This is a genomic window from Gracilibacillus ureilyticus, assembly GCF_900111195.1.
Lineage (GTDB): Bacteria > Bacillota > Bacilli > Bacillales > Amphibacillaceae > Gracilibacillus > Gracilibacillus ureilyticus.
This window is the reverse complement of sequence record NZ_FOGL01000013.1, coordinates 57,672-115,342: the sequence shown is the minus strand read 5'-3', so window position 1 is coordinate 115,342 and position 57,671 is coordinate 57,672. Positions and strand designations below refer to the sequence as shown.

Sequence of the window (57,671 nt, the reverse complement as noted above, 5' to 3'; positions counted from 1 at the left end):
AATGACGAAAACCAAAATATTAACAGTAAGGACTTTTTAATCGGTTCACTTATTGGCGGGATTGTAGGTGCATCTTTAGCTTTAATTTTTGCTCCTAAATCAGGAAAAGAACTCCGCTATGATATTAACCAGGGAGCTAATTATGTAAAAGACCGTGCGAATGAATGGAAAGATGTAGCTTATGAAAAAGGTACGGAATGGACAGGGTATGCGAAAGAACAATCAAATCAGCTTGGACAGGTAGTTTCAGAAAAATCCCAAAATTTAACGAATAAATTAAAAGACACAAAAACAACAATTCAAGACAAAATGAAAGGTCAGCAAGACCCGGAGGAAGCAGCAGAGGAAGTTGCTAAAGCAATTGATGAAGCTGCAAAATCGTTTGACGAAACCAATGACGACAATGTTACGAATATCTAATTTAAAAAACTGCCCGAGTAACATGGGCAGTTTTTCCATCTCCGTTAACCTGCAGTTATGGAGGGTTCTCATTTTATAAAAAGGTGGTATTTGTATGATTAAAGATATTAATGATATTACAGAATTCCAGCAAATTGAGCAGCAAAAAGACACTTTTACCTTATTAAAACACAGCTTAACCTGTCCGATTAGTGCTGCAGCTAATCAGGCATTTGAAAACTACAGTAAAAATTCAGATAAGCAATTATATCGTTTAAAAGTCCAAACTTCACGGGAGCTTTCAAATTACGTTGCCAAGAAATATGATATAAAGCATGAGTCTCCCCAGGTTTTGAAGATTGAGAGCAATAAAGTGACATGGGATGCCTCACATTATGATATTACCGAAGACTCACTCCATGATAACCTTTAACTTTCTATGGATATAGTAACCTTATCTCCAGGTTTTAACTGATCAAAGAATGAAACAGGTTCACTGTTTTTTAACATGGTGACCTTACCTTTTACCTTTGATAAATCTAATGAGATAAACCGGAATATGTCCTGAAAAATAAACGGTTCGTTCTTTAGTTTCTTTATTTGTAATTTATCCTGGTCATTGATTGTTTCATCTTGTTCTAATTTTTCCCCGTTTCGGAAAATCTGGACTAAAGGTTTCGATATTTTTAATGGTTTTCCATTGTATATAATATCTATAGACGTATCAAAGGACATTTGAAGTTTTTCACTTAAATCCTGTACTTTTGGCTTGGTTTCATTGATGATTTCCAGCCGATCCCCATCCTTTAGTAAATATTGTGAAGAAACATCCTTCCCGTTTGCGACGATTCTTTTACTGTACTCATTCATGCTTATCTTCTGATCATCAATCCAGACAGTGAATGTCTGGTCCATTTTGTCAAATTGACTCAATTCACTAATTTTTATCCTGTGATCATAATTAATTTTGTCGCCATCCTTTAATACATAACCTGGATCAACTTGTTTACCATTTACCGTTATAACCTGTTGTATTGTATACGGTTCTCCTTCGATGTAAATGGTCATTTCCTTTATAGCTCCAATAAATTCGCCAACAGTCATTTCAGGGCTTTTCCCGTCGTCCCCTCGTAACACTTCTAATGTATCCCCGTTTTGGATGGAGGAATCCACTGTTGCTTTTTCTCCATTAATTAAAATCGCTGGAGTCTTCCCAAAACTACCGGGTATTGTAACATCTTTGCCATTATATGTGACAATATAGGCCATCCCCGGTCGACCGTACAGCTTTTGGATATTGACGCCCGCAGCAAGCAGAGCATCGGCAATCGTTAATTGTTTCATTTCAAATAATCGAACCAACCTGTCATTCACAGTAACACTAATGTAGTGGACCGGATTCTGTTTTGCTGCGATGGCAATTCCAATTGGTGTAATGAATTCCGGACCGACAGGCATATCTGTATTAGGTTGCAAAAGTTGTATCGCTTCAACTCCGCGAATTGCAACACGATTTACCGGTAGTTTTAACTTGACAGCTAATCGCTTGGCTAACTCAGGTGTCTGGCTCCCTCCGCCAACAAGCATAACAGCTTTAGGAGTCTTCCCGTTTAATAACATAATTTCTTCTGCAATGGCTGATGCTAAATTATCAACGGAAGGCAAAACAGCTTCCACTAATTCTTCGTACGTCACTTCTTGTTCAAAACCTAAAATATCTTCAACCATCGCTGTTTTATTCAAGGTAATTTCTTTTTTGAATTTCTCAGCCAGATTGAAATCCAATAAATAATGATCACTGATAGCTTCTGTTATTTCATCACCTGCCTTAGGTACCATACCATACGCAGTGACCGTACCCTCTGAGGTTATAGCAATATCGCTTGTACCTGCTCCTATATCCACTAATGCAACATTCAATCTCCTCATGGAAGGCGGGATGAGGACATGAATGGCTGCAATTGGCTCTAAAGTTAAAGCTTCCAGTTGCAAACCTGCACGATTTAGGGCTGACAGTAATGATTCCACTACTATTTTTGGAAGGAAAGTAGCTATGATTTCTGCATTTGCTTCGATTCCCTGCTGATCAATTAATGATCCGATGACTTCACCGTCAAGCGTATAATTTAAAACAGAATAGCCGACACAATAATAATGAGAACTTTTTTCTGTGTTTTCTTCTTGTGCCAGATTGTATTGAGCTTTTTGTACAGCTTCCAGCTCTAAATATAAGATGTCTTCCTCATTCATTAGTGGTTGCTTTTCAATGTTTTTCGATGTTTGGATTCTTTTCGTTTTTAGCGCTCTACCTGCAGCTGCAACACAAACTCTCTCTAAAGTGATGTCGTGTTTTTGTTCTAAATGAAGTTTTACCCGCTCAATGACTTTAGAAACGGAAACGACATCATGGATTTGTCCATCAAGCATGGAACGTTCCTCATGTTCTACAACATAATAATCTATTACTTTATATTTCTTTTCTTCTTTATCTAACAATAATCCGACGACAGATCTTGTGCCGATATCAAGTGCAAACATTTGTTCAGACATAGTCGAATTCCTCTCTAAATTATAAATATTTTTAATTTTCTATAAAATATTAAAACTAACTGGTGACAAGACGATAAATTTTAGCTATAATTATCCCTAATATTATATAGAAAGTATACCACTTTTGAGTAATTTAAAATAGGGTAGGGGGATTTTATAATGAGTAATGAACAATTGGATCAGCTTCGCGAAAAGCTTGACCAGATAAATTTAGAGATTTTAGAATTAATTAACAAACGTGCAGAGTTGGTAAAAGAAACTGGTCAAGTAAAAGAAAAGCAAGGGGCTAATCGTAGCTATGATCCTGTTAGAGAACGTGATATGCTAAATCTGATCACGAAAAACAATAATGGTCCATTTGAGAATTCTACAATTGTTCATTTGTTCAAAGAAATTTTCAAAGCAGGTCTTGAATTACAAGAAGACGATCATTCAAAAGCATTACTGGTATCCCGTAAGAAAAAAGCGGAAGATACAGTTATTAATATAAACGGAGATAAATTTGGTGATGGTAATCAGCACTTCATCTTTGGTCCGTGTGCTGTGGAAAGCTATGAGCAAGTAGCAGAAGTTGCTGCTGCAATTAAGAAAGAGGGATTAAAGTTAATTCGTGGCGGGGCGTTCAAACCTAGAACATCACCTTATGATTTCCAGGGATTAGGATTTGAAGGTTTGGAGATTTTAAAGCGTGTATCTGACGAATATGGCTTAGCGGTAGTAAGTGAGATTGTCAACCCGGCACATATCGAAGAAGCTATCAATTATATTGATGTAATTCAGATTGGTGCAAGAAATATGCAGAACTTTGAATTACTTAAGGCTGCTGGAGAGACGAACAAACCCGTATTATTGAAACGTGGTATGTCTGCAACAATTTCTGATTTTATCAATGCTGCAGAATATATTAACTCCAAAGGTAATGGTCAAATTATCCTTTGTGAGCGTGGTATCAGAACATATGAAAAAGCTACGAGAAATACATTGGATATTACGGCAGTGCCAATCTTAAAACAAGAAACTCATTTACCGGTAATGGTGGATGTGACACACTCAACTGGAAGAAGAGATCTATTATTGCCTGCTGCTAAAGCTGCTTTAGCAATAGGTGCGGATGGTGTAATGGCAGAAGTACACCCGGATCCAGCTGTTGCATTATCAGATTCCGCTCAACAAATGGACATTCCGACATTCCATAACTTTATGGATGAGTTATTAAAAAGGAATAATCCTGTATTAAATAAATAATGGAAATATCTGCCCCTTGCATAAAATGCAGGGGCGTTTTTCGTTTTTCTACCAGTTAATATGACCAAAATCATTAAATTATGAAAAAAATAAGAAATTTAATGGTTAAAATGTTAAAAGAATTGCGATTTTTGTTATAATAATAATGATGTACATATTTACAAATTGAGTTCTAAAAAATCGTAATGGATGCTGAACAAAATAAACTATTTGATTGAAATAATAGATGGAGGTTTTAATAATGAATATAACAATTTATGATGTAGCAAGGGAAGCAAACGTATCGATGGCAACTGTTTCCCGTGTAGTGAACGGAAACCCAAATGTGAAGCCTGCTACACGCAAGAAAGTATTAAATACCATTGAACGTCTTGGATACCGTCCCAACGCTGTTGCAAGAGGTTTAGCTAGCAAGAAAACAACTACCGTAGGAGTAATCATTCCTGATATATCGAGCATCTTTTTTTCTGAATTAGCCAGAGGGATAGATGATATTGCGACAATGTACAAATATAATATTATCTTAAGTAACTCTGACCAGAATAAGGAAAAAGAATTGCGGTTAATTAACACAATGTTTGAAAAGCAAGTGGATGGTTTAATATATATGGGGGCAAGTATAACAGAAGAACACGTTCAACAATTAAAAACATCACCTGTTCCTGTTGCTCTTGCAGCAACGATTGACCCATCAGAAACCATTCCTTCAGTAAATATTGATTATGAACAAGCTGCTTATGAAGCAACTAATTTCTTAATTGATAATGGAACAAAGCAGCCCCTTTATGTGACAGGCGAAGAGGATTCTGCTGTTAATGAAAAGAAATATCAAGGTTATGTCCGTGCAATTGAAGATTCGAACGGAACCGTTAATGAAGATTACATCATTAATGTAGACTTTTCTTATGAATCTGGTATCGATGCTGCAAATCAAATCTTGGAAATGGATAATTATCCTAAAGCTGTTTTCGCTGCAACTGATGAACTCGCACTTGGTGTTATCCACGGATTGCAGGATAAAGGTGTGAAAGTTCCGGAAGATGTAGAAGTGTTCGGTTTTGATAATACACGTTTAGCCACAATGGTTCGTCCAACACTAACGACAGTGGTACAACCAATGTATGATATCGGTGCTGTAGCGATGCGTCTGCTTACTAAATTTATGAATAAAGAAAACGTTGAAGAGAAAAATGTCGTTTTACCACATCAAATTGTAAAAAGAAACTCAACAAAACAGAAATAGTGCCGATAATGTAATTGTAGGGTATTTTACCTATAAGAATGTGAATGTTTTTCATACATTAGGGAGAGAGAACAGATGAAGAAGAGAGATATATTTACTCCAATCGGTATAACAGTTGGGTTTATTATGATCATGTTTGGTATTATTTCCAGTGGTGGTATGGGAGGATTTGTCGGCTTTTTACAACTGTCTTCTATTTTGATTGTAATTGGGGGCTTAGCTGCAGCACTCCTCGTTAACTTTAATTTACAGCAAATAAAATCTATGAAAGATGTCTTTCAGGAGGCTTTTAAGAAAAGTGAAAATGATTTACCTCAATTAATAGCTCTATTTGAGAGGTTGTCAGAAAGAGCTAGACGTGAAGGGCTTCTCGCACTGGAGAATGAATTAGAAGATGTGGAAGATCCTTTTATAAAAAAAGGTGTGCTTCTCGCGATTGATGGAATAGAACCTGAAGTGATCAATGATATTATGAATGCTGAAATTGAAGCAATGGAAGACCGACATTACCGAGGTAGGCAAATTTTGGAGAAAGCTGGAGAATATGCACCAGCATGGGGGATGGTTGGTACATTAATTGGTTTAATATTGATGTTACGTAACCTGGAGGATCCTGAAACACTCGGACCGAGTATGGCAGTAGCTCTCTTAACAACCTTTTATGGCTCTGTTTTAGCTAATTTAGTATTTATTCCTATGGCTGGAAAACTGGAATCAAAAACTAGTGAAGAAATTTTTATGAAGCAGGTAATTATTGAAGGGGTTATAGGTGTACAATCTGGCCAAAACCCTCGAATATTAAAAGAAAAACTAAGTGCTTTCTTATCTGATAAAATGAAAACGAGACGCGAGGAAGACCAGGAAGAAATTCTGGAGGAAACTTTGAATGAAGCGTAGAAGGATTAAACAGCGTTCAGAGTCCAAAGGTGCACCGAAGTGGATGGTAACATATTCAGATATGATAACCCTTATTCTCGTTTTTTTTATTCTTCTCTTTACGATGTCACAAATTGACGCAGAGAAATTTAAAGAAGTGGCAGTGGCACTGAGAAGCAGTAATATTTTTGATTCTATGCCTGCTATTATGGAAGAGCAGACGATTACAGATGACCATGCAACAGATGTGACAAAAAATGAAAATAACCAGGATCCGTCAGATAGTCTGGAAGAAATCATTACAGACACTGTTCCATCCAATAATGATGTCATAAGAGAAGATAAGGACACATTAGATCAACTGTTAGCAGAAGTGGAAACATATCTTAAGGAAAATAACTTAAATAATGTTATATCGGCTACAAGGACAGATCAGGGGGTAGTGCTTGTCCTGCAGGAAAATGTGTTATTTGATTCAGGAGAAGCAGAGGTACTGGACCCTGCTAAGCCATTTTTAGATAAGGTAAGTACATTGCTTTCCAATATCTCAAACCAGGTAAGAGTAGAAGGTCATACTGACAACCGGCCGATCTCAAATTTCCGCTTTCCATCCAATTGGGAATTGTCCGGAGCTAGAGCAAGTAGTGTGATTCGGTACATTTTGGAAACAAATGAATTTGATCAGTCCCGCTTTATTGCTGCAGGGTTTGGAGATACTAGACCAGTAGCACCCAACAATTCGATAGAGAATTGGAGTAAAAATAGAAGAGTAGAGATTGTTATATTAGAAGAAAGTGAAACGTAAAGTGCTGATTCTTTTTTAAGATTCAGCACTTTTTTTTGCGATTTTTGTGAATCTTAAAACCTGTTCAAGCATTTCCTTATTAGTATTCGTAATTTCACTTCTACGGGGAATTGGATGATATGTATTAATAGGATCTTCCCAAAACTGTGGCAGCATTAGTGGAGCCTCAGGTTGCCAATTTCGATGCCATAAAGAATTAATTTCCCCTGAAAAAGGCTCATTATTGTTCATAATATGCCACAGTTGTGCCCAAGCTCTTGGGACTACTCTCCATATATCATAACCGCCTCCGCCCAAGGCCACCCATTTCCCATAACAGTATTGATGAGCTAATTGATGAATCTTTTTAGGTATTTCTTCAAAAATCTTAATAGAACAGTGCATATGGGTTAATGGATCTAAAAAATGGCTGTCTGCTCCATGTTGACTGACAATAATATCTGGCTGAAAAAACTCACAGATTTCATCAATGGCATTGTGGAATGTCTTTAAAAAAGAATCATCCTCTGTAAAAGCATCAAAGGGAAAATTAAAGCTGTAACCGAATCCTTTCTTTATCCCTCTCTCGTTTATTTTTCCTGTCCCCGGGTATAAGTATCTCCCTGTTTCATGAAATGAAACAGTACAAACTTCGGGATCATCATAAAAACAGTGCTGGACTCCATCGCCGTGGTGTGCATCAGTATCTATGTATAACACTTTCCAATTGTAATTTTTCCGCAAAAATTTTATCGCAATAGCAATGTCATTAAAGATACAAAAACCTGCAGCATGGTTAGGAAAACCGTGATGGAGTCCCCCTCCAAGATTTAATGCATGTGTGACTTTATTGTTAGCGACAAGCTCACAAGCTTTTACCGATCCTTCCACGAGTGACTTTGATGCTTTATACATTCCTTCAAAACCGGGTGTATCTGCTGTACCTATTCCATATTTCTCATAATTTCCAGTAGGATGTTTTTCACTGGCTTTTTTCACAATTTCCACATACTCTGGTGTGTGGATCAGTTCAAGTATTGAATCACTGATAGATTCAGGTGCCTCTATGCTTGTTGGCGAAAGTGCACCATGTGCTTCTAGTAAATCTTTTGTTAATAAGATTCTTTTCTGATTAAATGGATGATTATGATGGAAGGAATAGTTTAAAAACTTGTCTGAATAAACAAAAGCTGTTTTACATAAACTCATCATCTTCCTCCCTAATTGGATACATTATCTCATATTCTGTTTGTTCAAAATCTTGTAATATAGCAAGTGGGTTCATCGTTTGAATTCTAAACACGAGGACTTTCCACTCCTCATTGCCAGGAGAAGGATAAGTATAAACTGAAACAATCTTAATTTTCCGTTTGGAAAAGTAACTGCTGACTTCTGATAGGACGCCGACCCTGTCAGGGACTTTGATTTCTATCTGGGTACTTGGACTATGAGTGCCAGTAAGCTGAATAAAAGTATGCAGCATATCTTTTTCTGTTACTATTCCGACCAGTTTCATATTATAGACGACTGGGATGCAAGCAATTTCGTTTTCATAAAAAATTGGAGCAATATCTTCGAAATATTCGTGGGGATGTGTAGTAATTACAGGGCTTGTCATAATACTTCCGATTGATTGGTTTAACAAACTTTGGTCTACCCGTTTATCAAGAACAGAGGGGCTTGCATCACGGACATCCCTGTCAGATACTATCCCTATTACATGACTGGATTCATTTATAATCGGTATATGACGGATATGATGTTGTTTTAATAAGGTAATAGCATCAGCAATACTGTTATCTTTCTGTAATGCAATAACTTTTCTTTTCATTATTTCTTTTACCAGCATATGTGATAACTCCTAACATTACTTAATCATTTAAAAATCGTAACTTATCAAAGAGCTGTCGATCTTCTTCACTAACGTTTTTCCCTATTCTAACCATTAGACAGTTAGCGGGATGGGCCATAATCTCGGGATCATTGGTCGGTTCGGGATGCAATCCTCCTGCATTCATCATTTTCTCCATGATTTTTCGATAATCCCATACACTTAGTTTTGTTTCATTTATATCCCAATGCCAGTAATACTCTGTTGATATAATGATATAATTCTCCATAAAAGGATCACTTACCGAAAGTTCAATCAATTTTGAACCCAAATGTAATCCGCGATATTCTTTAGCAATCTCAATCGCACCTAATTCAATTAGATTCTCCATTTTAAAAGTTGACCATCTTTCAATTGGGTCAGGATGTAAGTAAGTAACATAGCCAATAATAGTCTCATTGTGCAAAGCAATGAAGATCCTTCCTTCTTCAAGGGCGGCGATTTCTTTAAGTGCTTCTAATTGCTTTAATGGGGGGCGGAAGGCATGTAATTGATCATGCATCACTAGCGTTTCAAGCTGTTCAGGCGGAACAGGCCCAGTTAGTAAAATGCTCCCTATTGTAGTATCTGCTTTTTTAGATAGCGCTTTCTTTTTGTGAAACAATCGTCTTATCACCTCACTTTCTTTTAGTATACAACAAGCTGTAACGAAAAGAAAAGGAAGACCACATGTTGATAGAGGTCTTCCTTGATTGTTAAGAGTCATTACCATCAGAATTATTGTCAGGTTTCTTTTCTGTTTCCGATTCTTCCTCAGGTTCCTGATCCGTATCATTATTCGTGTTTTCCTGGTCATTCGTATTTCCGTTATTCCCATTATTACTATTGTTGTTTTCGCCATTACTGTTATTACCGTTACTGCCGTTATCCTGATTGATTTGATCTTCATTTTCCGGGGAGCTTGTCTCATCAGAATCTTCTTCATTTGTTTCTTCATCTTCATCCGAGAAGTCTCCAACGATAACCTTATTGGAAGCGGCAGATTCATTACCATAGTAATCAACTGATTTTACGATATATACCGCATTTTGGTTAGGGACAGTAAAGCTGAGTTCAGCTGTACTGCCTATTCGTTGGAAATTTCCGTCTTCAGGATTACTAGCACGGTAAATTCTGTACCCAACCACATCCGGACTTCCGGATTTCGACCAATTTAATGTTTGATTCGAAATATTCACACCGCCAGGAGGCGTAGGGTCTGCACCATCATTATTCATCGCACTGTTGTTACTATTGGAGAACTGAATTTTTAACCATCCGCCAGATGCGTTAAAAGGAATTAGCTGTCTGATATTGCTTAACCGGTCATATCCCATGTCTGACAACCATTCCGGATTGAAGATATAGCCATCACCTTCCGTGAATTCTGCTGGGGTGTTCTCTCCAGCAAGAAGTGCGTTATCACCAACCATTACATAATTGTCCCGTAATAAGCTGTAGTCCTGCTTAGTTGGAACAAAGTTAGCGTTATATATATCTGATCTTACCAGACCGAGCTGACTGCACTCTTCAGACGGCAGCAAGCCAGATGTAGCACAATAACTTCTGGAAACAATACCGCCTGGCTGCTGGAATGGTTGAGAAGGTGCTAACAATTCAGGTCTGATCTCTGTTGCTGCATTGACAAGCTGTGCCCAATAAACATTGTTTCTTGTACTGTAGCCTTGATCCAATGTCTGGTTATAGTCATAACCCATCCAGCTGCCTAAAGTTACGTTTGGATTTGTTGCAACGAACCAGGTATCACGCCAATCATTGGATGTACCAGTTTTTCCAGCCCAATCTACACTTGGATTATTTAAAGCAGAGCGTGCTGCTGTTCCTGTCCCTGTCGTTAACACATCACGCATCATGTCGATTGTTAAATAACTTGTTTGGGGGCTAAACACTTCTACAGGTTTTGATTCGTGCTGGTAAATAACTTCTCCATCTTTTGTTTCAATTTTCTCAATCATATACCCGTCGACGAAATTACCGCCATTACCAAACGTAGCATAAGCGTTAGTATTTTCCTCAACTGTTACGCCGTATAGTGTACTTCCAAGTGTTATCGACATATTCTCATAATCACTTGCACCATCTTCGTGTGATAGTGCTTCAAATCCCATTTTTTCTAAATACTTCTCTACAGGATTCTGGTCTATTATTTTCGAATAAACTTGGAGTGCGGAAATATTATGAGATTTATATAATGCTTCTCTTACTGAGACAAGCCCGTAGTATCTGCCAGGAACATAATTATTAGGAGGCTTATTGTATCCTCTGAATGAAGTAGCGACATCAGCTACTACCGAACCTGGCTGTACGACACCTAAATCCATTGCAGGTGCATAAGCGACGAGCGGCTTCATTGTACTACCATTAGGTCTCCGGACATCTGTAGCATGGTTTTTTTGTGAAACAGAGAAATCTCTTCCCCCGACAAAGCTAAGTATTTTCCCTGTACTGTTTTCGATTAATACACTGCCTACTTGTACCGGCTGATTCCCAAGCGGCACTTCCTGGCCTGTTTCAGGGTCAACAACCATGATAGGAGTATTATTTCGTTCGTTTCTTGCCGGCTTCTCTACACCATAATTGCTATATTCTTTTGATACTTTCTGGAAAACATCATATAATTCCTTGTCGATTGTCGAGTGGATTCTCAGACCACTGCTCGCCAATTCCCTTTCTGCTCTTATTTCGTATTCTTCCAGCAGAATGGAGCTGTTCTCAAGGTCTTCTAAAGTATAACCATCTTTTTCGGCTAGTGACTCAACTAAAATATCTGTTGCTCTTTTCTTTAATTCATTAACTAAGTAAGGATATTCCTCTAAAACGGATTCTTCCGGTGATTTAAAATCTGCCACAATATCATAATTCAGTGCTTCGTTATATTCTGTTTCCGTAATATAACCAGCCTCTAACATTCTGCTTAGCACTGAGTTCATTCTTTCCACCCCTGGCTGCAGTCCTTCTTCATCCTTTAGGCCTCCACCATTTAAAAAAGGTGTGTAATAGGAAGGACTTTGGGGTAAACCAGCAATATAGGCGGATTGCGCTAAGTTAAGATCACTTGCATTCACACCAAAGATCCCCTGGGCTGCTGTTTGAACACCCGCAATGTTCTGCCCGGATGAATTACGTCCGAATGGTACGATATTCAAGTAGGCTTCTAGAATTTCATCTTTTTCAAAAAACTGTTCCAGTCTCATTGCAAGAAGGATTTCTTTTGCTTTTCGTTCAAATGATACTTCATTTGTCAAGATTTGATTTTTAATAATTTGCTGTGTAAGTGTACTACCACCAGTTTTGGTCGCTGAATTAGTAACTTCCTGGAAAACCGCACGCAAAATAGCTTTTGGAACGATCCCGTTATGTGTTTCAAAATACTCGTCTTCTGTTGCAATGACAGCATTTTGCACATAATTGCTAACCTGATCTAATGATGTCTCATCACGTAATAGATCTGTACTGACTTCTGATAAGAACTGGTTATTGGCAAAATAAAACTCGGATGTTTCTTCATAATTATAAATTGCAGAAGTCATTTCATCTTTTGTCTGGATTTGCTCGTCATCTACTAAAGACGCAAAGTATCCAGCACCAAGGCCACCAACAAAAAATACTCCTATAATGCCGATCGTAATAAATAATAATGTTATATTCCATATAATATGATATCCAATTCTGGATGTTTTCTGTATTGTCTGCTTCTTCCAAGCTGTATGAATAAATTCCCGGCATTTTTGCAAGAATTCTTTTATTTTCATTAATAAAACCCTCCATTTCCCCAATAGATATTATACCACAGCAGTCAACAAATGGATTATATTTCTGAAGTATATGAAAGATGTTACTTAAAAATTAATTGCATTAATTAATGATATATGTTAATAATGTATTAATAACAGCATAGGAAAATGCGTTGAACGATTGAAGTAATGACATGATTCCCTTTTACAGAGAACTGGTGGTTGGTGGAAACCAGTATACAATCATGGAATGAATTACGATCGGGAGTATCTTCATTTTTATGGAGACGGTGTTGGTGCATCGTTAATTCCTCAAGTGGCAATGTGTATTCATTGCAACAAGGGTGGTACCGCGAGTAATCTCGTCCCTTATCAGGGAGGAGTTTTTTTGTGTTTAACAAATGTAAAAATTTCACAGGGAAATTAAATGGAATTATGAAAATTATTGTTTTGAAAAAGGAGAGATTATCATGCATATTTTGGATGATTTAGCACAACGTGATTTGATACAACAAACGACAGATGATGATGGATTGCGCAAGCATCTCGAAGAAAATGTAGTAACACTTTATTGCGGTTTCGATCCAACTGCGGACAGCCTTCATATTGGTCACTTGTTACCAGTCCTAATGTTAAAAAGGTTTCAAAAAGCAGGTCACAGACCAATAGCATTAATTGGCGGAGGAACCGGAATGATTGGAGATCCAAGTGGCCGTTCAACGGAGAGATCACTAAATAGTGCAGATGTAGTAAAAGGATACAGTGACAGTATAAAAAATCAACTGGCGCACATTCTCCATTTCGATGATAGTAAAAATGGTGCTGTAGCTAGAAATAATCATGAATGGTTATCTAGCCTTACAATTATTGATTTTCTGCGTGACGTCGGAAAACATTTCAGTATTAATTACATGCTGGCAAAAGATTCTGTGGAATCACGATTGGAAAATGGGATTTCTTTCACAGAATTCACTTACATGATCCTGCAGTCTTACGATTTTATGAATTTATACGAAAAAGAAAATTGTACATTACAAATTGGTGGAAGTGATCAGTGGGGGAATATTACAGCGGGGATGGAATTGATCCGCCGTACCAGATCAGAAAAAAGTGAAGCAGAGGCTGAAGTCTTCGGTTTAACCGTTCCACTAATTACAAAAAGTGATGGAACGAAATTTGGTAAGACGGCAGGCGGTGCGGTTTGGCTTGATCCAGTGAAAACTACTCCATATGAATTTTACCAGTTCTGGATTAATACAGATGACCGTGATGTCATTCGATTTATAAAGTATTTTACATTTTTGGAAATGGAAGAAATTAATGCACTGGAGAAAGAGCTGGAAAGTGCACCGGAAAAACGTGTCGCCCATCGCCGCTTAGCAGAAGAAATGACGAAGCTTGTTCACGGAGAGGATGCATTGCAGCAGGCAGAGAAAATTACTGAAGCATTGTTTAGCGGAGATTTAAAGAGTTTAAATGCTGCTGAAATCGAGCAGGGATTTAAGGATGTGCCTTCTACAGTGGTTGAAGAAAAAAATATAGCTCTCGTAGATTTACTGGTGAATGCAGGAATCTCTCCTTCCAAACGCCAGGCACGGGAAGATATTAAAAATGGAGCTGTATATATTAATGGTGAAAGAAACACAGAAATCAATTATCAGATGCAGGAGACTGACAGGGTGGAAGACAAATTTACTATTATCCGCCGTGGTAAGAAAAAATACTATCTAATCCGTTATAATTAATAGCTATAGAACATAAGGTAAAGCAACACAAGTGTGAGCCTGCGGGATATAAGTAAGCTGAAATCTCGCAGGAAACTTGTCAGCTGCTGCTTTACTCATATTTCCAATTTGTATCATTTGTTATATGAATCATTTTGCTGCACAAACCAGAAGCAAAAAATAATGGCAATGATCACGATAAGAAAAGGTGCGTAAAAGTGTATAAACTGCTCCATTAGTATCCTCCAATCTTTCATATGCTTTTTTAACTATTCCACTGAAGAACTTCTGCAATTTTATTTAGCTTTTCCCTGAACATATTCTTTATTGAATAAAAATAATTTTAGTATTAAATAAAGCGAAGGAATTAACAAACAAAGTCCTGCGATAAATGCAATGATTAAGGCAATAGCCATTGCTTCACTCGTAAAACCTTCTGTCACAGTTAAGTGTGGATAAAGCAAATAAGGATAATGCGACACACCATATGCAAAGAAAGCAACTAAAAACTGGAAGACCAAAACAGTAAAAGCAACTCCATATTTTTTTCTCACCCAGATAAGCCTTAAGGTAATAAGGAATAGTGCAAAAGAGATAACAAATAACCACCAGACGTCAAGCAGTCTGTTATAGTGAATGGGATTATGGAGTCTTAACTCAACGATAATACCCAGCGCTGTGATAATTGCTGGTAATGCCCAGCTTAGAGCATATTTGCGCATTAATTCGGCAGCGTTCTTATCCTCTGCTTTATTTGCATACCATGTTAAAAATACGGCCGAAATGTAGAGCACGCTTGTCAGACTCAAAATCACAATACTCCATGTCAAAGGGCTCGCAAATAATGCGAAGTAGTTTAAAATAATTCTTGTATCCTCTATATAAATAAATCCACCTTCCGATATGGTCAGAACGATGGATAAAGAAGCTGGGATAAACAAGCCTGAAAATCCATATAGATATGTCCAGAATTTACTTTTTAACCTTCCGTAGGTTGTAAAAGCATAGTATGCCCCCCTGATCGCCAGCAATACGATAGATATACTGGCAGGAACTAATAAAATCGTTCCATAAAAATAGGCGGTGCCAGGGAAAAAACCTACCATGCCCACAAAGAAGAAAACGAGAAACACATTAGTTACTTCCCAAACAGGTGATAGATAACGCTGAATTATATTACTGATAATGTGCTGTTTATTTGTCAAAACACTATACGCATTGAAAAATCCAGCACCAAAGTCGATGGATGCAACAATAATATAACCAAACAAGAAAAGCCATAGCACAGATATACCAATTAGTTCAAATGACACTGTTATCCTCTGCCTTTCATATCAGCTAATTCTCTTTCTACTGGGTTTGAACGGAACATTCTAATTAATACAATGGCACTGGCAATTCCGAGTATCAGGTAGAGGCCGATAAACAAATAGAGCATTAAATCAACTTGGTTGCTTGTCGTGGCCGCATCTTCTGTACGTAATATTCCTCTGAGGACCCATGGTTGTCTGCCTACTTCTGCCAGCCACCAGCCAGCTTCAATTGCCACCATGCACAATGGACCAGATGTAACAATTAACCAAAGAAAGAAGCGCCGGTAAATAAATTGTCTTTTTAGAAATTTTCCAATTATATACATGAGAGCTAGTATGGTGACACCCATACCGATGAGTACCATGGTATTAAATAAGTAATGGATGTAGAGTGGGGGTATATTTTCGGCCGGGAACTGATCCAGCCCTATTACTTTGGCATTTGGGTTACCATGTGCCAGAATGCTTAATGCATATGGAAGTTCAAGAGAATACTTAATTTCATTACCATTTTGCAAGATGCCAAATAGAGTAAGTGCCGCACCTTCTTCCGTTTCAAAGTGCCATTCCATTGCAGCTAGCTTTTCCGGCTGGTATGCGGCTAAATATTTCCCGGCAAAATCACCGATAATAGCAGAAGCAACAGAAAAAACCAGGCCAATTTTGATTGTAAGCAGAAGTGCTTTTTTATGATAAACATGATCGGAACCTTTTAACATTCGATATGCCCCGATGGATGCAAGAATAAAGGCAGATGTCATATAAGCGGTAGCGAGCACGTGAGCTACCTTAGTTGGCATGGCCGGGTTAAACATCGCGATGAGCGGCTGCACGTTTATTAAGTTACCATCAGCCATCTCAAATCCCTGCGGTGCATTCATAAAGGCATTCACCATTGTGATAAAAATAGCAGAGAACGATGCACCAACAGCTACAGGAATAAGGAGAAGCATATGCTTTTTCTGGTTTTCAAAACGGTCCCAAGTATATAAATAAATTCCTAAGAAGATCGCTTCAAAGAAAAAAGCAAATGTTTCCATAAATAAAGGAAGGGCGATGACATTTCCAGCCAATTCCATGAAGGTTGGCCAGAGCAAATTTAATTGCAGTCCAATTGCTGTACCTGTAACAACCCCAACAGCAACTGTTATAATAAATCCCCTTGTCCATCGTCTTGCTAACAGTATATAGTGCTCGTCCTGTTTTTTAATTCCTAACCATTGTGCGATAAAAATCATTAGGGGAACCCCTACACCGATTGTTGCATAGATAATATGAAAGGTTAGTGTAAGCTCTGTTAACACCCGACTATAAAAAACTGCTTGTTCATTATCCATGTAAAATAACTCCTTCATCCAAGAACTATTCGGCGTAAAACGGAAATCCCCAAAATGAACGCAACAGTAAATATTAAAATTACGAGCCATTTTTCCTGATTCCGATACATAAGGATCCTCACTTTGCCACATTATCCATTTGATACTATCATCTGCTAAAAAGGCTATTTCTATTCTTTATTCCATCTGTTCTTATTAATAGTGCAGGGAAAAGAAGGATATGCTAATAAAGTTTATAAAATTCTCTTCAAAATGGTAAATAATCGGGTTTCCACGATTCTGGTTAAGGATTTTTCTCAATTGAAGGATAAAGGAAGCAAAAAAAGGGTATAAGATGGTCAGAAAGGAAGTGGGAGAGTATGGAACTCATCGAAAATTTTTTAAGTGAAATTGTGAATAGGGGGAATACGATATTATGGGATTACCTGCTGATTTATTTATTATTAGGGGCAGGTTTGTATTTTACGATTCGTTCCAGATTCGTTCAGTTTAGACTTTTTGGAGAGATGTTTAAAGTAATTAAAGAGGAAGCAGTTGAACAAAGCGGGAAGAAGGGTACAAATGCTTTTCAGGCATTTAGTATTACAATTGCTTCGCGAGTCGGAACAGGGAATTTAGCCGGAGTTGCACTGGCAGTAGCAATCGGAGGACCAGGTGCAGTATTCTGGATGTGGGTGGTAGCACTTATTGGAATGGCTACAGCTTTTATTGAAAGTATGCTCGCACAAGTATACAAAGAGCCTGACAAAGATGGGTTTCGTGGCGGTCCGGCATATTACATGGAAAAAGCATTGGGACAAAAATGGTTAGGAATTTTATTTTCTATATTAATTACTATTTCATTTGGGTTCATCTTTAATGCAGTTCAGGCTAATACAATCTCCAGTGCTGTAGAAGAAGCTTTTCAGATCGATCCATTGTGGACAGGAATTGCACTCGTTATACTGGCTGGGTTGATTATTTTTGGCGGAATTAAGAGAATCGCATCTGTCGCAGGTGTCATTGTTCCAATAATGGCAGTTATTTATATGCTGGTTGCTTTCTATGTTGTACTGACAAATTTATCAGCAATTCCAGAAGTATTTGGGTTAATATTTGGAAATGCCTTTGGAGGCATGGATACTGTATTTGGCGGTGGTGCCGGAGCAGCGATGATGTATGGAATTCAGCGAGGGTTATTTTCAAACGAAGCTGGTATGGGTAGTGCCCCTAATGCAGCAGCAACTGCCGGTGTAAACCATCCGGTAAAACAGGGGCTTGTCCAATCTTTAGCAGTATTTTTCGACACAATTGTTATCTGCAGTTTAACAGCATTTATCGTTATTTTGTATGATAATTTTTATGAGTCGTCTGAAGATGGTATTCAATTGACACAGGTAGCACTTAGTCAGCATGTTGGTGACTGGGCATCCATTTTCATTGCCATTACGATCTTTTTCTTTGCATTCAGCTCTGTTGTTGGTAATTATTATTATGGTGAAACAAATATCAGCTTCCTAAACCATAAGGGGATTTGGCTAACGATTTACCGTATTTTCGTACTTGGAATGGTCATGTTTGGATCACTAGCATCCATTCAGCTAGTCTGGGATATGGCTGATCTATTTATGGCTATGATGGCTATTGTTAACTTAATTGCAATCTTATTACTTAGTAATATTGCCATAAAGGTTTTACAGGACTATACGAAACAGAAAAAACAAGGAAAAGACCCAGCCTTCCATCACAAAAATGTCAAAGGATTAAAAAACCTGGAATGGTGGGGGGCGCAAGAAGAGAAAAAATAATAATACATCATCTGTAAAACCCGAACGATGAATGAATATATCATCGTTCGGGTTTTTGCTTTGTTCAGAACTCGTTCACTTTTTTGAAACTGTAACAAATGGTATAGATGCTTTGGAATTGGTTTACTCTCCTGCATTTAAGGATATAGTTTTATAGGTTATCAAGAAGGAGGTCATCAATAAGTGATTATTTATATTTTGCTAATTCTTATACTTGGTATCATTTCCTTTGTATTGACATATCGCGAGTTAGGGAGAAGTGATCCGAATTACCGTGAAAAAAGCAGATCCCATTTAAAATTCCTCAGTCTAATCTATTTTGTGGCCATTGTTGGTTCTATCATTGCGCTTATTACTTACACTATTTCAACTTAAGAATTGTAATTAGTTCCATTCAGATCCATAAAAGGAGGGAAGTACAATGAGTAAGGAAAATATGAATGAAGAGATGAAAAATAAAGAGACGGTAGATAACCGGCGAAAGAGTGTACATGATGAGAAAAGAACAGAACTGGATAAATTTAAAAAACAGCAGCTGGTTGATGATATTCCACTCGAAGACTTAAAAATTGAAGAAAAAAATAATGATAAAAAAAGAAACAGTCAAAGCACTTCCCAATCTGAAAGAAAATACAAGGAGTAGAGCAATGCGGAACTGTGAAGTAAGAGAGAAAGAGACTCTTACTTCACAGTTTTTTTATGTCTAAGTAGAAAAAAAGAAATCAGTAACCAAAGTATTATAGGCGAATATACTTGTTGTAGGGGATTCAGCATATCCTGTTTCGAGGATTAAAAATAAAAGGTGGATGTACATGCAAATACAAATATATCAGGGAATAAACAAGATGATGAAATCAGCAGATATTACTGTTGTGATTGATGTGATCCGGGCATTTACAGTCGCTCATTATGCGTTTATTAGAGGGGCTGATCGGATCTATCTTGCAGAGACAGTGGAACAGGCAGTGGAAGTGAAAAATAGAAACCCTGAATATTTACTAGCCGGAGAGGTTGACGGTTATCCAATTACAGGTTTTGATTTGGATAACTCACCATTTCGGATTTCAAAGGAGAACTTATCAGGAAAGACAATCGTCCAAAGAACAACGAACGGAGTCAGGGCAACATTAAATTGCTTAGATTCTGCACATCTTTTTGTCACAGGATATTCAAATGCAAGAAAGACTGCTGAATTTATTAAAAAGAACCATATGAAGGAAGATACAGAAATTAATATCGTCGCTTCTCATCCAACGGGTGAGGATGATTATGCTTGTGCAGAGTACATTCAATCTATTTTAGCGGAAGACAAGAAACAAATAAATGAATATGAGGTGAAAAGAAAAATTATAAATTCCCATGTTGCTAAGAAATTTCTTGATGTGAAGCATGAAGTATTTAAACGGGAGGATCTTTTATACTGTATAAAGGAACTAGACAGCGGTTTTGTAATGAGAGTAAATACGGACAGTGAAATTCCAATGATTGAGAGGGTTCAAGTATGCTAGTAACAGGACTAACACTGCCAATGAGGGAGGAAAAACCGAGAAACAATGGTTTAACCATTCTAATTGACAATGGCACCCCCTTAAATTTATTTAAAGATACGATCCAAAGTTCCAGTCAATATATTGATTTAGTTAAATTTGGATGGGGTACATCGCTTGTAACCCGTTATTTAAAACAAAAAATTAGCTGGTTAAGGGAACAGGATATTGATTTTTTCTTTGGAGGAACGTTATTTGAGAAGTTTCTTAGTCAGGATAAAATGGAAGAGTACTATCATTTATGTAAAGATATGAATTGTCGCTATGTAGAAATTTCCAATGGTACGCTTGCTATTCCTAATAAAGAAAAAGCTATATTTATTAAGTATTTTTCAGAAGGTTTTACTGTTTTGAGTGAAGTTGGTAATAAAGATATCTCAAAAGCAAATCAGAAAGACTCCACAGAATGGCTTGAAAATATCCGGGAAGATATTGAGGCTGGTGCTTTCAAAGTAATGACAGAGGCCAGAGAAAGTGGCACCAGCGGTATTTGCAGCGATGATGGGGAAGTGCGAATGGATATTTTTGACCTGATTAAGAGCTCTGATATTCCGTTTGACAGATTAATCTTTGAGGCACCAAATAAAAAAATGCAAACCTTTTTTATTGAACACGTTGGTTCAAATGTAAATTTGGCAAACATTGCATTTTCTGATGTGATTTCTTTAGAAACACTTCGATTGGGATTGCGTTCAGATACTTTTAATTTATAGGTGTTTGGGCATAATTTTTAAGGAGGGAAAGTTGTGCGAAAAACGAACAAAGTATTTCACTTAGCTATTCCATGTAAAGATTTAGAGGAAACTGCGGATTTTTACAAAAAGTTAGGTTGCCAATTGGCGAGAAGATATGATGACCGTGTAACTTTTGATTTTTTTGGTGACCAGGTTGTCTGTCATTTAAGTCCGGAAAATATCGATGAAAAGCCGAAAATGTACCCGCGACATTATGGAATTACATTTTTAGATAAAGAGGAATATGACAGAACATTAGATTATGCTGTGAAAGAAGACCTTCCTTTTTTTCATGAACCGATGGTAAGATTCAAAGGAAGACAGGAGGAGCACATGACTTTCTTTCTAATTGACCCATCGAATAACTTACTGGAATTTAAATATTATCATGATCCTTTTATGGTTTACTAGTAATAACTGTATTTGTCACTTGTTGAGCCAGACAAGTGACAAATATTTTTCGTTCTTTTTCTGTCACGAGATTAATAAGTTATGTAGTAGGTTGTCCTAACAGTTCGTTCTTAAGGAGCAATATTATGATATTTGAATCATTATGGAAAAAAAGTGGACTAGTTATCCTTGGAGGGATTTGCCAGGGGTTTGGCATGGGGTTATTTTTATTTCCAAATTCCATTCCTTCAGGGGGCGCAGGCGGAATAGCAGTCTTATTAAACTACTGGTTTTCGATGAATGTTGGTTTGGCCCTCTGGATTGTCAATTTCTCATTAATGATAGCAGGGATAAAGTATCTTGGTAAACGGTTTACATTGTGGACACTTATCAGTATCACGGTCACCTCCGTTGCAATAGATTTTTTCGAAACTTACTTGCATGTTCCCAGCCGCAATCTTTTTCTTGATCTAGTTATAGGTTCATTTTTTCTTGGGATGGGTATAGGGATCCTGATGCGTAACAATGTATCTAACGGCGGGGTTGGGGTGATTGCCGTGATGATATCACATTGGAGAAATATTCTTCCTGGTAAGCCACTCTTTTACATAAATATGATGATTTTTATTTTCACTTCTCTTGTAATTAGTTTAAAAATTATTGTTCTGGCATTGATCAGCCAATGGATCTCCACTACTGTAGTAAACTTTGTCTGCCGTTTAGAATTTGGACGACCTTACAATTTGGCATTCAGGAAGAAACGCTAATTATTGAGATTGAGGGGAAGAGAAATGTTCAAGTTATCCCCTTACTAATTTCTCTTTTATTGTGCATTTATACATATTTATAACGTACTTTGGTTTTCGTATTCTTTTTGCCATCTTTTCCTTTGACATGGAGGAGAAAAAGAATGAGCAGTCCGATAAACAGAGTTAGACCGGCTATGGAAACAAACATTCCTGTTCTGCTCCAGTCCATCAGACGGGAAAAGATCGGCGGTCCCAATGCTACTCCTAAAAATCGTACAGAACCGTATAGTGAAGTAACAAAACCTCTTCTTTCCTTTCCAACCGCACCGGTAATTAAGCTGTTGACCCCGGGAAGGATTAAGCCTGCTCCGATACTGCTAAATGCAAGAACGATTAGAAAAGGCACTATTTTTTCAAAAAAAACTAATGAAGCATAAGAAATTGTCATAAGACCAAACCCAATTAACTGCAGTCTTTTAATTTTCTCAAAGTTTTTCCCGATTTTGCTCCCAGTGATATAGGAAGTTGTCACCATAATAAGAAGAGGAATTGCCAAAATTAATCCCTTCCATACACCATCAATAGAATATTTTGATTCTAACGTGTCTGAGAGAAAGAACAAGATCCCAAACAGTGTAAACAAGCAGGTGCCACCAGCTAAGTAAACAGTAAAAAGCCATCTTCCTTCATGTTTAAAAACACTGAACAATCCCCTTACATATTTTTTAAATGGTGGCGGTGCCTGGCGATTGCTTTTTTCTTTAATAAAAAATATGACTAGTAAAAGTGAGACAAGGCATATTGCGGGAAATGCAAAAAACACTGAATACCACACAATCAGCCCCAGAAGTGCTCCAATTATTGGAGAGAGGACTTTTCCAAGACCGTTTGATGCTTCAAAGATTCCAAGTACACGGCTTTGTTCTCCCCCTTTGAACAGATCACCTGTTAAGGCCATTGCAACTGGAGCAGTTCCTGCCGCACCGATTCCCTGCAAGGTACGACCAATCAGTATCCAGATATATGCATTAGAAAAAAAGGCTGCAGCCAGTCCTGCCAGTAATCCGCCAAGTCCAAACAGAATTAGTGAAGGTATGATAATTAATTTCCGTGAAAACCGGTCAGACAGGTAACCAACGATCGGAATGAAGATCGCCCCTGCAATAGAAAAGACTGTAATCGTTAGACTTACTTGCATTTGTGATATTTTTAAGGCTGATTTCATGTCAGAGAATATTGGAATTAACATCGAGTTTCCAAGTGTCATAATTAATGGAATGGATCCTATTGCCGCAATTACATTACCTTTATTTTTCGAGTTCAACAGTTTTCTACTCCTTGCTTTAACTTTGTAAATTATTTAATGTTTAATGGCGGTAAAGTAAGCCAGCCTTTATCTTTCATTATTTGCAGTAATTTCACTTCATTCTCTTCTTTTTGGTTATGGAAGTCTCCGAACATCTCCCGGATGTCTTCACGGATAGAGATTCCCATGATATAACTGCATAAGACTTTTCCTGTCATCAGTTCCTTTTGAACAAGGACAGCCAATTCAGGATCATTGAAACGGGCACCCGCTGGGATGTCTTGTACTTCAACATTTGGACGGTCAGGTGGAGCTGGCGGCAAACGAATTCCTGTTTCTTTAAGCAATGTTTCCACTTGCTGCACCTCCTGGGTAAATCCGCTTTCGAGAAGATCTTCAAAAAATGCTTTTAAATCATTATCTCCGGAATGATTGATAAATACCTGCATAGAAACTAAAGATCCTTTCGTATTGTACAGATAAGTCCAGAGGTGATAAATCTCTCCTGAATGCAATGGTTCATCTTCTGGTTTTCCATTTAGCATTGCCAACGTAAGCCCTCCTATTTTATTTTACAATTTAGTTTAAACAAATACGGGAAAAATATGTTCTCTGCAACATATTTCAGCATAAAAAACCCCATCTCCTGGATGGAGAAGAGGTATCTCTATTCCTGGAATGAAACAGAATAAGATCAATTAACTGCTTTTTACACCATACAGAATACAACCAACTCCAAAAAAGATCCAAAAGAATTTTTTAATGGAGAGCTGATCAGCAATTCCGAATAATCCAATTGCGGTTGTCAGGAGCAATACGAGCGGTCCGATAAAAGCAAGAGAACTGTTAATAATAATTGCCTTTTCTACATCATTAAAACGAATCATCAGGAATGCTGCGAATAGTTCGATACATCCTGACAGTATTCTCAAAAAAGCCATACCTAATACAACTTTCTCCAGTAAAATAAACATTTTTCTTCCTCCAGTTATGTAAATCTATTTCTAATAATTTATATGCACAACTTGTCCGGCAAAGGACTAAAATAATGCTTCATCCAATGAAATAATCATAATAAAATACTAATAAAATACAGTAATCAGTATAATAAGGAAGAAATGGTAACTTTATTCTGGAAAAAGAGGGTGTACTAAAATGAAAACGTTAACGCACGATGTAATATTGGAACGTTTTTTGAAATTTGTAAGTAGTAATGAGGATATAAAAGTAGTTCTTATGGTTGGTTCCAGAGCCAGACAAGAAAAGCCGGCAGATATGTGGTCAGATCTTGACCTGGTTATTTTCACAGAGAATCCAGATATATTGATCCATAATGAAAACTGGTTAACTCAGCTGGAAACGCCAATGATAACATTTATTGAAAAAATTTTTGGGGATATCGGCTTAGAGAGAAGAGTTTTGTTTGAGAATGGTGTGGATGTAGATTTTGCTGTTTTTCCAATTGAGAAACTACAACAATTCTCCGATCATACAGCTGTTAGGAATGTATTATCTAAAGGTGTGAAGGTATTAGCAGATAAGGGTGATTATGTTAGCAACCTTTTCAAATCTGCCAAAAATCTAGATCGAGCAAAAGAAAATGCAGGGAAAATAGAGATGGATGTTGTTAAAAATATGGTAAATGACTTTTGGTATCATAGTGTATTAGTTGCCAAAAAACTTAGGAGGGGCGAACTTCTTGATGCAAAAGTAACTTGTGATGTTTATATGAAAAACATTATTATTTCCTTTTTAAAATGGAGCGTGATGCTTAAAAATGAGGGAAATGTTGAGCCATGGCATGGCGTTCGCTTTTTTGAAGAATGGGCAGATGATAAGACTTTACAATCTTTTCAGCAAATTTATGCCTACTACGATAAAGAGGATATTTGGTCTGCATTAAATCAAACAATGAATCTCTTTCATCAATTAGCTGTAGAGCTATATGATTTGCTTTATGCAGAGTACCCGCTGGAGGCAGAACAATATGCCAGAACCTTTGTTGAATCAGATGGGAACAGCACGACTGAGCGATACTTTTAAAGGGGGGGTTAAGTCAGAAAGTGACGCGGGTAATTACTGGTGTTTTTCACAGGAATAAACGTCTTTTTTCATCTCGGATTCCTTTGAACTGTTGATTGTAAACCCTAGATCTTTGCAATTATCATTAGTTTTTCTCAAAACTATGCAAAAATTAACAAAATTTTTACGTTGCCAATAAATTAACTTAACTTACACTGTTTATGATGGATTTAGTGTGGTAAATAGAATGACGGAGAGAAAGTAGATAGTTAAATATATAAATTTCACAATATAAGGATTTTAGCAGCTTTGCTCCTCTTTAATGGATGGATTACTACACTGGAACGTTCTTTAAATGTAATTGGTTTAGCAATTAATAGGTGAAGGGAGAAAAAAGATGAAATTTTTAAGAAAACAATTTATAAAGTTTACAGCAATCATTGTTACGCTAACAACGGTATACTCTATGCTTCCTGTTCAGGCTGTAAGCCAACTTACCGATATTAATGGGAATTTTGCAGAGGAACAAATACAGACATGGGTTGATGAGGGTTTAATTGAAGGATATCCTGATGGTACTTTTAAACCCGATAAGTTCATAACTAGAGCAGAATTTATGAGTCTGGTAAATCGAGCTTTTGGTTATAAGAATGAAGCCGAAATAATATTTAATGATGTAACTGAAGATGCGTGGTACTTTACAGATGTGGCTAAAGCTGTGGAAGCGGGATATTTGGATGGCTATCCTGATAATACTATGAAGCCTGATGATCACATAACACGACAGGAAGCGGCAAAAGTGATAGCAGTTATTAAAAGTTTGAATAAGGATGAAGAATCCGCAAATTCGTTTAAAGATTCTGAATCTATATCAGACTGGAGCAAAGGGTTTGTAGGGGGAGTTGCAGCTGAAAATCTTATGGTAGGTTATCCTGATGGAAGCTTTAAGCCGCTCCATAATATTACCAGGGCAGAAGTTGTAATGACATTACATAATGTTTCAGAAAGTGATGAAGTCGTCAAACCTTCCAAACCACAAGGAACTGAGGATGTGCTGTCTGTAGATATTCCTGAATTTGAGCAGCCGTTATCTGCAGTGAAAAATGGAGGGAATGCGGATGATCCTGTCTTAAAGAATATAGCTGCAACTAATCCGTTTATTCATATTTTAGACGGTTTTGATGACATATGGTCAATGAACCAGCCTGACTGGAGAGACGGAACAGCCTTAATTGAGCCTGGAGCAAATGGTGAATTGGCAAATTACGGTGATGGACCTTCTGTATATTTTGATGGATATAAAAATGATGAAACTAAAGTAGTAGCAGACAAGAAGACTTATGCGAACGAAGAAATAAGAAATTCAGAGACTTGGGTTGCTAATATAAAATATGTAGAAGATGTCACACAAAACAGAACAGATGAAGAGGCTTTGGCTGCATATTATGATGACCAGAGAGATAAAACATACAGTATGATGGAAGCATTCGGACCACTGGCAAATACTTATGCAGAGATAGTTAATGCAGAAACAAGTGTCATAAGAACTACAGATGAAATGAACACAGTATTGCAAGAAGAAACAGTTGAAGATCAGTATCAGGGGCTTGGTGATGGAGCAGATTCTGAATTGGCGGAGGTCGTTGATTTAGTAGATCTTATTAGACAAAGAACACCGGCATCTTCCAATCCTTCCAAATACTTTTTCTCTTCTCCGAGACCTTATAGAATGAACTCAAACGGAGAAGTGATAGAAGTGGTCGATGCAAACGGACTACCTGTCTGGGAGACAATAGGCAGCGGTGAAACTGTAGAAGAAGCCTTACCTTCAGGTGGAAAAAAAGTAACGGGAGAAAAACATTTTCAACAATATGAAACAAATGTAGAAATAATACCTGCATTAGAATATGTAAAAAGAAAAGCTGAAGATGGAAGAGGAAAAGATGGAGCATATCCAAGCGGGCATACAAGTGCATCCTATTTGTCGTCATTTGCTTTTGCATATTCGACCCCTGAACGATATTCAGAATTTTTAACCAGAGCAGCACAAATGGGAGAAAATCGAATAGTTTCAGGTATGCACTCTCCACTTGATGTAATTGGTGCCAGAATCCAGGCTACCGCAATGACCGCATATGCGTTTAATAAAGAAGAAAACAAAGAGGTTATGAAAAAAGCTTATGAAAATGCAGGTGAGGTCTTTGGTGAATTAGCTGAAGCGAATAACATGAGTTTGTATGAATATGCCCATACTGTAACTGAATACAACTTCGAAAGTGCGTATGAAGAGGAGAAATGGGAGGATCATGATGCTAATAAAGCTTTCTACAGGGAAAAACTAACTTACGGATTACCACAAACAGGTACAATCGGATTAAAACCCGTAATACCAGAAGGAGCAGAAGCTTTATTAGAAACTCGCCAGCCTTATCTGACAGATAAACAGCGCAGAGAAGTATTGTATACTACATCAATAGAATCAGGTTACCCGGTGTTAGATGAATCAAACGGTTGGGGCAGAATTGATTTGGTAACAGCAGCCGATGGATATGGTGCGTTTTTAAGCAATGTTACAGTGAATATGGATGCTTCTGAGGGCAGGTTTAATGCTCATGACTGGTGGAGAAATGATATTAGCGGCAGTGGTATGCTTACCAAACAAGGTACGGGAATGCTTACATTGACAGGCAATAACAGTTATACTGGAGGAACATTGCTTCAGGAAGGAATTTTAGAAGCTGCTTCCTCGACTGCTTTTGGAAATGGAGACCTTTATATCGAGAATGGAACAGTTTTAGTTAGTGCAGATGAAGCTTTACATTTAGATGGAAATTTCACAATGGAGGCTGGAAACCTAGATATTACAATCGATGATAACAGCAGTCAGCTAAATGTTAACGGTCTGTTTTTTGTGGAGGGCGGTAATTTGAATTTAGACCTTTCTGATTATGAAGCAGGAAAAGCTCAAGACATTATTATCATAACAGCTGACACGGTGGAAGGTGAATTTGATAATGTGACAGTTAATGGTGAAGATATAAGTGTCACTTATGAAGGTAATCAAGTAATTGCCCATATTGAAGCAAAATAATAAGTTAATAATGAAAAAGCTGCCAGCACTAGCTGGCAGCTTTCTATATTATAAAAGAATCCCCTAAAAAGGGGATTCTTTGCGTAATGTTGATTATGAATAGATTAACGAGAGTAGTATGCAACGAATCTCTCAACCCTTGATATATCAACGTTTAAACCAGTATTATTCAGAATTGGCCCCAGTTTTGGCCCCACTAAGACTCTCAGAGAATAATTGAACGGTTTCTTCTTCCAAATCTAAAAATGTATGACCGTATATGTCAAGAATCATTTGTGGTGTGTTACCTAGTCGTTCAGCAACAACTTTAATACTTGCTCCTCTTTTACCTTGACTAAGAAGAAGTGTCGCGTGTGTATGTCTTAGTCCATGAGGAGTGATCGGTTTTATATCAGCTTTTTTTATTATACGTCTTAAAGAATAAGTGATACTGTTATCTGTGATGGGATTTCCAGTTTGATAAGAGATGAAAATAAAATCAATCTTTACCAAAAGGTGTCCAAATTTGAATTTCGTTTCTTTACACCACTTTTTGTATGTCTTCAATTGCTGGATTAAGATATCATCAATTAGGATTGTACGGTAACTGTTAGTGGTTTTGGGAGATCGTACCCCCTTATTATCTCTGGTCCGTTCTACGGTTAGTGTTCTCTTAGTAAAATCAATATTCTTCCATTGTAGTCCACAAGCTTCACCACGTCGCAATCCTGTATAAGCCAAGAGCAAGAATAGTGTGTAATTTGTGATATTATCATGCTCTTTTGCGATAGATAATAATTTGTTCAACTCATGCGCTTCTAAGAAATTGTCTTTTAAAATTTTCCCCTTGGAAAGTAGCTCTTCCTTCTCATCGCGAATAGTAATTTTCGTAAAACGGTTTCTAGGTAGAATTTCATCATCTACAGCTGCATTGATTCCAATTTTAAATAATCGGTGAAAAAGCTTTACAGTTTCTACTTTGTATTCTTTGAGAAGTGGATTAATAAAGACTCGTTTGTAAGTTGTTTTATCCAATTCCTGAAGCTTGTAATGGCCTAACAATGGTTTGATTTGTAGCCGAATGGCCATCTCTCGCTGTTGGCGAGAGGTAGGTTTCCAGTCTAACTCATGTGTTTCGTACCAGAGTTCAAACCATTCAGCTACGGTGAAATTTGAATACTCTACTTGTTTGATAGCTCCTGTAAGTGTATTCGTTTTTACATCTAATAGAGCTTGGTACGCCTCTTTCTCGGTGAGGAATCCCCGTCTTTTTTTCTCTTTACGTTTTCCTAATGAATCATAATATTTGTGACGAAACATCCAGCGTTTTTCACCTTTATCGTTAATGGAATAATAAAGCTCTGGATCCTTTTTCGATTTGTAATACTCCATCCTTTCTATCCTTTCTTTAGCATGGATGAAGGGATAGAAAGAAAGCTTCGGATACGGAATGAGTTAAATTGTGCTTCCATTATTAATTATACTTCATGAAAATGAAAATGTCTCCAAATGTACATAGGTGATTATATGATATGAGGTAGTTTTGTGATATTTGAAGGTAAAGGGGTACTTAATCTAGTACATAACTTGATAGTCTGTGTAATTCGTCCCCCATCGTAGGGAACTTATTTTTGCAATAAACCATTCAATGAAACAGGATTATTTATTGCTTCAAATAAAATTCCCTCAATATATAAAGTGGATGATTCAATGAAAACAAAATCAAGTTCAAAAGTTACCGAATATTGTAGAATTAGAATTATGCTGTTTAGTTAATTGGCCTCTTACGAAGTTACCAGAAAGGAAAGAATTGAAATATATTTTCAGAAGCCGATAGATTTAGTAAATGATATTAAACCAACTTTAAAATCAAATATTCTATGAAGTATGAAATATGTTGATGAGACTAAAATATATCTAGAATTTATTCTTTTTTTCAGCTCCTGTTTTAGTTCAAGAATATCGCCAAATGGAGGACGTATATAAAGGGAATAACAAAACGAACTTCCACTTAGGATGTTCGTTCGTTGTTCTGTATATATTGATATTCCATTATATTAGTATAATTATTAATTTCCAGCTGAACTTACTAACTCAGTAAACAGAGTAGCTGTCTCTTTTTTACGTTCTTGTAAAATATGATGATAAGTTTTGTGAATTTCCTCTGGGGTATTCCCAAGTCTTGCAGCAACATCTTCAACAGTGGATCTATTTTCCTTATCGTTAAGAAGTATAGTTGCATGAGTATGTCTTAAACCATGTGGTGTGATCCTTTTAATGCCCACTTTTTTTATCACACGATCTAAAGCGTTATTTACAGTGTTATCGGATAACGGTCTTCCTGTTTGATAGGAGATAAAAACAAAATCTTCTTCCTTCAAATGACGCCCGAAAGCCAATAGTGTTTTTTTGCACCAAATTTTATAAGTTTTTAGTTGATCAATAATAGATTCATCAAGAACAATTATACGATAGCTATTATCTGTTTTGGGTGGACGAACCCCTTTATTATCTCTTGTTCTCTCAATGGTAAGTGTTCGATTTTCAAAATCAATATCATTCCAACATAGTCCGTTTCCTTCTCCTTTTCTTAATCCAGTATAAGCTAATGTTAATAGTAAGGTATAATTTGTAATGTTTAAGATTTTTTTTGCTTTAACTAACAATTTATTCAATTCATGAGCTTCTAAGTAGTTTCCCTTTAAACTAGATTTTGAAGCATTTTTCTTCTTTTCATTTTTATCCTTCTTTTTGTCCTCTTCATTCTTCTCAATGCCTATCTGTAATTTGGTAAAACGGTTTCTTGGTATAATTTCTTCTTCAACCGCTGAATTAATTCCTATTTTAAATATGCTATAAAGGGACTTTACAGTACTAGGTTCCTTGGGTTTCTTACTATCGTTAAGAAGTGTATTTATGAATTCTTTTTGGAAAGTTGACCTTGATAATTCAGAAAGTTTATAACTACCAAGTAAAGGTTTTATATGCACACGAATGGCAGATTCCCTCTGCGTACGAGTACTAATTTTCCAATTATGTTTGTAGGTTTCATACCAAGTATCAAACCATTGAGCAACCGTATAATTTGAAAACTCAACCGGCTTAGTGGCTCCTCTTATGGTATCCACTTTTAATTTTAAGAGAGCTTGGTATGCTTCTTTCTCCGTATTGAATCGTCCCTTTTTCTCTCTTCTTTTCCCATACTGGTCGTAATACTTATGACGGTACATCCACTTCTTTTTACCTTTTGTATCAGAATAATAGTAAAGTTCTGGGTCTTTTTTTGATTTGTTTAGTTTCATATTTCTATTCCTTTCTATAAGCATGGGCAAATGCAAACAAAAGAAATGTAATCTAGCAAATTGAATTAGTATAAACATATTACATTATAAAATTTTTCTTTCTAACCTCTTTAAGAAAATTTATTTTTTATTTGAAAAGCTATTCGAATTAGTAAAATTGGATGCTAATATGCTTTACAGCAAGTTCCATTACTACATGAATAATGGACAATAGGACAGAAAGAAGGTGAAGGCATGTTATCTGAAGCAAAGATTAATGTTGAATTAGATACTGATTCAATTAAAAAATATATTCAACAAAAAATTGATGAACAAGTTCATGAGAGTTTATTCTTGGTAGATGTGGACACTTTATGTAAAAAATGCTCTATGTCCCGACGTCACATGGAGGAAGAGTTTCTGAATGATCCTCGCTTTAAATTAATTGAGAAAAGAAAAGCTCGAAAAAGATTTTATTATTGGGAAGAAGCAAAGAATGTAATTGAAGAAATTATCGATGAATGGTAAAGATGAATTTTACAGTACAGTTAATAGAGGAAAGTTAGTAAATGAGCTAATACAAATTAAAATAGCATGGGCAAATAGTAGGAAGATATAATGGTAAACATAAATAGCAATCTATTGGTAAATGAGTTCGTTGTTGCATAGAAGGAAGTACCCTTAAAGTACTTCCTTTTTCTAAACTTATGCATGGACTAACATCAGAAATAATTATCGTAGAATTCAATCTTGCAATACAAAAATCACTTACTTTAACACTAGTAAACGTTTGTTTGTCTTATTATAAGGAATCTAATATGTAATATAAAATTTATTAATTTGCTTTTCTAATACCTACCGATTTTGCACCGCTTTTTTTCGCACCTTTTACAAAAAGTCTTACAATGTCTGCTTCGGTATTTTTCCTTTTACATAAAAATTAGATCACCCTATTCTTTGTATTTTCTATGATTATATGAATTGAAAAATAGAGTGTGATTGATAGACTAAAAATAATATAAAAATTAATATTGGAGTTTCTCCGCAAACAATCAAATATTTGATAGTAATATAGCAAACGCATAAAAATTGCTTTATTATAAATGGTAAATTGGGAGTAGCGGATTCGAAGGAGCTACTAATAATAAAAATATTAAACACACTTTTCATTATCTGTTGAGTTGTAAATAAAAAATCTCTTATTCGAATTTATACTTATGAAATAGGAAAGAGAAGGGGGGATTAGAATGAGTAAAATTATTGATACTTTAGGTGAATTGGCCGCAAAGCAAAAATTGGTTCCTTTTATGGGGGCTGGTTGTTCCGCTTCAATGCTTTCAGACTGGGATACGATTACGAAAGAGATGGCTAATTCTATTGGGTTAGATGAGGATAAAGACACTTTGGAAACCGCTCAAATGTATCTAGATATATTTGGAAGAGATAAGTTCTGTTCCTTTTTAAAAAATAGATTAGAAATTGATAATTTTAATGATGAAAAAGGATATATCCATTTAACAATAATGAACATGGGTGTTCCAGTTATTTACACTACAAATCAGGATAATGTAATGGAGAAAGGGTATGAAAAATACGGTAAGAGATACAAAACAATAGTCCAATTAAAGGACTTTGCTGATATTAAGTTAAATGAGCAGCTTTACATCAAGTTTCACGGGGATCTTAACTATCCTGAATCCATAGTGTTTACAACCGAGGATTATAAAAAAAGAATGGATAAGCAAGAAAATGCACTTAATATTCGGTTGCGTGCTGATTTATTAGCTGAAAATTTGTTGTTCATAGGCTATAGTTTCTGTGATATAAATATCCGACAAATGTTTGCTGAACTCCAGAAAGCGTTTTACGGTGAGTTACCAAATTCTTATTTGATTGCCTACGAATATAGTGATGAACTCCAACTAGTATGCAATCAATATGGAATTGAATTAATAGATCCTTTAAATGAATTTCCAGAGGCAGAAAATAATGTAGAGGCCTTTAACTTATTCTTGCAACATATGCTTGAAAAGTCGAGGATTAAAAAAGTTAATGAGGAAATTAAAGAATTTTTTACACCTGTTTATCCAAGACCGATAAAAGTGGTTAGTAACCAGGAATTAGAACTTACTTTTAGAAAAGGCTGTAGAGGAAAAAACATTTACTGTTGGAATTGATTTATTTAGGGAAATCTGTGACGCATCAAAGATTCCCCTAGATTATGAGAAAAGAATCGTAAGTATTTTTGTTAAACTTGCTCAAAAAGCAGAAACTGATAAACAAACGGATGCATTAAATTCATCGATATTTAATTTGAAAATTACCAATCCCTTAAACAGATTGGAAATTGTATCCGCTCTTATGGCAACTTCAAATGTAAGGAGCCTAAAAGGTAAGTATGCTACAGATACATTCTTTATTAGTTCTAAATACAGCTTAGATAAGTTTTATATTGTTCTGGCAGCAAAGGCAATTGAAAATGTTTATAGTTGGGGATGGCAACCAACACCTCCTCTTGCATGGAATGTTAGTAACTGGATTAATAGAAGCACAGATATTAAGACATTACCTGAACAAGTACAACAATACGTATCGCATTGGGTGGATAAAATGGGGAGTGATTGTAGGACTGTTGCAGAACATCCAATTAAGAGACAACAAAGACTACAAAGTTTTTCTAAAGAAAGTTTGACAAATGATGACATAAATTTATTACTTGAATTAATTAAGCTTAAAAATTAATTTTAGTAGTTATACATACTTCTAGGTCACTCCCTTTTCGAGAATCCAAGTCAAGTATAAAAGCAGTGGATTTAAGAAGAAATCACACTGCTTTTGGGTTTATTATGAGGGCAGTAGAAACTTATTGCTGGAACAGAACAGACAGAAAAATCCTGAATAATTCCTTGTAACAAGTGCTGGTAAAAACATTGCAGAGGACTAACCTTAATGACAATGAACTTAACAAAATTTCAAGTGTTTTTGCTTTAATATGCCAAATGCTTAAATTATTTATTTTCTACATTAAAATTATAGCTGGGTCTTTTTTTATAATGGATGGTAAATATCCTGAGTTTTTTACTGTATTTTTTCTATCTGTGTAGAATAAAGATCTAATAAATGCTTGGTTGTATCAATATTTCTGTGACCTAGACGTTCAGAAACGTATTGTAGCGGCAACCCCTTAGAAAGTAAAACACTTGCATGAGTGTATCTAGCTAATGCAAGAAATACCATATAAGTGCTTAAACCACTCTTTTTACCCTCATTAATTATTCTTTCATAAAGCGTTTTATATAATCTTTGACTATCACCCACATTTAAGTGTTTTTCCACCGGACTTTTTGCATCATTTGTATAGTATATGTTTGTCTTTCTTGTGAAGTTATGAGGAATGATTTGGTCAATTACTGCATTTTCCACACAAGAACGAATATGATCATTGACTTTCTGAACAGTTTCTTTAGCTCTATTTTCTCCAATGGAGTTTAAAAACTCTTGGTATTTATCTCTATCTATTTTTTGTATTGGCATGTTACCAAAAAAATTCTTTAGTAATAACCCGGAATAATTGTAATTATTTCTTGTAGAGATGAATATATCCTTTTTATATAGATCAGTCCATTTATTAAAATATTTATTAAAAGGAAGTGGTTCTAATTGAGGTAAAGCTCCTTTTGCAAGCATATTTTCTATTTCATTAGCTGCTATTCGTGCCTCCTTTATAGTTTTTAAACCAAATTTCCTAATTGGTTTCTGTTTTCCATCTTCCATATTGCATATACTATAACCATAACCTTTACCCTTTTTTATAATACTCGCCATTTGTAAACCTCCTAATAGTTGTTTTCATACTTAGCCATGCTGCTGATACAATAAATTGTAATGTTATAATATTAATTAAGAAAATAAGACTTTGACTTAACATCTGTCAAAGTCTCATTTCATAAAACACTTGAAAAGGTATATGATAATAGGTTTATAGTTTAGCTGAAAATATCTATGAAATGATTTTCAAGAAATTTAGCCATTTTAGTCGCTTGAAATGACCATAATTGTCCACGAGCTTTTGGGTAATAGACAAACCCTCCATTTTCAACATTTAATATTTCTTTGAATTCAGAAGGGTACAATACATTTTCCTTGATCCCTTCTTGTTTACGGTTAATACGATTTTCTAAATCACGCATCGTCCAATATTTACCTTCTAATTCATTTCGTTTTAATTCTTCTAATTCAACTTTTTTAATAATTACGTAATCTTCGGGGACTTGAAACTTTAATTGCACTTGCAAATTCTGCATTATGTTTTCTCCTTATTTTTATTTGAATAAGAATAAAACCCCAAATGATAGACTTATAGAAAGTCTTGTCATTTGGGGTTTTTCCTTGTTCATTTTAAGTTGTTAGATTAGAAATAGTATTGATCAAAAAACTTATTAAAATAAATCGTTGGTCGAAATATGAGCTATGTGTATCATTTTGTCATTCTTGGATATAGTAATTTTCCGTTGTTACTATTTATACTGCAATATTAACTCAAGAAGAAACAAAGAATTGAGTTACGATTAACAAAAGCTTATGAGTGTGGGGAATATCCTCCCACTATGTTCTTGAATTCGATCAAAAGATCTAAATAATTCATTCTTAAGCAGTAAATTAACGTTTGAATTTTGAGCATTGCGATACTATCTGGTTCAATGTTGTTTATCCTAATAATTCGTGAGTAGTTTGTTGCTCCAACATTGCTTTAATGTGGGGATTCTGGAAAAGTTCTCTTTTGAGACTCGGCTTGAAGTATGATCAAGTGTAAGTATTTTCCAACATTATCTCTCCTTGAGAAAACTGTAGTCACAAGGTGTATAAAATTAATTATCTTGTAAAAGAAAGAATGAATATTACTAATTTAGCTCATTCAGTTAATAGAATTTTTCATCTTAAAAATAGGTATGGAAATATCTTAGACAGCGATTTAGTAAAAAAAACTAAGAGTTAATGAGGATAGGAGTATATACTATCCTCATTAATGTCCTTATTCTACTTTGTAATTAGTGGGTGTCCTAAAATACCATTACTTACAAATGGATCGATAGTAAAAAAACGTAGGGTCCAATAATACTCGTTGTCCGCTATGTTGTCTAGGCTGAGTGAAAAATATTGTCGCCCTTGTTTAATAATTTCCTTACGAAAAGTTTCTGGATTTTCTCCTACTATATATGGAATGGTTGGATCATTTGATATATCCCAATAAAATATCATCGACAGATCTCCACTGCAGTCACCAAACTCTTTTGGTTGTTGGAATTGAGACATATGATCAAGTGCATATAATGCAATTAATTCAATACTATCAATGTACATACCAGCACCCATTTCTGAAATATCCTTCCATGTTAATGTGTTAATTTTTTTATAAAAATTCTCGTCAACCTTAGTTAATTGCATTTTAAAAACTCCCTTGTGATTTTGATGTGAAATGAACATATAATATCTATTAGTCGCTTTGATAATGGTTATATATATTCATTTCAGTATTCTGAACTAAAAACATTATACTATCGAGTTTTCATATTCCTAGGGTGTTTTTAAATATTGCAAAAAATTTTCTCTACACGAATACTACGGGAAGGCAATCGGGATGTATGAAAGGCATGAAGGCTTTACTACATAGTTTTGTCATAAATAACTAATCAAATATTAAAAATATAAAATTTAAATACGCTTTTGTTCTTTCAAAATCTTATTTTAAGAGTCAGAGTTCTCTCACTTTTAAATAAGAAATCATATAATCAAATGATACGGAAAGTCGAATTAATCATAGTTACGGGGATATGCCGTTTTCAAGCCCGCGCTTTCTCAGAATTTAATAAAACAAATAATACTGTAGTAAACATTCAGATTGTTGCATACTACTAGCTCCTTAAATGGCTATTTATGTTAAAATATTAAGAGAGTGAAAGAATGCAGCACTTAAAATAACGGGGTAGGTAAATTATATTAAAATATACATAGTTAATTTTAAGGAGGCTGAAGAATTAGATGAAACCACGAATTTCAGTTATAACATTGGGTGTAGATGATTTGGAAAGGTCATTGAAGTTCTATCAGGATGGTCTTGGACTTCAAACAGAAGGAATCGTAGGTCAAGAATTTGAGCACGGTGCTGTTGCATTTTTTGATTTACAATCAGGAGTAAAACTCGCCATATGGAATCGTAAGGATATTGCTCATGACACAAGCATAAAACAGACACCAAAAAGCCCTACTGAATTTACGATTGGTCATAATGTTAGGAGTAAGGAAGAGGTCAAGGTGGTAATGGAACAGGCAGAGACAGCTGGTGCAGTTATTACAGTTCCAGCACACGATACTTTTTGGGGAGGGTATTCTGGATACTTCCAAGACCCTGACGGACACTTGTGGGAAGTAGTTTGGAATCCAGCTTGGGAGTTTACAGAATAAGTTAGACCTTCATGTTTAACTAAAGGGGTGCTTGAGTTGTGATATTATTTTACGATAAAGAAAGGGCAAGTCGAATATAGTTATTCACTCTTTATAAAAGAGGACAGGACCACAATGGCCTTGTCCTCTTGACAGCCTCATTTATAATTCCAAGGTTTAAAATTTTTCATAATTTACCCAATCCTATTCTTCCTCCAAGCCATCTATATACTTCTTCATTTCAGCTATTTCTTTTCGCTGGGCTTTGATGATTTCGTCTGCCAGTTTTCTAACACGGGGATCGGAAATTTCTGCTCTTTCACTCGTCAGAATTGCTATCGAATGATGGGGAATCATTGCTTCCATATAATCTACGTCATCGACGAAAGTCTGGCTCCTTAGCAGATAAAGTGATAGAGCGAAAACAACGGCACTTCCTGCAAAAATAGCGATATTCACTTTCTTTTTTTTCAACATATGGGACATAAACAATAGCATGATAACAGCCATCGTAGCTCCCATTAATATGGCCATATAAACCCTTGTCTCACTGAAGAAAATGTGATCAACCCTGTAAGTACTCCAGTATTTAAAGATAAACATGATAATAGTGGATGTAATTACCATCCCGGCAAATTTCCAATATGGCTTCATCTTTTACACTCCTTTAAGTAATCTATTATCATACATCCCCTGTATTTCTGCAGAAAGTGTGCAATTTTTATATTTTTTTCTAGTTTTTTTGGAACCTGAAAAACCCTCGCTAAGTGCGAGGGTTACGTTAATCTATTCAACCGGTGAGAGTTCATCTTCTGTCACCCATTTATGATTGGCAACTTCCTCTCCTGTTTTGGAATCCGGATAACTTACCATGTATACAGTGGTATTCTCTACAGAGTTAATTGTTGCGGCAGCACCAGTCATGCCTTGCATATGGTCTGCCTCAAGAACAACTTCCTCTCCCGGTTGATATGGGTGTTCTCCTGCATCTTTAATTTCTTCATGGATAACCCACTTATGATCTTTTACCTTTTCTCCGCCAGTTGTTGGTGTGTAGGTAACAGTATAAACTGTCGTTTGATAAGCTCCATCAATCGTTGCAACAGCGCCATCCATACCTTCCATATGGTTTCCATTTATTACTGCCTTACTACCAACAGGATATGTAGGATCTTTGCTGCTAGCTAAACCCTCGGGAACTTCACCTGAACTTGAATGATTCATGCTGGAATGATCCATATCTTCCATAGCATCAGCTTCTTCTTCCGAGTAGGATTGTTCATTCATTTGCCCCTTTGCTGGTGAATTATTCTCAGTATTCGAGCCACTTTCTTTTTCTGGATTTACCTCATTCACGCCACAAGCAGCTAATACAACAGCTATAAACAGTGGGGCAATACTCAGCACCAATTTCTTACCCATACGTTTTCCCTCCATTAAATAGAAATGATTATTATTTTCAAAAAAGTCAGGCATTAACAGATATCTCATTTGGAATACACTCACCAAAAACGCCAACTGCTTAGGCTATATTAACTTCATTGATGTTATACAGGTATTGTCACCCTCAAAGGTAGATATTTCAGCTTTGGCCGTTTTTTCTTTATGTTCAATGGTAACCTGAAATGTTTCCCCACGTGGAAGCCATAAGTCAATAAATCCATTTTCTAATGAGGTCATGGTTTCATTAACAATCACATTGCCTTCTTCATCTTGAATATGGATATCAAATTCTTCTAGAACCAGTTCACCTTGACAGCCTGTTAAACTATGATTGGCACAAGGATGAGTTACACTGATGTATGGGGCAATAGATACAAAGAACTCTTCATCGGGAAGTTTATATGCAACTTCCTTAGTATCACTTTCTGTCACAATTAATTCGGTAGATGTAACAGAGGCAGATACATTGTCAGAATTTCCTGCACTGTAGCTGCTTATCACTTCTTTGATATCTGGTGTTTTATTTTTGGTTGATGTACCATCCTCACATGCAGCAACTGTTAAGAAGAGTAATAATCCAAGTGTTGCCAGTAAGACTTTTTGCATAAAATTCCACTCCTGTTTATTTAATATTCCTTTCAATTATAGCCAGTAAATATGCAAAATATATGGAGAACCTGGCTTTTTTTCTGCACAGAAACTGGATATTTATTTTTTATGATAAAAAAAAGCCTCCTAAGTATTTCTGTTTTGGTATTTGAGTATAAGTGAGCTATTCTAAAAGAATGCAGAGAAACAGGAGGGTGGCGTACAATCATGCTGCTGGATAAACTATGGATAAAAGAGGTTCATTATGTTTAATAAGTTATCATTGAAAATTGGATTATTATTTTTTCTGTTTATATTTGCCATTGAGATTTTTGTATATTTTACCCTTTATACAAGTATAGCTAATGAACGGATTGAAGAAGTTATGAACAACTTATTAGCAAGGGCCAATACACATAGTGCTGTCTTAGAAGGCAATTTTGATCCTTCTACACTGGAGCATGTTACTATTATGGAGTCAGAATCAGATTACGCAGTTATTATTACAAATGCGAAAGGTGATATCATTATCCACTCCGATCCTATGGAAAGAGAAATGCTGGAAGTAATCAGCCATACCGATTATGAAGAGGTGCCAACTGTAGGAAAAGTAGTGGAACAACGCTGGAAGGAAAAAGAATACATTGCAGTTGATAGTCCGATAACCTTTGATGAAACCCATCATGGGCATGTCTTTATGTTTGCTGAGACATCTAATGTGAAAAGTATTGTCAATCATTTAAGTGGTCAATTTGCCTTGATCGGAATTATCACGATTCTGGTCACGATTATTACCATTTTTATTCTGTCTCGGTTCATTACATTGCCACTATTAAAAATGAAAGAGGCAACTGAACAGTTAAGCAAGGGTAAAAATAAAGTGGAATTACATACAGAGCGAAATGATGAACTGGGGGAGTTGGCTAGTTCTATCAAGAGGTTATCGAATGATCTGGAACGATTGAAAAATAACAGAAATGAATTTTTGGCAAGCATCTCTCATGAACTGAGAACACCATTAACTTATATCAAAGGATATGCAGATATCATTAGTAAACAGGAGATTACCGCTGAAGAAAGAAAAGATTATATTGCTATTATACGGGAAGAGACAGTGGATTTGACTGCATTGATTAAAAGTTTATTTGACCTTGCAAAAATGGATGAAAATAAATTCATTATTCATCGCAAGAATGTAGACCTTAGACAGCTTCTCCAAACGATTGAAGAGCGGGTAAGCCCAGTACTGCAAGAAAAAAATATCCGCTTTTCGTTAACTTGTCCTAGTAATATCCAGGCAAATATCGACCCTGACAGAATCCAGCAGGTATTGCTGAATATATTAGACAATGCCAGAAAGCATACACCGGAAGGTAAGCTAATCTCATTAGAGGTAGCCAAAAATGACAGCGAAATTATAATAACAATTGCCGATCAAGGCGAAGGAATACCAAAGGAAGATATCCCGTATCTTTTTGAACGTTTATACCGGGTCGAAAAATCCCGTTCCAGGGAAAAGGGCGGGTCAGGGTTAGGACTGGCAATTGCAAAAGAAATCATTGAATCACATGGTGGGACGATTGAAATCGAAAGTGAACAAGGCACAGGAACAACCGTGATTATTTATTTAAAAAGGGGTGAAAGCAATGGTGAAAGTTCTTTTAATCGATGATGAGAAAAGAATGCTGGATTTATTAGCATTATATTTAAGACCGCATAATTATGTTTGCAGAAAAGCTGTAAATGCGAGTGAAGCCTTATCTTTTTTAGATGCAGAAGCTTTTGATATTGTTCTACTGGATGTGATGATGCCTGAAACGAGCGGCTGGGAATTGTGCCGGAAAATCAGGAGTCATTCTAATATCCCTATTATTATGGTAACTGCCCGTGAACAGAAAGAGGATATTGTAAAAGGATTAAAATTAGGTGCAGATGATTATGTAACAAAACCTGTTGATGAAGATGAATTGTTAGCGAGAATGGAAGCATTGTTACGCAGAACGGAGCCTTCCAATCAGATTGAGATAAACGGACTTTTATGGGATGAAGCTGAGTTTGAGTTATCTTACGAAAATAATGTAATCAAGTTAACACCAAAGGAATTTGCGATGCTGGGATATTTTATGAAAAAACCTAATCAAGTGTTTACTAGAGAACAATTAATTGAATTAATTTGGGGCTACGAATCACAAACAGAAGGAAGAACCGTTGATTCGCACGTTCGTAACATGAGAGAGAAAATCCGCCAGGCCGGATTCCCCATTGATTACTACTTTAAGACAGTCTGGGGCGTAGGATATAAGTGGGTTACGAAACTCTGAATATAAATATAAAACTTCTCAGAAATAAATGCTCTTATTTCTGAGAAGTTTTTCATTTTCATGATTCCTGATTATGCTAGCTTTTTACAAGCTTCAGCACATTTAAAGCAAGCTTCAGCACATTTTTGACAGTGGTCAGTATCATGCTTTTTGCATTCATTACCACAATCCTCGCAAATTTTTGCACAAACAGCAGCCAGATCAGAAACATATGGGGAATTTCTTGAAATGGCTTGTTCAAGATAATTACAAATATCCGCACATTCTCTGTCCAGCCGGATGCATTTTGCCATCATCTTTACATCATCTTCCTGTAAACATGCATCAAAACAGTGGTTACATTCCGCCATACAGTCATGCAGTGTTTGAATCAGTTCTTGATGTTGTTCATGTGCCATATTTACATTCCTCCTTTAAGTATTTCACTCATACTATTACCGCAGCGGTTTTTACATAAACAAAATTTTTAAAACTCGATAAAAACTGCACAGAATCTTAATAATCTGTCATGGATAACAGATATCGCTAATCAGTATTTGTATGACAGCAATAGAACCAGGTTATGGATTAACTTCGATCTTACGTTGTAGACACATACTGCGCAATAAGCAGCTTATTTTTTTTGACTTTGTGAAAAAATTTACAAAAAAAAGATGAGGTTAGTTTAAGAGTAATCCATTAATCTTGCGTATTATTTTGCATATTCTCAATATAAAATTTCTTTCTGTATTGGGTGGGGGAGTAACGTTTATGTTCTTTAAATTTACGAATAAAATAGCTGAAATTCTCAAAGCCAACTAAAAAAGGAAACATCCAAGACTTTTAGATCACTGCTTTTTAATAACTCAGCAGCCTTTTGACATCGATATTCATTAATATAGGTGATCGGTGTTTTTCCAATTGCCAAATGGAAATATTTAGAGAAATAGTTTTTGTTCATACTCAAAAGAGAAGCTAAGTCTTCAAGTAATATTTTTTTATCGTAATTATCCTGGATATAGGTAATTACTTTTTTTTGTTTTCTTGTTTCTCTTTAACGCTTGTTTGTAATTCCCCAAAAAGTTGGTTCTCATAAAGCTCTAAAATAATTTCTAGCAACATGATTTTAATTCTTAATGCAGATAAGTCAGAATCAGTTTTGTCTATTGAAATTATTGTTTTAAGCTTATTGGCTAAATATTTCTTTAAGTTCCCATCAATCTCAACAGTAGATGGAAATCGCAAAAATCCTTTACTGAGGATTAATAATAGAACTTTCGCTAATATCAGGATAGTCAAAATTTAATATCTGCGGATGAAATACTATGGCATGGTGAATCGAGCGACCTTTTGAGGTAACTTTATGTAAGTCACCAGAATTGATAAAAATAAACTGCCCCTTTGTAACATGTCTTGTTTCTGAATTAATAGTAACCTCTATTACTCCATCCTCAACAAAAATAAACTCTAGTTCCTCGTGCCAATGGAAGTCTACATGATATTCTCTTTCTCTAACCTTACTGTATATATGCAACGGAAATAATGGAGTACCATGAGTGGACTTTTCTTTTAAAGTTGGCTTATGCATAAATTTTCTCCTAAAGTGAAAATAGTGTTATTTTTTTTATAAAAGTGCAAGAAGTGATGCATCAAATTCATTATACTCAATTTGTAAGCGTAATACAAAAAGGGGGATGGAATTGGAAAAAGCTCAACAAAAGTGGTGGCATAAAAGTGTTATATATCAAATATACCCTCGTAGCTTTAATGACAGTAACGGTGATGGAATTGGTGATATAAAAGGTATTATACAAAAATTAGATTATATAAAAAAACTAGGGATTGATGTTATTTGGTTAAGTCCAGTTTATGAATCTCCTAATGTAGATAATGGCTATGACATAAGTGACTACCACTCTATCCTATCTGAATATGGAACAATGGATGATATGAATAAACTGTTATTAGAGAGTCGTGAACGAGGAATGAAAATTATCATGGATTTAGTTGTAAACCATACTTCAGATCAGCATCCATGGTTCATTGAAGCCAAGAAATCAAAAGACAACCCCTATAGAGATTATTATATTTGGCGTGATCCAGTAAATGGTCATGAGCCAAATGAACTTAATTCTAATTTTGGGGGATCAGCCTGGGAGTATGATGAAAATACAAATCAATTTTAATTACACTTTTATAGCAAACAGCAACCTGATTTAAACTGGGCAAATGAAGAGATGAAACAGAGTATTTGGGACATGATGAATTTATGGATTAATAAAGGTATAAGTGGTTTTCGTATGGATGTAATTGATTTAATAGGGAAAGAACCTGATAATCTAATAAAAGAAAACGGTCCGAAGTTACATGATTATTTGCAAGAAATGTATCTTAATACTTTTGGAAAACACGATTTATTAAAGGTTGGGGAAACATGGGGAGCAACAACAGAGAATGCTAAGTTATACTCTGATCCTAATCGAAAAGAATTGAATATGGTGTTTCAGTTTGAACATATGAACTTAGATAAGATACCAGGCAAGCGAAGATGGGATTTAAAGAAATTAGAGTTAGTCGAGTTAAAACAGGTATTAAGTAAATGGCAGTATGCCCTTGATCAAGAAGGGTGGAACAGCCTATTTTGGAACAATCATGATTTACCAAGGATTGTATCTAGATGGGGGAATGATCGTGAATATCGGGTCGAATCAGCAAAGATGTTAGCAACATTATTACATGGAATGAAAGGTACACCCTATGTTTATCAGGGAGAAGAGATTGGTATGACGAATGCTGCTTTTAATTCGATTGATGACTATATCGATATTGAAACTCAAAATGTCTATAAAGAAAGAATAAAAGCTGGTTTTAGTGAAGAAGAAATTATGGAATCATTTTATATGAAAGCAAGAGACAATGCCAGAACGCCGATGCAATGGTCTGATGAAAAAAATGCAGGTTTTTCTACAGGGAAACCATGGATGAATCTAAATCCCAATTACACTTTTATTAATGTTGAAAGCGCTCTTAGTGATAAAAACTCTATTTTTTATCACTATCAAAAATTAATCAATATGAGGAAGAATAATACTACTCTTATTTATGGTACTTATCATCTCCTCAATCCCGAGGATGAGAGTATTTATGCATATGAACGTATTTTAGAGAACAAGAAACTATTAATTGTCTGCAACTTCTACGAGCATGAAAAAGAGTTTTCTTATGAAAGATCCAGGAGCTCAAGAGCAGAGATTTTAATTAGTAATTACAATAATTCAAGTTTAGATTTAAAAAAGATAACATTGAGGCCTTATGAAGCTATTATGTATGAAATAAATGAAGGAAAGGTTTGAGAAAATGAGTAATAACATAGATGAAACTGCTCAGCAGATTTTAGATAATATTGGCGGACCGGAAAATATAATAAGCGCTGCCCATTGTGCCACGCGGCTCCGTTTAGTTTTAAAAGATGATTCGATTGTAAAATCTGAAGAATTATCAAATATAGATCTTGTAAAGGGTCAGTTTAGTAATTCTGGTCAATATCAAATTATTATTGGTGCAGGCACTGTAAATGAGGTTTATAGTTCGTTAGTTAAACTCGCCGATATTAATGAATCTACTAAATCTGAGGTTAAAAAAGAAGCAGATAAAAAAATGAATACGGTTCAAAAACTTGTGAAACTTTTGTCAGATATATTTGTACCTATTATTCCGGCTCTTGTAGCAGCGGGTCTTCTGATGGGGATAAACAATGTTCTGACGTCTCAAGGATTGTTTATTGAAGGCAATTCTTTATTGGATATATACCCGCAAATTACCGACTTAGCTAATATGATCAATATCTTTGCAAATGCAGCTTTTGTCTTTCTCCCTATTTTAATTGGTTTTTCAGCAACGAAAATGTTTGGTGGAAACCCATATTTAGGGGCAGTAATTGGGATGATTATGGTCCATCCTGATTTGTTAAATGCGTATGGGTATGGAAACGCGGTTCTTAATGATACTGTACCTGTGTGGAATATATTTGGCTTTTCAATTGAAAAAGTAGGATATCAAGGAACTGTTTTCCCAGTACTAGCTGCGTCATTTATTTTGGCGTGGACGGAGAAGAATTTACGTAAAATTGTTCCGTCCGTACTCGATAACTTATTAACACCGTTATTGGCTGTCTTTATCACAAGCTTTCTTACTTTTAGTGTTGTTGGTGGAATTATGAGATCTGCGGGGGACTTATTAGCTAATGGTTTGGTTTGGTTATATGATACATTAGGCTTTTTTGGAGGTGCTATTTTTGGATTCATCATGGCACCGTTAACATTGACTGGTATGCATCACAGTTTACTCCCAGTTGACATTCAGTTAATTGCGGCTGGCGGTTCTTTCTTACTTGCGCTTGTAGCTTCAAACAACGTTGCACAAGGGGGAGCCACTTTTGCAGCTATGCTACTCACAAAAGATAAGAAAATGAAAAGTGTTGCAGTCTCTTCAGGCATATCAGCTTTATTAGGGATTACTGAGCCAGCGATGTTTGGTGTGAATCTTAAATTAAAATACCCATTTTATGCTGCAATGATAGGTTCCGCACTGGGATGCGCATATGCAGCTTTTGCCCAAATCACAAATGTAGCACCTGGACCAGCTGGTGTTATTGGATTTGTCACTGTTCAAGCTGGAGATGTTATAAACTTTTTAATAGCAATATTAATTTCAGTTATAGCATCATTTGTAATAACAATTCTTCTGTCTAAGTCTAAAAAGTTAAATAAAAGCTTGTAATCAATTTTGACTATTAACCTATCCTTTGAATAAAAAGTAATTTATTTTTAAATGTCAACGATCAACTTTGATTATTCTAATCATAGATGTCAATTAGGTTGAAGATATATAAATGTAACAGGCTCGTTTTAAAGAAACGAGCCTGTTACATTTACCATAAGTCTTTATCTAATAGTAGTTCAAAAAGGGAGAGTTACTTTAAAATTTTTAGGGTTAGTATAGTGCAACTAAGGTACGTACTACATCACGGATAGGTGTGAGCTAGTTTTCTTAATATTAAAGGTGGTTGTTAATGATGAAAAATGGTGTGATTTGTTTAGGAGAAGCATTGATTGATTTTATTCCTCTTGATAATGAAAATTTAACTTATCAAAAAAGTCCAGGGGGTGCACCTGCTAATGTTGCTGTAGGTATTGCTCAGTTAGGAGCGAAATCAACATTTTTGGGGAAGGTTGGCGATGATGTTTTAGGGGCATTTTTAAGAGATACATTAGCAGCATATCATGTAAATACGAGCCAAATGTTTTTAACGAAAGAACATCGTACCGGTACTGTTTTTGTTACGTTAGCGAAAAATGGTGAACGAAGCTTCGATTTTTATATTAATCCAAGTGCTGATCGCTTTTTAAAACCTGAAGAGATAAGTGAAAAAGTGTTGACATCACATCGAGTTCTCCATTTTGGATCTATTTCCATGATTGATGATCTTGCTAAAAAGGCGACGAAAAAGGCAGTACAATTAGCAAAGCAAGCAGGAATGTTGATTTCCTATGATCCCAATCTTCGCCTAGGGTTATGGAGAAGTGAGGCAGAAGCGAAAGAAACGATTGTATCTATGCTTGACCAGGTAGATGTTGTGAAAATTTCAGAAGAAGAATTAAAGTTTATTACCGGTGAACAGGATATTCAAGCCGGAATAAAAAAAATGGTAGCATACGGTATTCCACTATTGTTTATTACATTAGGCGGTAAAGGGTGTATTGTAATCTTAAATGGAGAGCAGTCAAAAGTATCTGCAATGAAGGTTGATGCTGTAGATACGACTGGTGCTGGAGATGCCTTTGTCTCTGTTATTTTATATAAACTAAATGCATATGGTGGGAACGTTGGGGAACTTTCTTTAGCTGAGGCCAAAGAAATGGCGATGTACGGAAATGTTTCAGGAGGTTTAACTGCATCTAAAAAAGGGGCAATGTCTGCATTACCGACACTTGACCAAGTAGAAAAATATGTGGAACAAGTAAGGCGGGAACAAAATGTCTAAATTGGATCAACAGTTACGATTTGAAGCCATAAAGGAAATTGAAAAGTATCAAGATATCGTTCAAAGCGATCCTTATTACCTTCATTACCATATAGCTCCATCTGTAGGCTTGCTGAATGACCCGAATGGATTTGTTCAATGGAATGGTGTTTATCATTTGTTTTATCAATGGATGCCATTTAAAACGGGGCATGGTGCAAAATTTTGGGCGCATTATACATCAGCAGATCTCGTTCATTGGAAGGAGGAGCCAATTGCGCTCACACCCTCTGATTGGTTTGATAAAAATGGCTGCTACTCTGGTAGTGCTATTGTACATGAGGGTCAGTTGTACTTGTTTTATACAGGAAATGTGAAAGATGAAGTAGGTAATCGTGAGACATATCAATGTCTGGCTGTTTCGAGTGACGGCGTGAAATTTGAAAAAAAAGGTCCAGTGATTAACCTACCAGAGGGATACACACCTCATTTTCGTGATCCGAAAGTATGGAGGAGCGGTGATAAGTGGTACATGATTATTGGTGCGCAAAGTGAAAAACTTGAGGGGCAAGCCGTGCTGTTTCAATCAACAGATCTTCATCATTGGGAGGATCTTGGCCCCATCGCAGGTTCAGATGGAGAGCTTGGCTTTATGTGGGAATGCCCAGATTTCTTTAATATAAATGGTAAGGATGTTTTATTATTTTCTCCTCAAGGGTTGGAAGAAAAAGGGATGAAGTATCATAATGTGTATCAATCTGGTTATATTCTGGGACAGTGGACAACAAATATAACTTACAAATTTCCACGCCATTTGAAGAGTTAGACCGGGGATTTGAATTTTATGCACCACAAAAAACAATAGACGATAATGGGCGGCGCATTTTGATTGCCTGGATGGGTGTTCCAGAGCAATATGAGGATAAGCATCCGACAGTAAAACATAAATGGCTCCATGCCATGACACTTCCACGGGAACTAACTATAAAGGATGGAAAGGTCTATCAAACGCCTATAACAGAGTTGGAAATATTACGCGAAGAGATTGTCCATCAATTTAATTTGTCTCTAAAAGAAAGCAATCAACAAGTTATTGATATGGATAAGGAAACAGCAGAGCTTCTACTAGAGGTAAATGATCAAAGTACAGAACGATTAGAGATCTCCATTCGTGGAGAGGTTCGTCTTATTTTTAATAAAGAGAAAAAAGTATTTACATTCGAACGAAGGAGCTTTGTAGATGGCTTAATGGAGCGTAGACAATGTGAATTAAAAAGTCTACAACAGTTACAGGTGCTTTTAGATGCTTCAACGATTGAAGTATTTGTAAATAATGGGGAAGAAGTATTTACTGCGAGAATGTTCCCTTATAAAGAAAACAAGCAAGTTAAAATCGGTTCTTTTGGTAAAACAACAATCAATTTTTCTCATTGGAGTTTAAAAAGTCATAGTCAAATTTTTTCAAGAGGTTATAAGAATGTTAAGTAAGATATTTGTTTAGAAAAAGAAACTGGAAGAAACGATTATTGTACCTGCAACAGGAAAGTTTATTGAAATGGAAGTGGTGCTGGATCCGACATTCAAGCAAAAAATGATGGGAGATGGTTTGCAATTGTAACCTACTGAGGGTGAAGTTATTTACCGATAGATGACGCCTTTACAGTTCTTAAATATTACAGCTCATCTATCTGAAAAGTCAAAAAAATCAAACAATTGGACTTTATTTTAAATAAGAATAATAACAAATACAAAGTCATTAGCTGCACAGTACAAGGATACTACGCAATTATAAAGTCTTAAAAAGTTCTCTATTTAAGACTCGGATCTTTAGTTGAACAACCTTTTTCTAACACCAAAAGGCTACTAATTGAAAAGTAGCCTTTATAACACAATATATTGTCTTTCATACATAGATTACAATAAATCTGGCAATACTATCATAAGCAATACAAAGTCAATGTGCTACCGGTGCTAGAGCCCATCTTAATTGATGGAGGGAGCGGACCACATCACATTACAATAGAATGATCACTTTAATCTAAAGAAAAGGAATATGATATAGAGTAGTGTAATTTCTGATTAAAATAAGTTCGCGTTAAATACAATTTAACCATACAAGATTTATTATCATCCATTTAGTCATAATCCTTGTTATATAAAGGGTTTATGTCTACTTTTATTTTATAAGCAAGTGAAGGAAAGTCGAATTAATCATAGTTGCAGGGATATGCGAGTATTAATTAAAAAAGGTTCAGCTTATGTATTAGTGTTGTCGTAGCAATCAATGTGTGTGAGTATTTTTCAAGACATTAAAAATAATGCATATTTTGATTAATTGACAATTCAATACCCTAATGTTAGGATGTCTATATCCTAATGTTAGGATATAGGATGAAAGAAGTGATTAGAAAGGAGATAAAGATGATTGCAGACTTGAATTGGAAGTTGAGAAAAATCGGGAGAAAAGATTAACTGCTAAAGAAATAATTGGTGAGACAATTTGAGACAATAACACTGGAAAGAAATAAATGGCCAAGTGACATTAATAATTAGGCTGGTTTTTCAGAATGCGAACAAGCATCAGTGGGGTTAAACGGAAATTATAATAATTCGGATATTATCCTAATGTTAGGATAATAGAAAAGGAGAATGTAAAATGGTATCAACAATACTGCAAATAATTTTAGGGTTAGGGTTTATTATGTTTGGGCTAATGAAGTTTAGGTCAAAGCAAATGGTTGAAGGATTTAAACATTATGGGTATTCAGCAGGATTTCGAATTTTTACAGGCACGGTAGAGATTGTTGCTGCAGTTCTATTAATCACAGGTATTTGGAATGGAACATTGGCTGCAATTGGTAGTTTTCTTGTTGTTGCAACAATGATTGGTGCAATATTTACACATTTAAAAATTCAAGATAAATTGAAAGATATGATGATGCCTATCATTTTATTTGTACTCGGAGCCCTTGTATTAATACTAAACTACTCATCTTTACTTGGCTAAGTTAATTAAATATTTTATGCTTAAGATAAAGTAAAGTCGGAGGCGATTAATTGATGGACCAAAAATTACAATATGCAGAAAAAGATTTGAAGCTATTTCGTATATGGTTAAAAGCGACGAAAACACTTTATGATAATGTGACGAAAGATATAACAAGTCACGGTTTAACAATTGAAAACTTTATGACCCTGGAACTACTTTATAATAAAGGTCCACAATATATTCAAGTAATTAGTGAAAAGTTAATGATACCAAGCGGAAGTATTACGTATGTAGTGAACAAACTAGAAAAAAAAGAACTAGCAATGCGCGAAATCAATAATGAAAACAAACGGTATTGCAAAGTTGTTTTAACAGAAAAAGGGGAAGCATTATTTAATGAAATTTTCCCGAAACATGTTGGAATGATCGTGAAAAATTTAGAGGTCTTAGATAACGAGCAAAAGGAGCAATTAACAACATTATTAAAAACGGTTGGTCTTGCTGCAAAGGAGCTTTCATAAAGGAAAGTGGAAAAATACAATTCATTTCTGATTGATAGTTGGCATATATTCGATTGTTGGTCATTTAGGAAAATGGTAAATAATTAACAGGTGTAGGTTCTGAAACAACAATTTACTGATACTGCGGATCATCATGATCGGCTTAAAGTTGGGTCACTACTACTTATTATGGATTGTGCTGTAAAAGATAGGTAAGAATAGTGAGATTTCATACGTGACTATTATCTCGAAGTTGAGATTTGTGAATTTGAAATGAAAATGGAGCATAAGAAAGACGAAAAGAATTGATAATGTTGTTTCCAACAGTGATGGTCCTTATGAGAATTACAATACTTATAAGAAGGAATGTGTAAAAATGGGGTTTTTGGACAAACTATTTAGAAACTCAAAGGAGATGGAAAATATGTCAAAAGTAAAATTAGCTGTGGTTTTTTATAGCATGAGTGGAACAAACTATCAACTAGCAAAATGGGCAGAAGAAGGGTCGCGAGAAGCTGGTGCTGATGTTAAAGTATTAAAGGTACAAGAATTAGCCCCACAATCAGTCATTGAGGGGAATGAAGTATGGAGATCAACAGTTGAATCAACAAAAGACGTACCAGTAGCAACATCGGATGATATTGAATGGGCAGATGCCATTATTTTTAGTGTTCCAACACGTTTTGGTAATATGCCCTCACAAATGAAGCAATTCCTTGATACACAAGGTGGACTATGGGCAGGTGGTAAGACAGTAAATAAAGTAGTGAGTGGAATGACTTCGGCACAAAATCCACATGGTGGTCAAGAAGCTACTTTACTATCTTTATATACTTCTATGATGCACTGGGGTGCGATTATTGCTTCTCCTGGATACACCGATCCGGTATTGTTTGGTGCAGGAGGGAATCCTTATGGGACAAGTGTTACAGTTGACCAAGATGGTAAAATGCTTGAAGATGTGGAAGCTGCAGTGAAACATCAGGCTAGACGTACAGTTGAGGTCGCAAAGTGGGTTAAAAAAGGAAATCAATAAATTATTCTAATTAGTTAAAAGTCAATAGCCCTATTCGAAAAGTGTTACTCGATATGTGATGAAAATGGGCTTTCACCTAGAATAACTATTAACTAAATACAATTTAACTATAGTTGAATTTATAAAAGGTTTAGTCATAATCCTGGTTGTATAGGATTATGACTTTTTCTTTACCAAGAGAATCAATCATCCTTGCTGGTATTTCTCTCATTATGACTTTAGTTGTACGGTAACCATAATTATCCATAGTTACAATAAAGTTACCATATAACCTTAAAGTGCCTACTTCACAATTATCTGTTAGTAATATACCATCTATGATAATAGTGAGCTAATACAATAGATTGTGAGGGTTACATCATGCAAAACCTAGTTTGATTTATTTGGTGAATAGTCCAAATTATTTCTATGAGGCGATACACTAAATATTATAAAAAGATATCAATAGATGAGTTTGTTTAAACCAAAATTCCATTGCAGTGATTGGCTATTTCAAATAATTGTTACTATGTTTTATCGAGTGTATTACCTGTAATTGATAAAGCGCTATTTTAGTGCCAGCTAATAATTGAAAGATGAGATCGGTAAACCCATTGGAACTGATAGGATCCCAAATCATCAAAATTAATGACAAGGGGAGATTGGATATGAAAAAGAAAGCAGTTGGATTAGTCAAGATATTATTACTTTTAAGCGTTATATTAATTGGTTGTTCGAATGTTCAAGAAACTAATATGTCTAACAATGAATCTTCTAAGGTAATATTAACTGAAAATTCGGCTTATTCAGCCATATCTGTACTTGGAAAAGACTTTGCTTTTCCAAATAGGATTGAAGGAATGCCTAATAAATTATCAGACTTTGAAGATCTGAATATCGGCTCATTCCTAACCAGCGATGGTGTGAGACTGTCTTATTGGACTGCAGGTACTGGCGAACCCCTGATTCTTCTTCCGGGATGGTCAGTTAATGGTGCACACTTTTTGAATGTAATGTACCTTCTAAGTGAGAACTACCGGGTTTATACCCTAGATCCTCGCAATCAAGGGTTATCGGAAGATGTACTGTTTGGAAATCGCATATCCCGTTATGCTACTGACCTTAAGGAATTTACTGATTATTTGGATATAAAATCCGCAAATTATGTAGGCCATTCAATGGGTGCTGCGATGCTATGGAGTTATATTGATCTTTACGGAACAAAAAAAATAAACAAAGTTGCTTTTGTCGATCAGCCACCTGTAATCGTCCCACTACCTAACATGACAGACGAAGAACGTATGGAATTAGGGGTACCGTTTGATTCTTCTGAACAGTTAGAGAATGCAATGGCATCTATAGATCTTTCGAAAATGGATAGTTCTAGCACACTATACTCCGAAAATTCAACAAGCCTATCTAATCAAATTGCTAACAATGATATGGAATACTTAATCCGTGTTATGTATGATCATGGTACCAATGACTGGCGTGATGTCATTCAAAATAAGATAGATGTAACCACCGCAATCTTCTCAGGTAAGCTTAGTCCCAATTTACAAAGTCAGCAATGGTTGCACTCAGCTATCCCTAATTCTACTCTGTATATTTATTCAGAAGAAGAACATGGAGATCATAGTCTAATGGAAAAGAATCCAGTGAAATTCACTAGTGATCTTCAGGAGTTCTTAGAACGTAATAAATAAAAATGGAATTCAATATAGAAAATGATTCACCTGTATTTTGTATATAATAGTTACTTTTAGGTTTCCATATAACTTTTAAGTGCCTACTTTACAGTTATTTATAATGGTTTTACGATAATTATAGGTTCACTGATACAGAAGATGTCGAAGTAAAGAAAAAAAGGAGGATATAAAATGAACATCCAATCTCGATTTGCAAAAATAAGAGGTTTCACTGATCAAATTGTAGCACCCTTAGAAGCGGAAGACTTTATCATTCAGTCTACTTCAGATGTTAGTCCTGCAAAATGGCATCTTGCCCACACAACATGGTTCTTTGAAAGGTTTGTACTCATACCTCATGCTAGTAATTACCAAGAATTCAATCCGCAATTTGACCATTTATTTAATTCTTACTATGAGACGATTGGGAAACCTTTTGCAAGACCAAATCGTGGTCTGCTTTCTAGACCAACAATAAAGGAAGTTGTGAAATATCGTAAATATGTAGAAGAAAATATCTTAAATATGCTCAATCAAGCAGATCAAGAACTAATAAAAAAGATTGAACCAATCATTGAAATTGGTATGAATCATGAACAACAACACCAGGAATTACTTTTAACAGATATCAAATATAACTTTTCCATAAATCCTTTAAAACCTGCTTATTTCAATGACTCTTCCCATGATGATTCATACACTTCTGATATGGAATGGATCCATTTAGAAGAAGGTTTAGTAGAGATCGGACATGATGGAAAAGGATTTGCCTTTGATAACGAATCTCCCCGGCATAAAGTATGGTTAAATGCTTATTCTATTGCGTCCAGAACAGTGACTAATAAAGAATTCATTGCATTTATAGAAGATGGAGGATATGAAAAAGTACAATATTGGTTATCTGACGGATGGTCTACGTTAAAAAAAGAAGGATGGGAGGCACCTCTTTATTGGGAAAAGAAAGATGGAGCATGGTTTTATTTCACTTTATCTGGAATGAAAGAAGTAAACGTAAATGAACCTGTCACACATATTAGCTATTATGAGGCTGATGCCTACGCTAGATGGGCAGGAAAAAGGCTTCCAACAGAAGCAGAATGGGAACATGCATTTTCTAATGAAGAAATTGAGGGGAATTTCGCCGAATCGGGTAACTATCACCCTGTTGTAAAGACAGATTCGAACTATAATGCGTTTGGAAATGTGTGGGAGTGGACAATGAGCCCATACAGCCCTTATCCGGGAAATAAACCATTAGAAGGTGCACTGGGGGAGTATAATGCTAAGTTTATGGCAAATCAAATGGTATTGAAAGGTGGTTCATGTGTGACACCTGCTTCTCATATAAGGCTTACATACAGAAACTTTTTCCAACCTGAAAAGCAATGGCAGTTTAGCGGATTTCGTTTAGCGGAGGATAAGAAATGAGTATTACCAGTAAAAATATTCAGATATTAGATTTTCAACCTTCGTTAGGATCATTTCGAACTGAGGTGCTAATGGGTTTGAAAAGTGAAAAGAAATATATAGATTCTAAATGGTTATATGATGAAGCAGGTTCTGCTTTGTTTGAAAATATTACTGCACTACCAGAATATTATCCAACCAGAACAGAATTATCAATATTGTTAAAAAACGCCAAAGAAATCACCTCATGTGTTGGTGAGCAAGTAACGTTGGTGGATTTTGGTAGCGGGAGCAGCGAAAAGGTGAAAATCTTGCTAAATGAAATGAAACAGTCTATTTCATATATGCCGGTAGATATATCAAAAGAGTTTTTATTGGAATCAGCAAAACAAATTGCGAATGAAAATCCTAAGCTAAATGTTACAGCAATTTGTGCGGATTACACAAAATTACCTGATTTACCATTCGTTCCAGGGAAAAAAGTTATCTTCTTCCCTGGTTCAACCTTTGGAAATTTTGAAGTGAAAAAAGGCAAGGAATTTTTAAAAAGGATATCTAATATGTTGAAGGTTGGCGATGGATTACTAATTGGGTTAGATTTGAAAAAATCTCATCAAATTCTTAATAGGGCTTATAATGATGATTCCGGGGTTACTGCTGCCTTTAACTTAAATTTATTGAAGCGAATTAATCGCGAACTTGATGGTAATTTTGATATTACGCGGTTTGAGCATTTTGCTTTCTTTAATGAGAAACAAGAAAGAGTGGAAATGCACTTAAAAAGCCTGCAGGATCAATTCGTGACAATTGGAGAAGATTTAATAGAATTTAGAAAAAATGAAACAATTCATACTGAAAATTCATACAAATTTGACCTTGAAACATTTGAATTAATGGCAAAGAATAGTGGATTCAAAAACCATAGCGTATGGACTGATCCGGATTCGCTGTTTAGTGTAATTTATTTAGAAAAAAATTATAGTTAATTTCTTTTAACTTCACAGCTATAGAAAGCTTTTCTCAATAGTTACCTTTAAGTAACTACTTTACAAATATACTTACTCTATGTAATATTGGTTTGTAATTTAAATTATAACTCAATTTAGAAAACGTATTCTAAATTAGGATTGTGACTGTTTAATCAGGCAAAACCGATGATATTTGTAAGTAGTGGTGTGCTCTTTTTTTGTGGGGGTGTCTAAGTGAAGATTTTAAAAATACTTAATAACAATGTCATTATCTCAGTAAAGAAAGAAGAAGAAGTCATTGTCATGGGGCGTGGGATAGCTTTTAATA

The 57,671-nt window shown here is 35.6% G+C and carries 54 protein-coding genes, 2 pseudogenes and 1 other annotated feature (2 of these 57 cut by a window edge); of the genes and pseudogenes, 34 read left to right on the top strand and 22 right to left on the bottom strand.

Annotated features, from left to right (window positions below):
* Together BMW36_RS13115 and ytxJ are read left to right on the top strand one after the other, a co-directional pair.
* A protein-coding gene (locus tag BMW36_RS13115) for a YtxH domain-containing protein (RefSeq protein ID WP_089741826.1) crosses the window boundary here: on the top strand, window positions 1-420 show its 3' portion. It extends 33 nt beyond the left edge of the window; only the last 420 of its 453 coding nucleotides appear in the window; its start codon lies beyond the left edge, outside the window; the stop codon is at window positions 418-420.
* A gap of 94 nt (window positions 421-514) precedes the next feature.
* Window positions 515-832, top strand: a complete 318-nt coding sequence (gene ytxJ, locus BMW36_RS13110) for a bacillithiol system redox-active protein YtxJ (protein WP_089741823.1) — start codon at window positions 515-517, stop codon at window positions 830-832.
* On the opposite strand, the gene pilM is transcribed toward ytxJ, so the two are convergent.
* Window positions 829-2,949: a pilus assembly protein PilM gene (gene pilM / locus BMW36_RS13105; RefSeq protein ID WP_089741821.1), complete on the bottom strand. Its 2,121-nt coding sequence runs from the start codon at window positions 2,947-2,949 to the stop codon at window positions 829-831. The two genes, ytxJ and pilM, sit on opposite strands and share 4 nt — an antisense overlap.
* Window positions 2,950-3,108: 159 nt before the next feature.
* On the opposite strand from pilM, the gene BMW36_RS13100 reads away from it, so the two are divergent.
* The 4 genes from BMW36_RS13100 (at window position 3,109) to motS (ending at window position 7,118) form a co-directional block, all read left to right on the top strand.
* Window positions 3,109-4,194, top strand: a complete 1,086-nt coding sequence (locus BMW36_RS13100) for a bifunctional 3-deoxy-7-phosphoheptulonate synthase/chorismate mutase (RefSeq protein WP_089741818.1) — start codon at window positions 3,109-3,111, stop codon at window positions 4,192-4,194.
* A gap of 241 nt (window positions 4,195-4,435) precedes the next feature.
* On the top strand, window positions 4,436-5,437 hold the full coding sequence (ccpA, locus tag BMW36_RS13095) for a catabolite control protein A (protein WP_089741816.1): 1,002 nt from the start codon (window positions 4,436-4,438) through the stop codon (window positions 5,435-5,437).
* Window positions 5,438-5,512: 75 nt separating this feature from the next.
* Window positions 5,513-6,334, top strand: coding sequence for a flagellar motor protein MotP (gene motP / locus BMW36_RS13090; RefSeq protein WP_089741814.1), 822 nt, complete (start codon window positions 5,513-5,515; stop codon window positions 6,332-6,334).
* Window positions 6,324-7,118 carry a flagellar motor protein MotS gene (gene motS / locus BMW36_RS13085; RefSeq protein WP_089741812.1) on the top strand — a complete coding sequence of 265 codons (795 nt, stop codon included), beginning with the start codon at window positions 6,324-6,326 and terminating at the stop codon, window positions 7,116-7,118. Before motP ends, motS begins: the two co-directional genes overlap by 11 nt.
* A 15-nt stretch (window positions 7,119-7,133) precedes the next feature.
* Here the strand turns inward: motS and BMW36_RS13080 are convergent, their stop codons facing one another.
* From BMW36_RS13080 to BMW36_RS13065, 4 genes are all read right to left on the bottom strand, one after another.
* Window positions 7,134-8,306 carry an acetoin utilization protein AcuC gene (locus BMW36_RS13080; RefSeq protein WP_089741809.1) on the bottom strand — a complete coding sequence of 391 codons (1,173 nt, stop codon included), beginning with the start codon at window positions 8,304-8,306 and terminating at the stop codon, window positions 7,134-7,136.
* Window positions 8,293-8,946 carry a CBS and ACT domain-containing protein gene (locus BMW36_RS13075; RefSeq protein WP_089741807.1) on the bottom strand — a complete coding sequence of 218 codons (654 nt, stop codon included), beginning with the start codon at window positions 8,944-8,946 and terminating at the stop codon, window positions 8,293-8,295. The genes BMW36_RS13080 and BMW36_RS13075 overlap by 14 nt, the downstream gene beginning before the upstream one ends.
* A 22-nt stretch (window positions 8,947-8,968) precedes the next feature.
* Window positions 8,969-9,592, bottom strand: coding sequence for a GNAT family N-acetyltransferase (locus tag BMW36_RS13070; RefSeq protein WP_245711680.1), 624 nt, complete (start codon window positions 9,590-9,592; stop codon window positions 8,969-8,971).
* 91 nt (window positions 9,593-9,683) lie between these two features.
* Window positions 9,684-12,740, bottom strand: coding sequence for a transglycosylase domain-containing protein (locus tag BMW36_RS13065; protein WP_089741805.1), 3,057 nt, complete (start codon window positions 12,738-12,740; stop codon window positions 9,684-9,686).
* A gap of 146 nt (window positions 12,741-12,886) precedes the next feature.
* Window positions 12,887-13,095: a binding site (T-box leader), on the top strand.
* Window positions 13,096-13,192: 97 nt separating this feature from the next.
* On the opposite strand from BMW36_RS13065, the gene tyrS reads away from it, so the two are divergent.
* Window positions 13,193-14,467, top strand: coding sequence for a tyrosine--tRNA ligase (gene tyrS, locus BMW36_RS13060; protein WP_089741803.1), 1,275 nt, complete (start codon window positions 13,193-13,195; stop codon window positions 14,465-14,467).
* A gap of 113 nt (window positions 14,468-14,580) precedes the next feature.
* Here tyrS and cydS read toward each other — a convergent pair whose 3' ends face one another.
* The 3 genes from cydS to BMW36_RS13050 are packed head-to-tail and all read right to left on the bottom strand — an operon-like array spanning window position 14,581 to window position 17,096.
* Window positions 14,581-14,682, bottom strand: coding sequence for a cytochrome bd oxidase small subunit CydS family protein (cydS, locus tag BMW36_RS20855; protein ID WP_425431949.1), 102 nt, complete (start codon window positions 14,680-14,682; stop codon window positions 14,581-14,583).
* Window positions 14,683-14,742: 60 nt separating this feature from the next.
* Window positions 14,743-15,759 (bottom strand): cytochrome d ubiquinol oxidase subunit II, encoded by a 1,017-nt coding sequence (locus BMW36_RS13055; protein WP_089741800.1) that lies wholly within the window; start codon window positions 15,757-15,759, stop codon window positions 14,743-14,745.
* 2 nt (window positions 15,760-15,761) lie between these two features.
* Entirely contained in the window at window positions 15,762-17,096 is a 1,335-nt protein-coding gene (locus BMW36_RS13050) for a cytochrome ubiquinol oxidase subunit I (RefSeq protein ID WP_089741798.1), read from the bottom strand.
* A 359-nt stretch (window positions 17,097-17,455) separates the two neighbouring features.
* Here BMW36_RS13050 and BMW36_RS13045 point away from each other — a divergent pair, with 359 nt between their 5' ends.
* The 7 genes from BMW36_RS13045 (at window position 17,456) to BMW36_RS13015 (ending at window position 22,321) form a co-directional block, all read left to right on the top strand.
* Window positions 17,456-18,883: an alanine/glycine:cation symporter family protein gene (locus BMW36_RS13045; RefSeq protein ID WP_089741796.1), complete on the top strand. Its 1,428-nt coding sequence runs from the start codon at window positions 17,456-17,458 to the stop codon at window positions 18,881-18,883.
* Window positions 18,884-19,066: 183 nt separating this feature from the next.
* Window positions 19,067-19,258 carry a hypothetical protein gene (locus BMW36_RS13040; RefSeq protein WP_089741794.1) on the top strand — a complete coding sequence of 64 codons (192 nt, stop codon included), beginning with the start codon at window positions 19,067-19,069 and terminating at the stop codon, window positions 19,256-19,258.
* A 46-nt stretch (window positions 19,259-19,304) separates the two neighbouring features.
* Window positions 19,305-19,526, top strand: coding sequence for a hypothetical protein (locus BMW36_RS13035; protein ID WP_245711679.1), 222 nt, complete (start codon window positions 19,305-19,307; stop codon window positions 19,524-19,526).
* A 169-nt stretch (window positions 19,527-19,695) separates the two neighbouring features.
* Entirely contained in the window at window positions 19,696-20,391 is a 696-nt protein-coding gene (locus BMW36_RS13030; protein ID WP_089741793.1) for a 2-phosphosulfolactate phosphatase, read from the top strand.
* The gene (locus BMW36_RS13025) at window positions 20,385-21,143 is read left to right on the top strand and encodes a phosphosulfolactate synthase (RefSeq protein ID WP_089741791.1); all 759 of its coding nucleotides are present in this window, start codon (window positions 20,385-20,387) and stop codon (window positions 21,141-21,143) included. Before BMW36_RS13030 ends, BMW36_RS13025 begins: the two co-directional genes overlap by 7 nt.
* 33 nt (window positions 21,144-21,176) lie before the next feature.
* Window positions 21,177-21,575 (top strand): VOC family protein, encoded by a 399-nt coding sequence (locus BMW36_RS13020; protein WP_089741786.1) that lies wholly within the window; start codon window positions 21,177-21,179, stop codon window positions 21,573-21,575.
* A gap of 125 nt (window positions 21,576-21,700) precedes the next feature.
* The gene (locus BMW36_RS13015) at window positions 21,701-22,321 is read left to right on the top strand and encodes a YitT family protein (protein WP_089741784.1); all 621 of its coding nucleotides are present in this window, start codon (window positions 21,701-21,703) and stop codon (window positions 22,319-22,321) included.
* 67 nt (window positions 22,322-22,388) lie between these two features.
* Here BMW36_RS13015 and BMW36_RS13010 read toward each other — a convergent pair whose 3' ends face one another.
* The 3 genes from BMW36_RS13010 to BMW36_RS13000 all read right to left on the bottom strand — a co-directional run bounded on the left by BMW36_RS13010 (window position 22,389) and on the right by BMW36_RS13000 (window position 24,583).
* The gene (locus tag BMW36_RS13010; protein ID WP_089741882.1) at window positions 22,389-23,570 is read right to left on the bottom strand and encodes an MFS transporter; all 1,182 of its coding nucleotides are present in this window, start codon (window positions 23,568-23,570) and stop codon (window positions 22,389-22,391) included.
* 89 nt (window positions 23,571-23,659) lie between these two features.
* Window positions 23,660-24,160 carry a DUF3231 family protein gene (locus tag BMW36_RS13005; protein ID WP_089741782.1) on the bottom strand — a complete coding sequence of 167 codons (501 nt, stop codon included), beginning with the start codon at window positions 24,158-24,160 and terminating at the stop codon, window positions 23,660-23,662.
* 147 nt (window positions 24,161-24,307) lie between these two features.
* Window positions 24,308-24,583 carry a YqhV family protein gene (locus BMW36_RS13000; RefSeq protein ID WP_089741780.1) on the bottom strand — a complete coding sequence of 92 codons (276 nt, stop codon included), beginning with the start codon at window positions 24,581-24,583 and terminating at the stop codon, window positions 24,308-24,310.
* A gap of 181 nt (window positions 24,584-24,764) precedes the next feature.
* On the opposite strand from BMW36_RS13000, the gene BMW36_RS12995 reads away from it, so the two are divergent.
* Both BMW36_RS12995 and BMW36_RS12990 read left to right on the top strand, forming a co-directional pair.
* Window positions 24,765-25,652, top strand: a complete 888-nt coding sequence (locus BMW36_RS12995) for an aminoglycoside 6-adenylyltransferase (protein WP_089741778.1) — start codon at window positions 24,765-24,767, stop codon at window positions 25,650-25,652.
* Between the two features lie 376 nt (window positions 25,653-26,028).
* A complete protein-coding gene (locus BMW36_RS12990) occupies window positions 26,029-28,722 on the top strand; it encodes an S-layer homology domain-containing protein (protein ID WP_089741776.1) in 2,694 nt (897 codons plus the stop codon).
* Window positions 28,723-28,887: 165 nt separating this feature from the next.
* Here BMW36_RS12990 and BMW36_RS12985 read toward each other — a convergent pair whose 3' ends face one another.
* Together BMW36_RS12985 and BMW36_RS12980 are read right to left on the bottom strand one after the other, a co-directional pair.
* Complete coding sequence (locus BMW36_RS12985; protein ID WP_089741774.1) at window positions 28,888-30,093, bottom strand: tyrosine-type recombinase/integrase; 1,206 nt, start codon at window positions 30,091-30,093, stop codon at window positions 28,888-28,890.
* A gap of 677 nt (window positions 30,094-30,770) precedes the next feature.
* The gene (locus BMW36_RS12980) at window positions 30,771-32,003 is read right to left on the bottom strand and encodes a tyrosine-type recombinase/integrase (protein ID WP_089741772.1); all 1,233 of its coding nucleotides are present in this window, start codon (window positions 32,001-32,003) and stop codon (window positions 30,771-30,773) included.
* Window positions 32,004-32,237: 234 nt separating this feature from the next.
* Between BMW36_RS12980 and BMW36_RS12975 the strand changes: the two genes are divergently transcribed.
* The 3 genes from BMW36_RS12975 to BMW36_RS20600 all read left to right on the top strand — a co-directional run bounded on the left by BMW36_RS12975 (window position 32,238) and on the right by BMW36_RS20600 (window position 34,724).
* Complete coding sequence (locus tag BMW36_RS12975) at window positions 32,238-32,510, top strand: hypothetical protein (protein WP_089741770.1); 273 nt, start codon at window positions 32,238-32,240, stop codon at window positions 32,508-32,510.
* Between the two features lie 719 nt (window positions 32,511-33,229).
* Entirely contained in the window at window positions 33,230-34,159 is a 930-nt protein-coding gene (locus BMW36_RS20605) for an SIR2 family NAD-dependent protein deacylase (RefSeq protein ID WP_245711678.1), read from the top strand.
* A 184-nt stretch (window positions 34,160-34,343) separates the two neighbouring features.
* Window positions 34,344-34,724 (top strand): hypothetical protein, encoded by a 381-nt coding sequence (locus tag BMW36_RS20600; protein ID WP_245711677.1) that lies wholly within the window; start codon window positions 34,344-34,346, stop codon window positions 34,722-34,724.
* Between the two features lie 336 nt (window positions 34,725-35,060).
* Here the strand turns inward: BMW36_RS20600 and BMW36_RS12965 are convergent, their stop codons facing one another.
* From BMW36_RS12965 to BMW36_RS12955, 3 genes are all read right to left on the bottom strand, one after another.
* Window positions 35,061-35,807: a tyrosine-type recombinase/integrase gene (locus BMW36_RS12965; protein WP_089741768.1), complete on the bottom strand. Its 747-nt coding sequence runs from the start codon at window positions 35,805-35,807 to the stop codon at window positions 35,061-35,063.
* Window positions 35,808-35,968: 161 nt separating this feature from the next.
* Window positions 35,969-36,286 (bottom strand): DUF771 domain-containing protein, encoded by a 318-nt coding sequence (locus BMW36_RS12960; protein WP_089741766.1) that lies wholly within the window; start codon window positions 36,284-36,286, stop codon window positions 35,969-35,971.
* A gap of 733 nt (window positions 36,287-37,019) precedes the next feature.
* The gene (locus tag BMW36_RS12955; RefSeq protein WP_089741765.1) at window positions 37,020-37,427 is read right to left on the bottom strand and encodes a hypothetical protein; all 408 of its coding nucleotides are present in this window, start codon (window positions 37,425-37,427) and stop codon (window positions 37,020-37,022) included.
* A gap of 594 nt (window positions 37,428-38,021) precedes the next feature.
* Here BMW36_RS12955 and BMW36_RS12950 point away from each other — a divergent pair.
* The gene (locus BMW36_RS12950) at window positions 38,022-38,444 is read left to right on the top strand and encodes a VOC family protein (protein WP_089741763.1); all 423 of its coding nucleotides are present in this window, start codon (window positions 38,022-38,024) and stop codon (window positions 38,442-38,444) included.
* 183 nt (window positions 38,445-38,627) lie between these two features.
* Here the strand turns inward: BMW36_RS12950 and BMW36_RS12945 are convergent, their stop codons facing one another.
* From BMW36_RS12945 to BMW36_RS12935, 3 genes are all read right to left on the bottom strand, one after another.
* On the bottom strand, window positions 38,628-39,077 hold the full coding sequence (locus tag BMW36_RS12945) for a DUF305 domain-containing protein (protein ID WP_089741761.1): 450 nt from the start codon (window positions 39,075-39,077) through the stop codon (window positions 38,628-38,630).
* A 132-nt stretch (window positions 39,078-39,209) separates the two neighbouring features.
* Window positions 39,210-39,845 carry a YdhK family protein gene (locus BMW36_RS12940; RefSeq protein ID WP_089741759.1) on the bottom strand — a complete coding sequence of 212 codons (636 nt, stop codon included), beginning with the start codon at window positions 39,843-39,845 and terminating at the stop codon, window positions 39,210-39,212.
* A 105-nt stretch (window positions 39,846-39,950) separates the two neighbouring features.
* Entirely contained in the window at window positions 39,951-40,472 is a 522-nt protein-coding gene (locus BMW36_RS12935; RefSeq protein ID WP_089741757.1) for a CueP family metal-binding protein, read from the bottom strand.
* Window positions 40,473-40,719: 247 nt separating this feature from the next.
* Between BMW36_RS12935 and BMW36_RS12930 the strand changes: the two genes are divergently transcribed.
* Both BMW36_RS12930 and BMW36_RS12925 read left to right on the top strand, forming a co-directional pair.
* Window positions 40,720-42,126 carry a sensor histidine kinase gene (locus tag BMW36_RS12930; protein ID WP_089741755.1) on the top strand — a complete coding sequence of 469 codons (1,407 nt, stop codon included), beginning with the start codon at window positions 40,720-40,722 and terminating at the stop codon, window positions 42,124-42,126.
* A complete protein-coding gene (locus BMW36_RS12925) occupies window positions 42,101-42,775 on the top strand; it encodes a response regulator transcription factor (protein WP_089741752.1) in 675 nt (224 codons plus the stop codon). The genes BMW36_RS12930 and BMW36_RS12925 overlap by 26 nt, the downstream gene beginning before the upstream one ends.
* 71 nt (window positions 42,776-42,846) lie before the next feature.
* Here BMW36_RS12925 and BMW36_RS12920 read toward each other — a convergent pair whose 3' ends face one another.
* The 3 genes from BMW36_RS12920 to BMW36_RS20590 form a co-directional block, all read right to left on the bottom strand.
* Window positions 42,847-43,173: a four-helix bundle copper-binding protein gene (locus BMW36_RS12920; protein ID WP_089741751.1), complete on the bottom strand. Its 327-nt coding sequence runs from the start codon at window positions 43,171-43,173 to the stop codon at window positions 42,847-42,849.
* Window positions 43,174-43,562: 389 nt separating this feature from the next.
* Window positions 43,563-43,715, bottom strand: coding sequence for a helix-turn-helix domain-containing protein (locus BMW36_RS20595; RefSeq protein ID WP_245711676.1), 153 nt, complete (start codon window positions 43,713-43,715; stop codon window positions 43,563-43,565).
* Between the two features lie 291 nt (window positions 43,716-44,006).
* The gene (locus BMW36_RS20590) at window positions 44,007-44,342 is read right to left on the bottom strand and encodes a cupin domain-containing protein (RefSeq protein ID WP_245711675.1); all 336 of its coding nucleotides are present in this window, start codon (window positions 44,340-44,342) and stop codon (window positions 44,007-44,009) included.
* 106 nt (window positions 44,343-44,448) lie between these two features.
* Here BMW36_RS20590 and BMW36_RS12910 point away from each other — a divergent pair.
* The 12 genes and pseudogenes from BMW36_RS12910 to licT form a co-directional block, all read left to right on the top strand.
* Window positions 44,449-46,107, top strand: a pseudogene (locus BMW36_RS12910) (glycoside hydrolase family 13 protein).
* Window positions 46,108-46,111: 4 nt separating this feature from the next.
* Complete coding sequence (locus BMW36_RS12905; protein WP_089741880.1) at window positions 46,112-47,533, top strand: sucrose-specific PTS transporter subunit IIBC; 1,422 nt, start codon at window positions 46,112-46,114, stop codon at window positions 47,531-47,533.
* Between the two features lie 295 nt (window positions 47,534-47,828).
* On the top strand, window positions 47,829-48,797 hold the full coding sequence (locus BMW36_RS12900; protein WP_089741878.1) for an aminoimidazole riboside kinase: 969 nt from the start codon (window positions 47,829-47,831) through the stop codon (window positions 48,795-48,797).
* Window positions 48,790-50,264 (top strand): annotated as a pseudogene (locus BMW36_RS20850) (glycoside hydrolase family 32 protein). The gene BMW36_RS12900 and the pseudogene BMW36_RS20850 overlap by 8 nt, the downstream one beginning before the upstream one ends.
* Before the next feature lie 22 nt (window positions 50,265-50,286).
* The gene (locus tag BMW36_RS20845; protein ID WP_139180321.1) at window positions 50,287-50,394 is read left to right on the top strand and encodes a PTS glucose transporter subunit IIA; all 108 of its coding nucleotides are present in this window, start codon (window positions 50,287-50,289) and stop codon (window positions 50,392-50,394) included.
* 1,038 nt (window positions 50,395-51,432) lie between these two features.
* Window positions 51,433-51,783, top strand: a complete 351-nt coding sequence (locus BMW36_RS12885) for a DoxX family protein (protein WP_089741748.1) — start codon at window positions 51,433-51,435, stop codon at window positions 51,781-51,783.
* A 53-nt stretch (window positions 51,784-51,836) separates the two neighbouring features.
* Window positions 51,837-52,286: a MarR family winged helix-turn-helix transcriptional regulator gene (locus BMW36_RS12880; protein ID WP_089741746.1), complete on the top strand. Its 450-nt coding sequence runs from the start codon at window positions 51,837-51,839 to the stop codon at window positions 52,284-52,286.
* Between the two features lie 403 nt (window positions 52,287-52,689).
* A complete protein-coding gene (gene wrbA / locus BMW36_RS12875) occupies window positions 52,690-53,301 on the top strand; it encodes an NAD(P)H:quinone oxidoreductase (RefSeq protein ID WP_089741744.1) in 612 nt (203 codons plus the stop codon).
* 647 nt (window positions 53,302-53,948) lie between these two features.
* Window positions 53,949-54,986, top strand: coding sequence for an alpha/beta fold hydrolase (locus tag BMW36_RS12870; protein ID WP_089741742.1), 1,038 nt, complete (start codon window positions 53,949-53,951; stop codon window positions 54,984-54,986).
* A gap of 174 nt (window positions 54,987-55,160) precedes the next feature.
* Complete coding sequence (gene egtB / locus BMW36_RS12865) at window positions 55,161-56,396, top strand: ergothioneine biosynthesis protein EgtB (RefSeq protein ID WP_089741740.1); 1,236 nt, start codon at window positions 55,161-55,163, stop codon at window positions 56,394-56,396.
* Window positions 56,393-57,361, top strand: coding sequence for an L-histidine N(alpha)-methyltransferase (egtD, locus tag BMW36_RS12860; protein WP_089741738.1), 969 nt, complete (start codon window positions 56,393-56,395; stop codon window positions 57,359-57,361). Before egtB ends, egtD begins: the two co-directional genes overlap by 4 nt.
* Before the next feature lie 216 nt (window positions 57,362-57,577).
* A protein-coding gene (gene licT / locus BMW36_RS12855; protein WP_089741736.1) for a BglG family transcription antiterminator LicT crosses the window boundary here: on the top strand, window positions 57,578-57,671 show its start. 740 nt of this gene lie beyond the right edge of the window; only the first 94 of its 834 coding nucleotides appear in the window; it begins with the start codon at window positions 57,578-57,580; its stop codon lies off the right edge, out of view.

Bases quoted from the DNA above. Each gene is read 5' to 3' on its own strand.
- ytxJ (WP_089741823.1), top strand. From the start codon at position 515: ATGATTAAAGATATTAATGATATTACAGAATTCCAGCAAATTGAGCAG.
- pilM (WP_089741821.1), bottom strand. From the start codon at position 2,949: ATGTCTGAACAAATGTTTGCACTTGATATCGGCACAAGATCTGTCGTC.
- BMW36_RS13100 (WP_089741818.1), top strand. From the start codon at position 3,109: ATGAGTAATGAACAATTGGATCAGCTTCGCGAAAAGCTTGACCAGATA.
- ccpA (WP_089741816.1), top strand. From the start codon at position 4,436: ATGAATATAACAATTTATGATGTAGCAAGGGAAGCAAACGTATCGATG.
- motP (WP_089741814.1), top strand. From the start codon at position 5,513: ATGAAGAAGAGAGATATATTTACTCCAATCGGTATAACAGTTGGGTTT.
- motS (WP_089741812.1), top strand. From the start codon at position 6,324: ATGAAGCGTAGAAGGATTAAACAGCGTTCAGAGTCCAAAGGTGCACCG.
- BMW36_RS13080 (WP_089741809.1), bottom strand. From the start codon at position 8,306: ATGAGTTTATGTAAAACAGCTTTTGTTTATTCAGACAAGTTTTTAAAC.
- BMW36_RS13075 (WP_089741807.1), bottom strand. From the start codon at position 8,946: ATGCTGGTAAAAGAAATAATGAAAAGAAAAGTTATTGCATTACAGAAA.
- BMW36_RS13065 (WP_089741805.1), bottom strand. From the start codon at position 12,740: ATGAAAATAAAAGAATTCTTGCAAAAATGCCGGGAATTTATTCATACA.
- tyrS (WP_089741803.1), top strand. From the start codon at position 13,193: ATGCATATTTTGGATGATTTAGCACAACGTGATTTGATACAACAAACG.
- cydS (WP_425431949.1), bottom strand. From the start codon at position 14,682: ATGGAGCAGTTTATACACTTTTACGCACCTTTTCTTATCGTGATCATT.
- BMW36_RS13050 (WP_089741798.1), bottom strand. From the start codon at position 17,096: ATGGATAATGAACAAGCAGTTTTTTATAGTCGGGTGTTAACAGAGCTT.
- BMW36_RS13045 (WP_089741796.1), top strand. From the start codon at position 17,456: ATGGAACTCATCGAAAATTTTTTAAGTGAAATTGTGAATAGGGGGAAT.
- BMW36_RS13035 (WP_245711679.1), top strand. From the start codon at position 19,305: ATGAGTAAGGAAAATATGAATGAAGAGATGAAAAATAAAGAGACGGTA.
- BMW36_RS13030 (WP_089741793.1), top strand. From the start codon at position 19,696: ATGCAAATACAAATATATCAGGGAATAAACAAGATGATGAAATCAGCA.
- BMW36_RS13025 (WP_089741791.1), top strand. From the start codon at position 20,385: ATGCTAGTAACAGGACTAACACTGCCAATGAGGGAGGAAAAACCGAGA.
- BMW36_RS13015 (WP_089741784.1), top strand. From the start codon at position 21,701: ATGATATTTGAATCATTATGGAAAAAAAGTGGACTAGTTATCCTTGGA.
- BMW36_RS13010 (WP_089741882.1), bottom strand. From the start codon at position 23,570: ATGACACTTGGAAACTCGATGTTAATTCCAATATTCTCTGACATGAAA.
- BMW36_RS13000 (WP_089741780.1), bottom strand. From the start codon at position 24,583: ATGTTTATTTTACTGGAGAAAGTTGTATTAGGTATGGCTTTTTTGAGA.
- BMW36_RS12995 (WP_089741778.1), top strand. From the start codon at position 24,765: ATGAAAACGTTAACGCACGATGTAATATTGGAACGTTTTTTGAAATTT.
- BMW36_RS12990 (WP_089741776.1), top strand. From the start codon at position 26,029: ATGAAATTTTTAAGAAAACAATTTATAAAGTTTACAGCAATCATTGTT.
- BMW36_RS12985 (WP_089741774.1), bottom strand. From the start codon at position 30,093: ATGGAGTATTACAAATCGAAAAAGGATCCAGAGCTTTATTATTCCATT.
- BMW36_RS12980 (WP_089741772.1), bottom strand. From the start codon at position 32,003: ATGAAACTAAACAAATCAAAAAAAGACCCAGAACTTTACTATTATTCT.
- BMW36_RS12975 (WP_089741770.1), top strand. From the start codon at position 32,238: ATGTTATCTGAAGCAAAGATTAATGTTGAATTAGATACTGATTCAATT.
- BMW36_RS20605 (WP_245711678.1), top strand. From the start codon at position 33,230: ATGAGTAAAATTATTGATACTTTAGGTGAATTGGCCGCAAAGCAAAAA.
- BMW36_RS20600 (WP_245711677.1), top strand. From the start codon at position 34,344: ATGGCAACTTCAAATGTAAGGAGCCTAAAAGGTAAGTATGCTACAGAT.
- BMW36_RS12965 (WP_089741768.1), bottom strand. From the start codon at position 35,807: ATGGCGAGTATTATAAAAAAGGGTAAAGGTTATGGTTATAGTATATGC.
- BMW36_RS12960 (WP_089741766.1), bottom strand. From the start codon at position 36,286: ATGCAGAATTTGCAAGTGCAATTAAAGTTTCAAGTCCCCGAAGATTAC.
- BMW36_RS12955 (WP_089741765.1), bottom strand. From the start codon at position 37,427: ATGCAATTAACTAAGGTTGACGAGAATTTTTATAAAAAAATTAACACA.
- BMW36_RS12950 (WP_089741763.1), top strand. From the start codon at position 38,022: ATGAAACCACGAATTTCAGTTATAACATTGGGTGTAGATGATTTGGAA.
- BMW36_RS12945 (WP_089741761.1), bottom strand. From the start codon at position 39,077: ATGAAGCCATATTGGAAATTTGCCGGGATGGTAATTACATCCACTATT.
- BMW36_RS12940 (WP_089741759.1), bottom strand. From the start codon at position 39,845: ATGGGTAAGAAATTGGTGCTGAGTATTGCCCCACTGTTTATAGCTGTT.
- BMW36_RS12935 (WP_089741757.1), bottom strand. From the start codon at position 40,472: ATGCAAAAAGTCTTACTGGCAACACTTGGATTATTACTCTTCTTAACA.
- BMW36_RS12930 (WP_089741755.1), top strand. From the start codon at position 40,720: ATGTTTAATAAGTTATCATTGAAAATTGGATTATTATTTTTTCTGTTT.
- BMW36_RS12925 (WP_089741752.1), top strand. From the start codon at position 42,101: ATGGTGAAAGTTCTTTTAATCGATGATGAGAAAAGAATGCTGGATTTA.
- BMW36_RS12920 (WP_089741751.1), bottom strand. From the start codon at position 43,173: ATGGCACATGAACAACATCAAGAACTGATTCAAACACTGCATGACTGT.
- BMW36_RS20595 (WP_245711676.1), bottom strand. From the start codon at position 43,715: ATGAACAAAAACTATTTCTCTAAATATTTCCATTTGGCAATTGGAAAA.
- BMW36_RS20590 (WP_245711675.1), bottom strand. From the start codon at position 44,342: ATGCATAAGCCAACTTTAAAAGAAAAGTCCACTCATGGTACTCCATTA.
- BMW36_RS12905 (WP_089741880.1), top strand. From the start codon at position 46,112: ATGAGTAATAACATAGATGAAACTGCTCAGCAGATTTTAGATAATATT.
- BMW36_RS12900 (WP_089741878.1), top strand. From the start codon at position 47,829: ATGAAAAATGGTGTGATTTGTTTAGGAGAAGCATTGATTGATTTTATT.
- BMW36_RS12885 (WP_089741748.1), top strand. From the start codon at position 51,433: ATGGTATCAACAATACTGCAAATAATTTTAGGGTTAGGGTTTATTATG.
- BMW36_RS12880 (WP_089741746.1), top strand. From the start codon at position 51,837: ATGGACCAAAAATTACAATATGCAGAAAAAGATTTGAAGCTATTTCGT.
- wrbA (WP_089741744.1), top strand. From the start codon at position 52,690: ATGTCAAAAGTAAAATTAGCTGTGGTTTTTTATAGCATGAGTGGAACA.
- BMW36_RS12870 (WP_089741742.1), top strand. From the start codon at position 53,949: ATGAAAAAGAAAGCAGTTGGATTAGTCAAGATATTATTACTTTTAAGC.
- egtB (WP_089741740.1), top strand. From the start codon at position 55,161: ATGAACATCCAATCTCGATTTGCAAAAATAAGAGGTTTCACTGATCAA.
- egtD (WP_089741738.1), top strand. From the start codon at position 56,393: ATGAGTATTACCAGTAAAAATATTCAGATATTAGATTTTCAACCTTCG.